This is a genomic window from Natronococcus amylolyticus DSM 10524 (assembly GCF_000337675.1).
GTDB lineage: Archaea > Halobacteriota > Halobacteria > Halobacteriales > Natrialbaceae > Natronococcus > Natronococcus amylolyticus.
In genome coordinates, this window is record NZ_AOIB01000002.1 from 1 (window position 1) to 46,000 (window position 46,000).

37 protein-coding genes are annotated in these 46,000 nt (G+C 67.4%); 28 read left to right on the forward strand and 9 right to left on the reverse strand.

From position 1 onward, the window contains the following. The first annotated feature begins 255 nt into the window (after window positions 1-255). From C491_RS00005 to C491_RS00015, 3 genes are all read left to right on the forward strand, one after another. Window positions 256-1,173: an ABC transporter ATP-binding protein gene (locus C491_RS00005; RefSeq protein ID WP_005552795.1), complete on the forward strand. Its 918-nt coding sequence runs from the start codon at window positions 256-258 to the stop codon at window positions 1,171-1,173. Further along, window positions 1,170-2,042, forward strand: a complete 873-nt coding sequence (locus C491_RS00010) for an ABC transporter permease (RefSeq protein ID WP_005552796.1) — start codon at window positions 1,170-1,172, stop codon at window positions 2,040-2,042. Before C491_RS00005 ends, C491_RS00010 begins: the two co-directional genes overlap by 4 nt. A 129-nt stretch (window positions 2,043-2,171) precedes the next feature. Next, window positions 2,172-2,708 (forward strand): DUF5815 family protein, encoded by a 537-nt coding sequence (locus C491_RS00015; protein ID WP_005552798.1) that lies wholly within the window; start codon window positions 2,172-2,174, stop codon window positions 2,706-2,708. A gap of 7 nt (window positions 2,709-2,715) precedes the next feature. Here C491_RS00015 and C491_RS00020 read toward each other — a convergent pair whose 3' ends face one another. Beyond that, window positions 2,716-4,107 (reverse strand): ATP-binding protein, encoded by a 1,392-nt coding sequence (locus C491_RS00020; RefSeq protein ID WP_005552800.1) that lies wholly within the window; start codon window positions 4,105-4,107, stop codon window positions 2,716-2,718. Between the two features lie 173 nt (window positions 4,108-4,280). Here C491_RS00020 and C491_RS00025 point away from each other — a divergent pair, with 173 nt between their 5' ends. Both C491_RS00025 and carB read left to right on the forward strand, forming a co-directional pair. Next, window positions 4,281-4,844, forward strand: a complete 564-nt coding sequence (locus C491_RS00025) for a GrpB family protein (protein WP_005552802.1) — start codon at window positions 4,281-4,283, stop codon at window positions 4,842-4,844. 125 nt (window positions 4,845-4,969) lie between these two features. Next, window positions 4,970-8,200, forward strand: a complete 3,231-nt coding sequence (gene carB, locus C491_RS00030; RefSeq protein ID WP_005552804.1) for a carbamoyl-phosphate synthase large subunit — start codon at window positions 4,970-4,972, stop codon at window positions 8,198-8,200. A 388-nt stretch (window positions 8,201-8,588) separates the two neighbouring features. On the opposite strand, the gene C491_RS00035 is transcribed toward carB, so the two are convergent. After that, the gene (locus C491_RS00035) at window positions 8,589-10,244 is read right to left on the reverse strand and encodes a hypothetical protein (RefSeq protein ID WP_005552805.1); all 1,656 of its coding nucleotides are present in this window, start codon (window positions 10,242-10,244) and stop codon (window positions 8,589-8,591) included. Between the two features lie 220 nt (window positions 10,245-10,464). Between C491_RS00035 and C491_RS00040 the strand changes: the two genes are divergently transcribed. The 12 genes from C491_RS00040 (at window position 10,465) to C491_RS00090 (ending at window position 23,285) form a co-directional block, all read left to right on the forward strand. After that, window positions 10,465-11,250: an ABC transporter ATP-binding protein gene (locus tag C491_RS00040; RefSeq protein WP_005552806.1), complete on the forward strand. Its 786-nt coding sequence runs from the start codon at window positions 10,465-10,467 to the stop codon at window positions 11,248-11,250. Between the two features lie 118 nt (window positions 11,251-11,368). Then, window positions 11,369-12,247, forward strand: coding sequence for a DUF5518 domain-containing protein (locus C491_RS00045; RefSeq protein ID WP_005552807.1), 879 nt, complete (start codon window positions 11,369-11,371; stop codon window positions 12,245-12,247). 66 nt (window positions 12,248-12,313) lie between these two features. Beyond that, complete coding sequence (gene folP / locus C491_RS00050) at window positions 12,314-14,776, forward strand: dihydropteroate synthase (RefSeq protein WP_005552808.1); 2,463 nt, start codon at window positions 12,314-12,316, stop codon at window positions 14,774-14,776. Between the two features lie 81 nt (window positions 14,777-14,857). Further along, window positions 14,858-15,562: a hypothetical protein gene (locus C491_RS00055; RefSeq protein ID WP_005552809.1), complete on the forward strand. Its 705-nt coding sequence runs from the start codon at window positions 14,858-14,860 to the stop codon at window positions 15,560-15,562. Between the two features lie 41 nt (window positions 15,563-15,603). Further along, window positions 15,604-16,680: a glucosidase family protein gene (locus tag C491_RS00060; protein ID WP_005552810.1), complete on the forward strand. Its 1,077-nt coding sequence runs from the start codon at window positions 15,604-15,606 to the stop codon at window positions 16,678-16,680. 250 nt (window positions 16,681-16,930) lie between these two features. After that, a complete protein-coding gene (locus tag C491_RS23050; RefSeq protein ID WP_005552811.1) occupies window positions 16,931-17,071 on the forward strand; it encodes a hypothetical protein in 141 nt (46 codons plus the stop codon). A gap of 4 nt (window positions 17,072-17,075) precedes the next feature. Continuing rightward, window positions 17,076-18,065: a YeiH family protein gene (locus C491_RS00065; RefSeq protein WP_005552812.1), complete on the forward strand. Its 990-nt coding sequence runs from the start codon at window positions 17,076-17,078 to the stop codon at window positions 18,063-18,065. 351 nt (window positions 18,066-18,416) lie between these two features. Continuing rightward, the gene (locus C491_RS00070; protein WP_083909270.1) at window positions 18,417-19,403 is read left to right on the forward strand and encodes a PstS family phosphate ABC transporter substrate-binding protein; all 987 of its coding nucleotides are present in this window, start codon (window positions 18,417-18,419) and stop codon (window positions 19,401-19,403) included. Continuing rightward, entirely contained in the window at window positions 19,404-20,336 is a 933-nt protein-coding gene (gene pstC, locus C491_RS00075; protein WP_005552814.1) for a phosphate ABC transporter permease subunit PstC, read from the forward strand. It begins immediately after the preceding gene. Continuing rightward, window positions 20,336-21,196 (forward strand): PstA family ABC transporter permease, encoded by an 861-nt coding sequence (locus tag C491_RS00080; protein WP_005552815.1) that lies wholly within the window; start codon window positions 20,336-20,338, stop codon window positions 21,194-21,196. Before pstC ends, C491_RS00080 begins: the two co-directional genes overlap by 1 nt. After that, complete coding sequence (locus tag C491_RS00085; protein WP_005552816.1) at window positions 21,193-22,026, forward strand: phosphate ABC transporter ATP-binding protein; 834 nt, start codon at window positions 21,193-21,195, stop codon at window positions 22,024-22,026. The genes C491_RS00080 and C491_RS00085 overlap by 4 nt, the downstream gene beginning before the upstream one ends. A gap of 275 nt (window positions 22,027-22,301) precedes the next feature. Next, window positions 22,302-23,285, forward strand: coding sequence for a YeiH family protein (locus C491_RS00090; protein WP_005552817.1), 984 nt, complete (start codon window positions 22,302-22,304; stop codon window positions 23,283-23,285). Between the two features lies 1 nt (window position 23,286). Here C491_RS00090 and C491_RS00095 read toward each other — a convergent pair whose 3' ends face one another. Further along, a complete protein-coding gene (locus tag C491_RS00095; RefSeq protein ID WP_005552819.1) occupies window positions 23,287-24,705 on the reverse strand; it encodes a hypothetical protein in 1,419 nt (472 codons plus the stop codon). Window positions 24,706-24,958: 253 nt separating this feature from the next. Here C491_RS00095 and C491_RS00100 point away from each other — a divergent pair, with 253 nt between their 5' ends. The 4 genes from C491_RS00100 to C491_RS00115 all read left to right on the forward strand — a co-directional run bounded on the left by C491_RS00100 (window position 24,959) and on the right by C491_RS00115 (window position 30,380). Further along, complete coding sequence (locus C491_RS00100; RefSeq protein ID WP_005552821.1) at window positions 24,959-26,386, forward strand: MATE family efflux transporter; 1,428 nt, start codon at window positions 24,959-24,961, stop codon at window positions 26,384-26,386. Between the two features lie 48 nt (window positions 26,387-26,434). Beyond that, entirely contained in the window at window positions 26,435-27,586 is a 1,152-nt protein-coding gene (gene trpB / locus C491_RS00105) for a tryptophan synthase subunit beta (RefSeq protein ID WP_005552822.1), read from the forward strand. Between the two features lie 100 nt (window positions 27,587-27,686). After that, on the forward strand, window positions 27,687-28,085 hold the full coding sequence (locus tag C491_RS00110; RefSeq protein ID WP_005552824.1) for a hypothetical protein: 399 nt from the start codon (window positions 27,687-27,689) through the stop codon (window positions 28,083-28,085). 162 nt (window positions 28,086-28,247) lie between these two features. Further along, a complete protein-coding gene (locus C491_RS00115; protein WP_005552825.1) occupies window positions 28,248-30,380 on the forward strand; it encodes a hydrogenase iron-sulfur subunit in 2,133 nt (710 codons plus the stop codon). Between the two features lie 139 nt (window positions 30,381-30,519). Here the strand turns inward: C491_RS00115 and C491_RS00120 are convergent, their stop codons facing one another. After that, window positions 30,520-31,248 carry a DUF7124 domain-containing protein gene (locus C491_RS00120; protein ID WP_005552827.1) on the reverse strand — a complete coding sequence of 243 codons (729 nt, stop codon included), beginning with the start codon at window positions 31,246-31,248 and terminating at the stop codon, window positions 30,520-30,522. Window positions 31,249-31,560: 312 nt separating this feature from the next. On the opposite strand from C491_RS00120, the gene C491_RS00125 reads away from it, so the two are divergent. From C491_RS00125 to C491_RS00140, 4 genes are read left to right on the forward strand one after another with little or no spacing between them, the layout of a single operon-like run. Then, complete coding sequence (locus C491_RS00125; RefSeq protein WP_005552828.1) at window positions 31,561-34,533, forward strand: molybdopterin-dependent oxidoreductase; 2,973 nt, start codon at window positions 31,561-31,563, stop codon at window positions 34,531-34,533. A 10-nt stretch (window positions 34,534-34,543) separates the two neighbouring features. Next, a complete protein-coding gene (locus tag C491_RS00130) occupies window positions 34,544-35,146 on the forward strand; it encodes a 4Fe-4S dicluster domain-containing protein (protein ID WP_005552829.1) in 603 nt (200 codons plus the stop codon). 6 nt (window positions 35,147-35,152) lie between these two features. Then, the gene (locus tag C491_RS00135) at window positions 35,153-36,268 is read left to right on the forward strand and encodes a polysulfide reductase NrfD family protein (protein WP_005552830.1); all 1,116 of its coding nucleotides are present in this window, start codon (window positions 35,153-35,155) and stop codon (window positions 36,266-36,268) included. 49 nt (window positions 36,269-36,317) lie between these two features. Continuing rightward, a complete protein-coding gene (locus tag C491_RS00140; protein ID WP_005552831.1) occupies window positions 36,318-36,953 on the forward strand; it encodes a TorD/DmsD family molecular chaperone in 636 nt (211 codons plus the stop codon). 59 nt (window positions 36,954-37,012) lie between these two features. Here the strand turns inward: C491_RS00140 and C491_RS00145 are convergent, their stop codons facing one another. From C491_RS00145 to C491_RS00155, 3 genes are all read right to left on the reverse strand, one after another. Then, entirely contained in the window at window positions 37,013-38,752 is a 1,740-nt protein-coding gene (locus tag C491_RS00145; protein WP_005552832.1) for an aldehyde ferredoxin oxidoreductase family protein, read from the reverse strand. 150 nt (window positions 38,753-38,902) lie between these two features. Continuing rightward, on the reverse strand, window positions 38,903-39,628 hold the full coding sequence (gene yqeC / locus C491_RS00150) for a selenium cofactor biosynthesis protein YqeC (RefSeq protein ID WP_005552833.1): 726 nt from the start codon (window positions 39,626-39,628) through the stop codon (window positions 38,903-38,905). A 137-nt stretch (window positions 39,629-39,765) separates the two neighbouring features. Then, window positions 39,766-40,380 (reverse strand): hypothetical protein, encoded by a 615-nt coding sequence (locus tag C491_RS00155; RefSeq protein ID WP_005552834.1) that lies wholly within the window; start codon window positions 40,378-40,380, stop codon window positions 39,766-39,768. A 183-nt stretch (window positions 40,381-40,563) separates the two neighbouring features. On the opposite strand from C491_RS00155, the gene C491_RS00160 reads away from it, so the two are divergent. The 3 genes from C491_RS00160 (at window position 40,564) to C491_RS00170 (ending at window position 44,061) form a co-directional block, all read left to right on the forward strand. Beyond that, window positions 40,564-42,396, forward strand: coding sequence for a S9 family peptidase (locus C491_RS00160; RefSeq protein ID WP_005552835.1), 1,833 nt, complete (start codon window positions 40,564-40,566; stop codon window positions 42,394-42,396). 136 nt (window positions 42,397-42,532) lie between these two features. Further along, window positions 42,533-42,937, forward strand: a complete 405-nt coding sequence (locus C491_RS00165; RefSeq protein WP_005552836.1) for an ABC transporter permease subunit — start codon at window positions 42,533-42,535, stop codon at window positions 42,935-42,937. An 89-nt stretch (window positions 42,938-43,026) separates the two neighbouring features. Continuing rightward, window positions 43,027-44,061 (forward strand): lysylphosphatidylglycerol synthase transmembrane domain-containing protein, encoded by a 1,035-nt coding sequence (locus C491_RS00170; protein WP_005552837.1) that lies wholly within the window; start codon window positions 43,027-43,029, stop codon window positions 44,059-44,061. Between the two features lie 77 nt (window positions 44,062-44,138). On the opposite strand, the gene C491_RS00175 is transcribed toward C491_RS00170, so the two are convergent. Together C491_RS00175 and C491_RS00180 are read right to left on the reverse strand one after the other, a co-directional pair. Beyond that, window positions 44,139-45,200 (reverse strand): NAD(P)-dependent glycerol-1-phosphate dehydrogenase, encoded by a 1,062-nt coding sequence (locus C491_RS00175; protein WP_005552838.1) that lies wholly within the window; start codon window positions 45,198-45,200, stop codon window positions 44,139-44,141. Window positions 45,201-45,283: 83 nt separating this feature from the next. Then, the coding region (locus C491_RS00180; protein WP_049891338.1) for an NAD-dependent epimerase/dehydratase family protein at window positions 45,284-46,000 on the reverse strand (717 nt) is incomplete at its 5' end.

A 46,000-nucleotide genomic window follows, 5' to 3' on the forward strand; every position in this document is an offset into this window, starting at 1 on the left:
TCGGGTTGCTATCGCTCGTGGTTTGATTCGAGGCTTGTCGGATTCCTCCCACGGCTAAAGCCGTGGGCGTCCTCCTTGCATCTCTGTGAATCCGCCTGCTCAACTGATTTTGAGTAGTTGTGCTGTCAATATGTAATCAAAACTACAGTATTTATCTCGGTCGGCGCCAATCGGGAGGTATGGACACTGTTGTAGCGGAGTCGGAACGCGTCCCGAACCTTCCACGTTCGCGGTCCGTTCCCCGGAGAGGTGCAGATGGCGGCGATTGAACTCGAGGGGCTGACCAAGCGGTTCGGCGACGTCGTCGCCGTCGACGGTCTCGACCTCACGATCAGGGAGGGGGAGATCTTCGGCTTCCTGGGTCCCAACGGTGCGGGCAAGTCGACGACGATCGACGTCCTGCTCGACTTCATCCGACCGACGGCGGGGACGGCGACCGTCCTGGGCCACGACGCCCAGGAGGCGGGCCAGCTCGTCCGCAGTCGAACCGGCGTCCTCCCGGACGGCTACCACGTCTACGACCGGCTGACGGGTCGCCAGCATGTCGAGTTCGCGATCGAGATGAAAGGGGTGAGCGAGGATCCGGACGCGCTGCTCGAGCGAGTGCGCATCGCCGACGCGGCCGACCGAAAGGCGGGCGGCTACTCGAAGGGGATGCGCCAGCGGCTGGTGCTGGCGATGGCGCTGGTCGGCGATCCCGACCTGCTCGTGCTGGACGAGCCCTCCACGGGACTGGATCCCAACGGCGCCCGCGAGATGCGCGAGATCATCCGCGAGGAGAACGATCGCGGGACGACGGTGTTCTTCTCGAGTCACGTCATGGAGCAGGTCGAGGCAGTCTGTGACCGCGTGGCAATCATCAACCGCGGGCAGTTGGTCGCCGTCGACACGATCGACGGCCTCCGGGATTCGACGGAGCTGGGCGAGACGCTGTACGTCTACGTTACCGACCTCGACGAGGGCGTTCTCGAGCAGGTTCGGAGTCTCGATGGCATCGGCAGCGCCTCGATCGACGACGGTCGGCTTCGGGTGTCGATCGACGGTGTCTCGAAGTTCGCCGCTTTGCACGCGATCGATCAGATTGCGTCAGTCCAGGACTTCTCGGTCGTCGAGTCCTCGCTCGAGGACCTGTTCGTCCGCTACACGAACGACGCACAGGAGGTCGAAGCGTGACCTGGCTCACCGTCGCGAAGAAGGACTTCCGCGACGCCGTCCAGTCGCGGGCGCTGTGGGCGCTCGTCGCCGTCTTCGTCGTGCTCTCGCTCGTCTCGACGTACGCCTACGTCGAGGTGCCCGAGATGTTCGGCTCCCCGGCAGGAGCGACGTTCGGCGGACTACTCTTCTTCACGATCGGGCTCGTCGGGCTGTTCGTCCCGATCGCCGCGATCGTCGTCTGCTACAAATCCCTCGCGGGCGAGCGCGAACTCGGGAGCATCAAGCTCCTGCTCTCGCTGCCGACCACCCGCGGACAGGTCTTCGCCGGGAAGGTCCTCGGACGGGCTGCCGTGCTCGCGTTCGGGCTCGGTGTCGGGCTGGTCGTCGGGCTCGGCTTCGGCGCCGCGCTGCTGGGCGAGATCGAACTCGTCGCCGTGCTGGTGTTCGTCCTCGCGACGCTTTCGTTCGCGGCCGTCTACGCGAGCATCGTCGTCAGCATCTCGGCGACGACGGGATCGACCTCACGCGCGACGACGCTGGCGCTTGGCTTCTTCGTCGTCTTCGAACTGCTGTGGGACGTCGTGCCGATGGGAGTGCTGTACGTCGTGGAGGGCTTTTCGTTTCCGGCGACGATCCCCGACTGGGTGTTCACGGTCACGCAGCTCTCGCCCTCGTCGGCGTACTTCTCGGCGATCGTCGCGCTGTTACCCGACCTCGCGGAGACGGTCGGCGCCGACCCGGGTCAGGCGGGCGCCGGCGTCGAGGTGAGCGCCACGAACGCGGAGCCGTTCTACGCCAGTCCCGAGATCGGACTTGTCGTCCTCGGGCTGTGGCTGGTCGTCCCCCTCGCCGTCGGCTACTACCGGTTCGATTCGGCGGACCTCTGATACGGCCCCCTCTACCGATGTACGGGCGCAACCGCAGGGCGACTCACGGTTTCGCCGTCAATGACGTACAGCGATCCGTACGACTGTGGAGTCGTCGACCTTTTACTGTCGACGCCCCAACCGCACGCAATGGCAGAGCCCCGCGTCCCAGGTTCCGAGCCCGACGACCACCTCGAGCTACCCTGCGGGAAGACCCTCGACCCCCACGAGATCGACCTCGGCATGCGCGAGTACGCCTGTTCCTGCGGTGAGACTCACGCCGTCGTCACGGACGTCCACCCGCCGTCCCGATTCTTCCCCGAGTCGTTCGTGGTCGTCCTCCAGGAGCTGGTCGAGACCGACGACGAGTTCGACGAGTTCGGCACCCCCCACCTGCTCGGCGTCACCATGGAGGAGTTTCCCGAGGCCGTCGTCACCCACGACGCCAGCGACGACGGGGCGGTCGGCTACTCGATGCTGTGGGTCACCGACTTCGACGCCCGAAGACTGCACGAGATCGTCGTCGAACTCGTCGTCGAGCTGATGGAACACGCGATCAGCCACGCCGAGGACGACGCCGCGATCACGGAGTTCGAAGAACAGATGCTCGAGTTCGACGTGAGCGAGTTCGTCGAACAGTACCGCCGCCAGCGGGAGTTCGAGAGCGAGCACGACCGGGCGCTCTGACACGAGGCTATTCTGTGAGCGCAGCGACCACGTCATCGACCGTGTAGAGGCGAAGGTCTTCACGATCTGCGGCAGTTTCGCGGACCGACTCCGTAAATCCGCTCCGCGAGAAGAGCGCGTATTCGACGTCTCGTTCGCCCCCGTCCGGTGGGGTCCACCGAAGCTCTCGGACGTGATCCTCGAGCGAGGAAAGAGCACTGTAGTCGGCGGGCGAGTTCCGATACTTGCATTCGCCCGCGATCAGCGTCCGCTCGTCCGTGAGACCGACGACGTCGATTTCGTGTTCCTGATACCACCATTGTCCGACATCGACAAGCGGGGTATCGCCGTACAACGTCCACAGCGCGGAACAGCAGAGCTGTTCGAACGCCGGTGCGACGAAATCGGTCATCTTCGGCTCGATCAGCCGTTCGTAGGCACCGTCGCCGAACTGATCGTACCGTTCCGAGCTTCCGTACAGAAATCGGAACCAGAATCGAAAGAACGGATCACGAAGACGGTACTGGCTTCGTTTGGAACGTTCGGGTTTCTCGGTTATCGGCACCTGTCGTTCGATCAGTCGGAGGCGGGAGAGTCGGTCGAGATACTTCGAAAGCTGGTTGTAGTCGATCCCGGTTGCGCCCGCAATATCGTTCCGACCGGTCGCACCGCCAGCGATCGCTTCGAGTATCGAAAAGTAGCGAGTCGGCTGCTGTAGCTCCATCCGAAGCACGTACTCCGGCTCGTCGTGAAGCGATCCGTGGCGAGTGAGAACCGTCCGCTGGATGTTATCACCGAACGACCGGTCGATATCGAGCTCCTCGAGGTAGTAGGGAACACCACCGAATACGCTCCACGCTCGTACGGCGTCGTCCGGAGCGGCATCCTCTGGAAGGAAACTCGCCGCCGCATCGAACGGAAGCTGTCGAACGTCGAGTTTCAGTGAGGAGCGGCCGTACAGTGGACTATCGCCGAGTAGTGTCGCCTCTTCCATCATGCTGATCGACGAACCGACGAGAACGAACGTCGCTTCGGAGCCGTCGAACTCGTGATCAAATAGGGCCTGCAACACCGAAGGTAGACTGTTGTCCTCTTCGATCAGGTACGGGAACTCGTCGAGGACAACAATCGCATCCTGTTCACCGAGATATCCAAAGAGTTGCTCCCAGTCGGGGCGTATCCGCTCGATGCCGGGGAACGTCTCGGCTGCCGCTTCTACGAACTGCTCGAGCTGTAGCGTTCGGGTCTTCTGTCGAGCCTGGTAAAAGACGGTCCCGTCGTACCCCTCGAGCGCCTGCTTCACGAGTCGGGTTTTTCCGAGTCGACGACGCCCGAACACGACACCGAGGTCGGCGCTTTCGGCGTCGAAAAGCTCCCGAAGACGTCTCAGTTCTTCGTTTCGATCCACGAACTCGGTCATGTCCTCCCGTTGGTGCGCCGAGAGAAAAATACTTCGAATAATCATACTTGAGAGTATCATACCTGAACGTATCGTCTGCTGCGCCTCCTACGCGTAATAACCCGTTCTCCCATCTTGGCAGTCCCTGTCACAGACCGAGAAGCTATAAACGGACGTTTCGAGTTGGCAAAACAATGGTCAACGCCGACCAGGATCCGATCGAACTCGTTCCCGCCGATCACGAGAGGTGGCACGAGCGCTTCGTCGTCGAGCGCGACCGCGTTCGCGACGCGCTCTCGAGGGCCGGACTCGAGGACGACTGCGAGCGAATCGAACACGTCGGCTCGACGGCCGTCCCAGATCTCGCCGCGAAAGATATCGTCGACCTCGATATCGTCGTCGCGGACGACGCCGTGAGTGAGGTGTCGAAACTGCTCGCCGACGAACTCGGCGGGACCCGCCTCGAGAACTCCGGAGAGTGGCATCCCGTCTTCCGCGAGCACGGCGGGCAACGGTTCAACGATCACGTGTTCGCGACCTCGAGCGACGGCTGGAAGGTCAGCGTGGTCACGCGGGACGTCCTCGCGGCGCGTCCCGACTGCTGCGAGGAGTACGAGCGGCTGAAGCGCGACCTGGCAGCCGAGCACGACGACCTCGTCGCCTACTCGACGGGAAAGTCGGCGTTCGTCGAGCGACTGCTCGAGCGTGCCCGGGAGGGCGATGTCGACGTCCGCTGTCCCATCCCGACGACGGACTAACCCCGTCGCCACACTCGACCGCGGCACGGTTCCCCGGCAATATTCGAAATTCGAAATCGAGTTACGAGAATCGTATCGTTTCGTGGGGCTTATTACGATGTACGAACTTCGGACGGATAGGACCAATGAGTACGGATCACCAGAGCGGCGGGGACGCCGCCACAGGGGACGGACGCACGATCCTGCTGATCGGTAGCGGACCGATCCAGATCGGACAGGCCGCCGAGTTCGACTATTCTGGCGCGCAGGCCTGCCGAGCGCTCCAGGAGGAGGGCGCTCGAGTCGTCCTCGTCAACTCCAACCCCGCGACGATCATGACGGATCCGGAGATGGCCGACCGGGTCTACATCGAGCCCATCACGACCGAGGCGATCGCGGAGATCATCCGGAAGGAACAGCCCGACGGCGTCATCGCCGGGCTCGGTGGCCAGACCGGGCTGAACGTCACCGCGGAACTCGCCGAGGAGGGTGTGCTCGAGGAACACGACGTCGAGATCATGGGCACCCCCCTCGATACGATCTACGCGACCGAGGATCGCGATCTGTTCCGCCAGCGCATGGAGAAGATCGGACAGCCCGTGCCCGCCTCGACGACGATCGCGCTCGACGAGGGCGAGACGGTCTCGGAGCTGACCGAGGACGACCTCGAGGAGCGCGTCCAGGCGGCCGTCGACGAGGTCGGCGGCCTCCCGGTGATCGCCCGCACGACCTACACCCTCGGCGGGAGCGGATCGGGCGTCGTCCACGAGTTCGACGAACTCCTCGCCCGCGTCCGCAAGGGGCTGCGCCTCTCGCGCAACAGCGAGGTGTTGATCACGGAGTCGATCGCCGGCTGGGTCGAGTACGAGTACGAGGTGATGCGCGACGCCGACGACTCCTGTATCATCATCTGCAACATGGAGAACATCGACCCGATGGGGATCCACACCGGGGAGTCGACGGTCGTTACGCCCTCCCAGATCGTCCCCGACGAGGGCCACCAGGAGATGCGCACCGCGGCGCTGGACGTCATCCGCGAACTCGGGATTCAGGGCGGCTGTAACATCCAGTTCGCCTGGCGCGACGACGGCACGCCCGGCGGAGAGTACAGGGTCGTCGAGGTCAACCCGCGCGTCTCGCGGTCCTCGGCGCTGGCGTCGAAGGCGACGGGGTACCCGATCGCCCGCGTCACCGCGAAGGTCGCGCTCGGCAAGCGCCTCCACGAGATCACCAACGAGATCACCGGCGAGACGACCGCAGCCTTCGAGCCCGCGATCGACTACGTCGTGACGAAGGTTCCGCGCTGGCCCAAGGACAAGTTCGACGACGTCGACTTCGAGCTAACGACGGCGATGAAGTCGACCGGCGAGGCGATGGCCATTGGCCGGACCTTCGAGGAGTCGCTGCTGAAGGCCTTGCGCTCGAGCGAGTACGAGCCCGACGTCGACTGGGCCGACGTCTCGGACGAAGAGCTCGAGGACCACTACCTCGAGCGTCCCTCGCCCGACCGTCCGTACGCGATGTTCGAGGCGTTCGAGCGGGGCTACGACCTCGACGAGGTCGTCGAACTGACGGGCATCTTCGAGTGGTACACCGAGCGCTTCGCCCGCATCGCCGAGTCGACGCGGGCCGCCCAGGAGGGCGACTTCGCCGAAGCCGCCATCGCCGGCCACACGAACGCGACGATCGCCGCGACGGCGGGCGGCGACGTCGACGTCGACACTGTCGAACAGGCTGTCCCCGGTCGCACCTACAAACAGGTCGACACCTGTGCGGGCGAGTTCGAGGCCCAGACACCGTACTACTACTCCGCCCGCAAGTCCGAGTTCGATTCCGGCCCGCTCGAGGGCGCGGCCGCAGCCGGCGAGCTCGAGGTCGACCGCGACGTCGAGAGCGTGATCGTCGTCGGCGGTGGCCCGATCCGGATCGGGCAGGGCGTCGAGTTCGACTACTGTTCGGTCCACGCCGTCCAGGCGCTGCGCGAGCAGGGGATCGACGCCCACGTCGTCAACAACAACCCCGAGACGGTGTCGACGGACTACGACACCTCCGACGGGCTGTTCTTCGAGCCCGTAACTGCGGAGGAGGTCGCGGACGTCGCCGAGGCCGCGGACGCCGACGGCGTGATGGTCCAGTTCGGCGGTCAGACCTCCGTGAACATCGGCGACCCGCTCCAGGACGAGATCGACCGCCGCGGGCTCGACTGCGAGGTTATGGGCACGAGCGTCGAGGCGATGGACCTCGCGGAGGACCGCGACCGCTTCAACGCCCTGATGGACGAGCTGGGTATCGCCCAGCCGGAAGGCGGCGCTGCCCACAGCAAACCGGAGGCGATGGAGCTCGCTCACGATATCGGCTACCCCGTCCTCGTCCGTCCCTCCTACGTGCTCGGCGGCCGCGCGATGGACGTCGTCTACGACGACGAGGAACTCGAGCGCTACATCGAGGAGGCCGTCCGCGTTTCGCCCGACAAGCCGATCCTCGTGGACGACTTCCTCGCCGACGCGATCGAACTCGACGTCGACGCCGTCGCGGACGGCGAGGACGTCCTCATCGGCGGCATCATGGAACACATCGAGACCGCCGGGGTCCACTCCGGCGACTCGGCGTGTATGATCCCGCCGCGCTCGCTCGACGACGAGACGCTGGCCCGCGTCCGCGAGGTCACCGAGGACATCGCCGAGGCCCTCGAGACGGTCGGCCTGCTGAACGTCCAGCTCGCCGTCAGGGATGGTGAAGTGTACGTCCTCGAGGCCAACCCGCGCTCCTCCCGTACCGTTCCCTTCATCTCGAAGGCGACGGGCGTCCCGATCGCCAAGCTCGCGGCCAGAGTGATGTCCGGCGAATCCCTCGCGGAGCTCGAGATCGACGAGCAGATCCCCGAGCAGACCTCGATCAAGGAGGTCGTCCTGCCGTTCGACCGTCTGCCGGGTTCGGACCCGCGTCTCGGTCCGGAGATGAAGTCGACGGGCGAGGTCATGGGCAGCGCCGACTCCGTCGGTCGCGCCTACGACAAGGCTCAGGATGCGACGGGCAAGCCGATCCCCGAGTCGGGGACGGCGATCGTCGACCTCTCGGACGACAAGTTCCCCGATCCGGACACCGAAGCCGGCGAGGAGCTGGTCGAGGGCTTCACGACGCACTTCGACCCCTGTGAGGCCGTCGACCTCGTCGACGCCGTCAAGAAGGGGGAGGTCGACCTCATCATCTCGCGGGACCGCGACCTGCTCGAGATCGCCGTCGAGGAGGAAGTGACGTACTTCTCGACGCCCGCGAGCGCGAAGGCGGCCCTCGAGGCGCTCGAGGCCAAAGACGAGCCGATCGACGTCCAGCCGATCACCGAGCGTCCGAAGCGGACCGCCGAGTGGGGACGGTAACGGAGTCGAAGTCCGGTTTTTTGTGCGCGGTTCTGCGGGGCGAACTGAGTCGCTCGAGTCGTTACGTAGAGCGGCGAATAGAACACTGCCGAAAGTGCCGAGCATCCGTGAGCGAAGCGAACGGTTCACCGCCGGAGCGGGGTGAAACCCCGCGACGGCGGCCTTTTTTCATCGAAGTTTTTTGCNAAGTGCCGAGCATCCGTGAGCGAAGCGAACGGTTCACCGCCGGAGCGGGGTGAAACCCCGCGACGGCGGCCTTTTTTCATCGAAGTTTTTTGCTGGGGGTTGAGGCTGACGCCAAAGGCGTCAGCCGATGCTCCCGGTAAAAAAGTTCGCTACATGCACCGCGAGTTTCACAGACAGCTCTGGATAACGAACCGGTCGAAAATCACTCGAGCGTGTACAGATCGAACGTCTCGCAGGCGTAGAGGAACGACACCGGCGGGGCGAGAAGCCCGATCCCGAGAACGGTCCAGGCGACGACGGTAAGCTGGGTACCGGTCACCGAGAGTTCGGGCGTCGGCGCCCAGACCGACATCATCGTGAGGAAGTCGGCGATCGGGCCCGCCGCGTCGGTGTAGAGCACGGCCGCGGCGGCCGCCGGGAGGACGACTGCGACCGAGTAGGCGACGAACGCCGCCTTGCTCGGCATCACCGCCTCGCGGCTGTTCGTGACGTTAACGCTGCCGAATCGAGGGAGTGCCGTGCCGATCCCGGTCGCCAGCGCGGGCGTCGCGACGGTGCCGACGAACGTCGCCGCGACGAGCAGTGCCGCCTGCTCGAGCGAGAGCGGACTGACGAGGCCGAGCGCGAGCGAGCCGACCAGCCCGATCGGCGCCGCGACGAGGACGCCGGCGACGACGAGTCCGGCGACCGCCCGGCCGCCCGACAGCGTCGAGGTCACGACCGCAGGGAGCGCCGAACCCAGGTCGCCCAGCGGGTTGAGCGTGAAGAGGGCGCCGGCGGCCCAGACGAGGTACAGCGAGAGGATCGCGGCGACGTAGGCGGGGACCGTCCCCGTCTCGAGGATCACCTGAACGAACCCGACCGCGCCGAAGAGGGGGTAGCCGACGTACGCCAGCCGGATCGGTGCCCGTCGGGTTCGCCGGATCGCGGTGAGCGTCACGGTTCGGGTCGGGCGGCTGAACCCGCTCGAGAGCGCAGCGGCGAGCCGGCTCGAGGAGTCGCTCGACGACGGCCGATCGTCGAATCTCGCGGGGTCGGCGAACCAGTGGATCCGCGCGGAGGCGACGCCGACCGCGAGCGCGACCGACCCCAGTAGGACCGTGCCGACGACCGCCCCGAGGATCGACGTCGTCGATGGGGGGACGTTGGGCACGCCGACCAGCAGGACGTGACCGAGCCAGCCCAGTGGCCCGTCCTGCAGGGCGACGAACAGTTCGCTCACGACCAGATCGAGCCGACCCGTTGCGATCGCCCCGAAGTACAGCGCCCAGAACCCGACGAACAGCACCCACCGGTAGCGGGCGATCGGCTCGTACACGGTCACCAGGTGTCTGAACCAGATGCCGACCACGAATCCGACCGGAACTGCGGTGAGCAACGCGAGCGCCGCGGTCGCGGCTGCGGCGCCGACGGAAAGGGCCGTGCCGGTACCGACGGCGAACGCACTCGCGAGCAGGATCGTCGGGGGAAGGACCCAGACGGCAACCAGCAGTATCTCAGCTGCGACGATCCCGACCGCGGCGTTTCGTGTCGACGTCGAGACGAGCAGGAACGCGGGCTCGTCGGGGTTCGCCGCGGCGGTAAACGCCCGGATCGCGCTCATCCCGACCAGGAACAGCCAGGCGACCGCGACGCCGCCCGCGGCGGCTTCGGTCGCGAGCGCGACGTGGTCCGAACCCGGCGCCCCGGCGTAGTGCTCGCCGAGGGAGGGCAACAGGTAGCCGCCGGCGACCGTCACCGAGCCGAGCATCAGGGCGCCGAGCAGGACCAGCAGGAGGAGTTTCGTCCGCTCGGTCGTCACCGCACGGACCGTCCGCCGGAACTCCGTGCGGGCGACGAAGAGCGCTGCACGCCTCACCGGGAATCACCGCCGGAAACCGGGAGGCCGCGCGTCGTCAGGGTCATAGCCGATACCGGGTGCCCCACCGAGTAAACGGTTCGGATCCGATCAGCGTTCGAGACTGTCAGTAGCGGGAACTCGAGGCCGGCGCTCGCTCGGGGTCGACTCGAGCGGCCGACCGAAGCGGTTGGCGAACGTGAACGTACGGTTTTACGTGCGGCAAACCGAAACGGAGGGTATGCATCCGAGCGACGGCCCCGCGATCGAGACCGACTCGCTGACGAAACGCTACGGGGAGACGACGGCCGTCGCCGGACTGACGATGTCCGTCAACCGGGGGACGGTGTACGGCTTTCTCGGACCCAACGGCGCGGGCAAGACGACGACGATGCGGATGCTGACGACGCTGACGAAGCCGACCTCGGGGACCGCCCGGGTCGCGGGCCAGTCGATCGCGGACCGGGAGGCCGTTACTCCCCACATCGGCTACCTGCCCGAGGAGCCCCCGATCTACGACGAACTGACCGGTCGCGAACAGCTCGAGTACGCCGCCGGGCTCCGGAATCTGCCCGAGGACGAGTCCGCCGAACGGATCGAATCGTTGCTCGAGCGCTTCGCCCTGCTCGACGACGCCGACAGGCGGATCGAGGGCTACTCGAAGGGGATGCGCCAGAAGGTCGGCGTCATCCAGGCGGTACTCCACGAGCCCGTCGTCGCCTTCCTCGACGAGCCCACCAGCGGGCTCGATCCCCGCGCGGCCCGGACGATGCGGGAGACGATCGCCGACCTCGCCGACCGGGAGATGACGATCGTCCTCTCGACGCACATCCTCCCCGTCGTCGACGAACTGGCCGACGAAATCGGCGTGATCCACGAGGGCGAACTGGTCGCCCAGGGCGACCCCGAGACGCTCAAGTCCCGCGCCGAGACGGGCGAGACCCGCAGCCTCGAGGACGCCTTCCTCGAGATCACCCGGGAGACGCCCGAGGAAGTCGATCACTCGCCGGTTCCGTCGTCCGAGTAGCCGACGACCGATCGAGACCCGTGCCGGCCCGCGTTCGCCGCTGTAATTCCGGCGTGTCCGCTCGCTTCTACCAGTTAACAACACAATATATTCACGTATGAAAGAATATACAGTCAGTATGGACGTGCTTCGAGAGTACCGTGAGGGGGTTGCCGGCGACCCCTTACGGTTCGCCGTTCTTGTCGGCCTCGCGACGGTCCCGTTCACGGTCGCGCTCTCCTGGCAGCCGCCCGACGAGACGACCGTCGCCGGCGGAACCGTCTCGGGGGCTCCCCTGTTGGCGGCCGGCGCGCTCGTCGGCTACCGCTACGGCGACTGCGCGAGTCGGACCCGTCGGGCCGGAATCTGGGCCGGACTCGTCGCCTCGGTCGCGACGGTGTTGCTGTACGCCGCCACCGCAGCGTCGACGATCGGAACTGCGTCGACGACGATAACGGTGCTCGCCGTCGTCCTGACACCGATCGCCGTTGTGATCGGCGTGGGACTCACCGTGCTGGTCACGGCGGCGACCGCCGTCGTCGTCGGCTGGATGCGACGGCGGAGCGCTCGAGCGTCCCGGAGTCGGGACGCGACCGAAAAGGAGGGCCGGAACGCGCTCGAGTCGCGGTGGTGGCCCCCCGTCGTCGCGTACGTTCTGCTGGTGCCGGCGGTCGCGCTCGCGGAGGGAGTCGTCGAACCCGACGGCGGCGCGGGCTTCGCGGTCGCGTTGCTGCTGGTCGGCACCGTTCTCCTCTCGGTGCCCGCCGCCCTCGGCGTGTTCGTCGACGCGACCGTACCCCGGCGTGAGTCGGCGTGGCTCCCGAACGTGCGGGCGTACATCGGACTCCCGGTTTTCGGGTTCGCGGTCGCGTACGTCGGCGCCGCCCTCTACGGATCGCCGCGCCCGTCCGCACCCGCAGCGTTTGGCTTTCTCGCGGCGCTGTGGCTGACGGCCGTCGTCTACCTCGCGAACAGGTATCGCAACCTCGAGCGGATCGCCGACGAACGGCCGCGCTGACCGGACTCCCCGTGGTCCGCTCCTCGGGTCCGACATCCCTAAGCGCGCGGACTCAGTGATTCCAGTATGGAGTATCACGAGGCGGCGGAGTTCCTGTTCGGGCTCCGTCGGTTCCGTCCAAAACCGGGGACGGAGTCGACGGCCCGGCTGCTCGCCCACCTCGAGGACCCCCAGGAGGGCGTCGAGTTCGTCCAGATTGCGGGGTCGAACGGGAAGGGAAGCACGGCGCGGATGGTCGAGCGAACGCTGCGGGAGGCGGGGCTGTCGGTCGGTCTCTACACCTCGCCCCACCTCGAGGACCTGCGCGAACGCATCCGGGTCGACGGGCGGAAGATCCCGAAGTCGTCGGTGTCCGCCTTCGTTGCGGAGATTCGCGAGCACGTCACCGAGCGGGCCGCCGACGGGGAGTCGCCGACGTTCTTCGAGGTACTGACCGCGATGGCGATTCAGGAGTTCGACCGGGCCGACGTCGACGTCGCCGTCCTCGAGGTCGGGATCGGCGGGCGCTACGACGCCACGAGCGTCGTCGACCCGGTCGCGAGCGCGGTGACGAGCGTCACGCTCGAGCACACGGGGATTCTCGGCGACACCGAGGCCGAAATCGCCCGCGATAAGGCCCACGTCACGCCCGCCGACGCGCCGCTCGTTACCGGCGCCTCCGGCGAGGCTCTCGAGGGCGTCCGCGAGGTCGCCGGCGAGGTCGTCACCGTGGGGTTCGACGGCGAGGACGACCGCCAGCCGGACGTCCGCGTCGCCTACGAGGGTCGGGTGAACCACACCGAGGCGGCCGTCTCGATCGACGACGGCAGCCCGCTCGAGGCCCGAATTCCACTCCTCGGGCGCCACCAGGCCGAGAACGCGGGGATCGCGGCGACGGTGGCCCGGCAGGTGGCCGATGTCTCCGACGCCGACCTCCAGCGGGGGCTGCGAAACGCCCACTGGCCGGGTCGGTTCGAGGTGCTCGAGACCGAGCCGCTGGTCGTCCTCGACGGCGCGCACAACCCGGGCGCCTGCGAGGGCCTGGCCGAGACGCTCTCGAGCTACGAGTACGACGATCTCACACTCGTTGCCGGCGTGATGCACGACAAGGACGTCACGGGGATCGCCGACGCGTTGCCGACCCCCGACGCCGTCGTCGCGACCGAACCGGGCCTCGAGCGCGCCGAGGACCCCGACGCCCTCTCGACGGTGTTCGAACGGACCGGCGTCTCCGACGTTCGGACGATCCCGGACGTCCGGGACGCCCTCGAGGCCGCGATCGCCGAGAGCGGCGCCGACGACTGTGTACTCGTGACCGGGTCGCTGTTCGCGGTCGCCGAGGCGCGCTCGCGGTGGACCTCGCTGCAGGTCCCCAAGCGGGTTCGTGACATCGATGACGCCCGCGAGGCACTCTCGAGTGCGGACGCGACCGAGAGCGACGTCGCCGACGCAGCGGGCTCGGCTATCCACCGAGTCGTCAAAACGTCGCTCCGGTACAGACAGGCGACGGCCTTCCGGGAGGAGCTGCTTCGGATCGGCGGCGAGTGTACCCTCTCGGGGCTCCGGCGGAACGACGAGCGGATCGACGCCGTCCTCTCGGGGACGCTCGAGCAGTTCACGCGCCTCGTCGACCGGCTCGCGGAGCGCTCGGACGGACTGGCCGCGGTCGGGCGGGAACTCGAGTCGACGCTCGAGTTGAGCGGCGAGGCACAGTCGGGAGGCGGCGACGACCCGTCGCCTCCTTGGACGGACGGGACCGCCGTCATGGGGATCCTCAACGTCACCCCCGACAGTTTCCACGACGGCGGGGAGTTCGACGCGCTCGAGGACGCCGTCGCCCGCGCGGAGGCGATGATCGAGGCCGGCGCCGACGTGATCGACGTCGGCGGCGAGTCGACGCGACCGGGCGCCGACCCCGTCTCGGTCGAAACCGAGATCGATCGGGTCGTCCCCGTCCTCGAGGCGATCGGCGACCTCGACGCCCTGCTGTCGATCGACACGCGGAAGGCGGCCGTCGCCGACGCGGCCCTCGAGGCGGGCGCCGACATCGTCAACGACGTCTCCGGGCTCGAGGATCCCGAGATGCGCTTCGTCGTCGCCGACCACGACGCGAGCCTGATCGTGATGCACAGCGTCGACGCGCCCGTCATTCCGGATCGGGAGGTCGAGTACGACGACGTCGTCGAGGACGTGATCGACCAGCTCCGCGAACGGATCCTGCTGGCCGAGAAGGCGGGCCTCGAGCGCGAGGACGTCATCGTCGACCCCGGGATCGGGTTCGCCAAGTCGGCCCCCGAGAGCTTCGAGCTGCTCGACCGGCTCGCGGAGTTCCGTGCGCTTGGCTGTCCAGTCCTCTTCGGCCACTCGCACAAGTCGATGTTCGCACACATCGGCTGCGAGTCCGGCGAGCGCCTCGAGCCGACCGTCGCGGCGAGCGCGCTCGCGGCCGACCGCGGTGCCGACCTCGTCAGGGTTCACGACGTCCCCGAGAACGTCGCCGCGGTTCGAACGGCGCTCGCGGCGCGCGATCCCGACCGCTTCGAGCCGTAGTCGGCGGCGCATCTGCCGGTCCAAGCTTCAACTGTCGGGGCGCGGTACTGGTCGTGAGCGCAGCGTGCTCGAGGCCAATCTATGACAGACGAATACGATCACGATCTACAGGGCGAGGAGCTCGAGGAACTGGCGGACGACCCGATGAACGCGGCGCGGGAGATCGCGGGCGAGAGCGCCCGCGACGGCCGTCTCGCCGTCGTCAGCGGCGGACTCATGCTGCTGTCGACGCTGCGATCGGTCGCTCGCGGCCAGCTTCGCGCGCTCCCGAAGGCGGCCGTCGGCGCCGGGTTGGTCGGCATCGGACTCCGGCAGCGTCGGACGTCGGAACCGACGACGTTCGAACCCGACCTCGACGAGGTCGACGGCGAGACCGAGGACAAGGAGACGTCCGATCAGGCCGCCGCGGCGGCCGAGCGGCCCGATGCCGGCCAGGAGTCACAGATCGACGCCAGTGGCGACGTCGACGAGGAGCCACAGCTCGGCGAGGCCGACGATGACGATGGCGGCGAGATCGAGTTCACCGACGACCCCGAGGAGGGTGAGCCACGATCGAAACCCAGCGCCGACAAGGACGACGAGGACCCCCGCCGAACCACCGACGACGAGACGACGGAGGTCGACGTCTCCGAGACCGCAATGGCCGAGGAGACCGCCGAGGCAACAGGGCCGGACCCCGAACAGGCTCAGCCGACCCAGACCGACTCGACGGAACCCGAAGAGGACGCCTCGGACATGAAGGTCGACCCCGACGAAGACGAGGACGAGTCGGACGAGAACAACTGACCCCGATCCTCGACAGCAGCGTCCCCGCTCTCCTTCGTTCGATGGAGTCGATAGCTACCCTCCAATACTACGCCCGGGAGCTCCACCGGCGCCTCACACACTACGCCGAGAAGCGTCGCCACGGCTACCGACGAGCGGGGTCGCTCGAGCGCGCCGCCGACCGGATCCTCTCGATGCGGGCCGAGCGCGGCCTCGAGTCCGGCGGTCACTTTCACGGCGTCTGGCCCCGCGACCTCTGTTTCGCCGCGCCGGGGCTCGTGGCGGCGGGATACGACGACGTCGTCGCCGACACTGCAGCGGCGCTGCTCGCGGAGCTCTCGGCCTCGGACGTCTTCTACACCGACTTCCACCCCGGTTACAGCGCCGCGACGCCGGCCGAGGGCGTCGACACCGTTCCCGCGGTCGTGCTCGCACTGGCCGCGGCCGGACGGCTCGGCGAACACGCCGACGCCGTCGTCGAACTCGTCGCGCGCCACCGCGAACGGTTCGTCGAGAACGGGCTCGTCACCGGGTCCGGGAGCTCCTGGTGGGACTCGGCTGCGGCTCCGCGGGAGACGTACAACACCGCGATGTGGCTGGCGGCGGTCGAGACCCTCGAGAGTCGCGGGCTCGAGACCGCCGGCGCGGACTCATCGAGGATCCGAGACGGGCTCGAGACCCTGTGGAACGGCCGGTACTTCGACGAGCGCCGCAGGTCGGCGGTCCTCGCCTGCGACGCGAACGTCGTCCCGCTGTACTTCGGCCTCGTCGGCGACGACCGCGCGCGATCGATCGCCGACGCGCTCGAGCGCCTCGAGACGCCGACCGGGCTGTGCATGCGCGAGCGGTCGTTCGGGGTCGGCGAGGTCCACCCCTTCTTCGTCCTTCACCGGGACTACCACTACCACATCTGGCCCTGGAACAGCCTCATGTACGCTAACGGCCTCGAGCGGTACGGGTTCGAGGAGCGGGCCCGTCGGGAAGTCGAACGGATCGAGCGCGTCATGGCGCCGTACGGCACCTTCCTCGAGGTACTCACGCTCGAGGGCGAGCCGTACGTCAAACGCGGGTACGCGAGCGCCGAGGAGTTCACCGTCGCGGCCGCGCTGTGGCGGGAGTTCGCCGACCGGCCGCGCTGACTCTCGAGGTCGTCCTCCCCTCGCCTCCGCGGAACTACCCGGCGGTGTTGGTCGGGAGTTCGGATCCGCGAACGCGGCGATTTTGCTCGAAAGTCGACGCAGATAGCAGCAAAGGGATGCCTCGTGTCACAAGCTGTCGCAATATCTACTCTCACCTACGACAGTACCGTCCTAGATAGGGGCAATTTTCACATCTATCTCCGACGGCATCGACAAGGATTAAGTGCGCAGGTTCGAAGGTCTAATACGAATGGGTAGTACTCGACTGGATCGGGGCGTTGCGGCCGTTCGATCCCGCTGGACGGACCTCGAGCGCGACTGGCAGAGCGTCGCCGTCGGCGCGACGACGGTGGCGGCGATCGCCGTCTTCGAACTGCAGATCCCCTGGTAGTCAGATGTCGGCCGCGCGGTTTCTTCCGGGGCTGGCAGCGCTCCTTCTCGGCGCCGTTCTCGCGCGAGCCGTCGAGCTCACACTCGGATTCAACCACCTGCTCGTCGCCATCGCGCTCGGATTCGTGCTGGCGAACGCCGTCGGCGTTCCCGACCGGCTCGAGCCGGGGATCAACACCCACAAGCTCTGGCTGGGCGCCGGCATCGTCCTCATGGGCGCGTCGCTGACCCTCGAGACGATCCTCGAGGTCGGCGGGCTCGTGTTGCTGGTCGTCGTCGGCGTGACGACGCTGACCATCCTCGTCGTCGAGTTGCTCGCGCGTAACGTCTTCGGACTCGCGGACCACATGGGTTCGTTGCTCGCCGCCGGCTCGGGGATCTGTGGCGTCTCCGCGGTCGTCGCAGTCGCCGGCGCGATCCGGGCGCGAGAGGAGCAGATCGCCTACGCGGCGGCGACGGTGTTGCTGTTCGACGCGATCACGATCGTCGTCTACCCGCTAATCGGCGATCTGCTCGGGCTCTCCGACGTCGTCTTCGGCGTCTGGGCCGGCGTCAGCATGTTCTCGACGGGGCCGGTCGTCGCCGTCGGCTTCGCCCACTCCGAGGTCGCCGGCCAGTGGGCGACGATGGCGAAGCTCTCGCGCAACGCCCTGATCGGCGCCGTCGTCATCGCCTACGCGAGCTACTACGCCCGGTCGGGATCCGCGGGTCGTCCCTCCCTGCGAACCCTCTGGGACGAGTTCCCGAAGTTCGTGCTTGGCTTCCTCGTTCTGGTCGCGCTGGCGAGTGCGGGGGTCTTCTCGTCGGCCCAGCAGGCGTCCATCGAGAACGCCTACAACTGGCTGTTCGTACTCGCGTTCGTCGGGCTCGGCACGGAGATCCAGCTCGCGGAGCTTCGGAGCACGGGACTGACGCCCGCGCTCGTCGTCCTGCTCGCACTGGTGGTCGCCAGCACGGTCTCGCTCGTCGTCCTCTCGATGCTGTTCGGCGCGTAGCGACCGGATCGGACGCTCGAGCGCCCGTGCGGTCGGTCGACCGTCGAAGCCCGAGGCAATACTTGCGAGATCGGCGTACCGGGCTCGTTCCGTCGAATATCGGGAATTAGGAGTGCCGAGGGCTGCGGGAGCCGCCATAGAGAACGCCCGTAACGTGTGGAGCGTCACACCAGACGGGCCGTTGTCCGGCCGTACCGCCCGCAGAGCCGGCCGTGGCGGGATCGGCGCGGCGCGGAACGCACCGTGGGACGGGACCGCGTTCCACCGAGAGCTTTGCTGGTTTCGGGTGGAGAACCAAAGAATTGCAGGCTCACGAGGGGATACAAGCGTCTAGTCTCTAGGGAGGCACGTATGAATCGGGGTTACTCGCGTCGTTCTGCACTAGCTGCCCTCGGGGCCAGCTCTGCGGTTGCGCTTTCGGGCTGTCTGTCGGGGTCGGATTCTGACTCCGACTCCGGCTCGGAGTCGACCATCCGCATCTCCGGCGGCGTCGGCCCGCTGCCGATGGTACAGGTGTGGGCCGACATCTACACCGACGAACGTGACGTCAACATCGACGTCTCCGGCGGCGGAACCGGCGTCGGCGTCTCCGACGTCATGAACGAGCAGGTCGACATCGCGATGATGGGGCGCGACCCCGACGAGGAGGAGATCGAGCAGGGACTGGTCGCCACCGCGATGCTGATCGACACCGTCGTCGGGACGATCAACGTCAACAACCCGGTGTACGACGAGATCCGAGAGCACGGCCTCACCCAAGACGAGCTCGCGGCGGTGTTCTCGAAGGAGATCACGAACTGGGGCGAACTCGTCGACAGCGACGTCGACGAACCGATCTACGTCTACGGGCGATCGGACTCCTCCGCCGCCTACCAGCAGTGGGGCGAGTTCCTCGGCGGCTACACCGAGAACGAACTCGAGGACATGGCCGACGGCAACTTCGACGGCGACCAGCAGGTCGCCCAGGCGATCAACAATGACTCCCACGGGATCTCGCTGAACAACATCAACTACGTCTACGACTTCAATACGGGCGACCTCGAGATGAACATCCGGCCGGTCCCACTGGATCGGGACGAGAGCGGCACCCTCTCGCCTGGAGAGGACTTCTACGACACCCGCGACGAGTTCCTCACCGCTGTCGAGGAGGACCGCTACCCCTCCCCGCCGGCCCGGGACATGTACCTGGCCGCGAACGGGGAGTTCGACGAGGACGCCGCCGACTTCGTCGAGTGGGTCCTCACGGAGGGCCAGCAGTACGTCCGCGACAACGGCTACGCACCGATCGACGACGAGAAGCTCGAGGAACAGCGCGAGATCCTCGAGGAGGCGTCGTAGATGGGCACGACCGAAACCCCCTCGGAGGGAGCGAACCGACTCGACCGACGGCTGCTGCTCGAGCGCCTGAGCAGTTACTGGCTCGTCGGCGCCGGCCTCTTCGCCGTCGCGCTGTTCGGGCTGATCGTCCTGACGCTCGTCCAGCAGTCGATCCCGATCGTCTCCGAGTACTCGCTGTTCCAGATGATGACCTCCTCGAACTGGGATCCCGCAGCCGACGAGTTCGGCTTCTTGCCGGCGATCGTCGGCACGATCTACGTCACCGTCCTCTCGATGGCGATGGGAACGCCGCTGGCGATCCTCGCGGCGATCTACATCGCCGAGTACGCCGAGGGGCGGACGAAGATGCTCGTCTCGTCGTTCATCGACGTGCTCGCGGCGATCCCGAGCGTCATCTTCGGGCTCGTCGGCCTGATCGTCGTCGTCCCGTTCGTCGGCGACTACCTCGCGCCCGCCGTCGGCGCCCACAGTATCGGACTCGGCATCGTGACGGTCAGCCTGGTGATGGCGATCATCGTCACCCCCTTTATGATCTCGCTGTCGGTCGAGTCGCTCGAGGCCCTGCCGGACGAACTCCGCGAGTCCTCGCTGGGCGTCGGCGCGACGAAGTGGGAGACCATCCGAACGGTGCTCCTGCGAGCCGCAGGACCGGGGATCTTCTCCGCAATCCTGCTCGGCTTCGGTCGCGTCTTCGGCGCGACGATCGTTCCCGCGATGCTGATCGGCGGCCAGACGGCCATTCCCGAGAGCCCGTTCGACGCCGGCGAGACGCTGCCGACGCTGATCGTCAACGACTTCGGCGAGTTGATGTCGATCCCGTTGACCCAGTCGGCGCTGATCCTCGTCGGGCTGATGTTGCTCGTCATCGTCTGGCTGTTTAATTTCGGGGCGATGCTCGTTCGTCGCCGTCTCCAGCGGAGGTGGCAGTACTGATGGACCGCTACACCGAGCAGCGACTGTTCGGCTTCCTCGCCCGCGCAAGCGCTGCACTCATCCTCGGAGTGTTGGTGATGGTCGTCGGCGTCACCCTCTGGCGGGGCGGCCGCGTCTTCATCACCGATCCCGCAGTGATGGTGACGGCGCCAGGTTCGCGCTACATGTTAGACGGCGGCGGCGGCTTCCTCCACGCCGTCCTGGGGAGCATCTTTATCGTCGTCCCCGCGACGGTAGTCGCCTCGATCCTGGCGATCTCGACGGCCATATTCCTCCAGAGCGACTACTCGAACGAGCGCACGTCGGACGTGATCAACATGTTCCTGAACGTGCTCTGGGGGACGCCCCCGATCGTCTACGGGGTGTTCGTGCTGACGATCATCATCGCCGCCGGCGCCCAGACCAGCCTGATCTTCGGGACGATCGCGATCGCGATCTTCCAGTACCCGATCATGACCCGCTACGCCGACGAGGCGCTGCGAGCCGCTCCGGACGCGGTCAAGGAGGCGTCCTACGGACTGGGCGCGACGCGGTTCGAAACCGCCCAGGTGACCGTTCGGGCGGCCTTACCGGGCGTCATCGCCGGGATCATCATGGGCTTCGCCCGCGGGATCGGCGACGCCGCCACGGTGCTGTTTACGGCCGGTCGGAGCACGCAGATGCCCGGCGGCCCGTTCGATCCCGCGACGACGCTGCCGATCCTCATCTTCGAGCAGGCGGCGTCGTTCAACGCCGAAGTCCGCTCGCACGCCTACGCGGCGTCGTTCGTCCTGATCGTCGCCGTGCTCGCACTGATACTGGCCTCGAAGCTCCTCGCCGGGAGGTTCGCTCGCTTCGCACCAGGAGGAAGACACTCATGAGTAACGATATCGCACTCCGCACCGACGATCTCGAGGTAACGTACACCGGAAACAGGGAAGTAACCGCGGTCGACGGCGTCAGCACCGAGTTCGCCGAGAACAAGCTGACGGCCATCATCGGTCCCTCGGGCTGTGGCAAGTCCACCCTGCTGAAGGCGCTGAACCGCCTCCACGAGATCCAGCCAAACGCCGAGATCACCGGCGAGGTCTACCTCGGCGACGAGGCGATCTACGACACCGACGATCCGCTGCCCGAGATCAGGCGGCGAGTGGGGTACGTCCCGCAGACGCCGACGGCGCTGCCGCTGTCGATCTACAACAACGTCGCCTACGGCGCGAAGATCCACGGCGACCACTCGAGCGAGGAGCTCGACGACCTTGTCGAGAGCTACCTCCGGAAGGTCAACCTCTGGGACGAGGTGAAGGATCGTCTGGACGACCCCGGCGCCGAGCTCTCTACGGGGCAGGTCCAGCGGCTCTGTCTCGCCCGCTCGCTGGCCGTCGAGCCCGAGGTGTTGCTCTGTGACGAGGTCACCTCCGCGCTGGACCCGATCTCGGCCGAGCAGGTCGAGGAGACCCTCGAGGATCTCAAAGAGGAGTACACGATCGTCATGGTCACTCACAGTATGGACCAGGCCAAGCGGCTGGCCGACGACGTGATCTTTCTCTACCTGGGCGAGCTCGTCGAGGCCAACGACACCCGCTCGTTCTTCGAGAACCCCCAGCACGAGCGGACACAGGAGTTCGTGAAGGGCCACACCGCGGTCGACTACGACGACGAACCCGACGAGGAGTCGGTGACGGACGAACAGCCCGTCGCCACCCGCTAATCGGTCGGCTCGAGTTCGGTTCGATCGTCGCGTCTCGCCTCGGGAACCCCCAAGGGAAACGGGAGCGAGACGTGGGTGCCGAAAGTCTGCGGGCAGTATCGACAGCGGTTACCGCCATCGCTTCGAAGCGCCGAACAGATGACGTCCGGCCAGTGGCTCCCGCCCGATACGATCGTCCGATCCAGCCGGGCACCCCTCGAGCGCCGACCGAAACGCGTCGGTATCGGTTCTCCTAACCGTCACCGCGATCACTGCCCTCAAGCGCGCTACTCACGATGAGCGTACGAGAACTTCTTCCCGGGCTGCTCGCGCTCTGTCTCGGCGCCGCGTTCGCTCGCGGCGTCGAGGGAGTCGTCGGCTTCAACGCCTTGCTCGTCGCTATCGCGGTCGGGTTCGTCGTCGCAAACACGGTCGGCGTCCCGAAGCGACTCGAGGCGGGGATCGCGACCCACGGCTTCTGGCTGGCCGCCGGAATCGTCCTCATGGGGGCGTCGGTGACGCTCGGCACTGTCCTCGAGACGGGCGCGCTCGTCCTCGCAATCGTCGTCTGTGTCTCCGCGGGAACGATCCTCGTCGTCGAGTTGCTCGCGCGAAACGTCTTCGGGATCACCGGCCGGCTCGGCTCGCTGCTGGCGGCGGGCTCGGGGATCTGCGGGGTCTCCGCGGTCGTCGCAGTTGCCGGCGCGATCCGAGCCCGGGAGAACCAGATCGCCTACGCCGCGGCGACGGTGTTGCTGTTCGATGCCGTGACGATCGTCGTCTACCCGCTAATCGGCGATCTGCTCGGCCTCTCGGGCACCGTCTTCGGTGTCTGGGCCGGCGTCAGCATGTTCTCGACAGGGCCAGTCGTCGCCGTCGGCTTCACTCACTCGGAGCTCGCCGGCCAGTGGGCGACGATGACGAAGCTCGCCCGGAACGCCCTGATCGGCGTCGTCGTGCTGGCGTACGCGAGCTACTACGCCCGATCCGGCGGGGGATCGCACCCCTCGGCGAGGACGCTCCTCGAGGAGGTGCCGGCGTTCGTCCTCGGCTTCTTCGCGCTCATGGTCGTCGCGAGCGCGGGGCTGCTCTCGGCGTCCCAGCGGGCGGCGATCGAGGAGCTGTACGGCTGGCTGTTCCTGCTCGCGTTCGTCGGCCTCGGAACGGAGATTCGCCTCGCCGAGCTCCGACGGACGGGACTGTTGCCCGCCGTCGTCGTGCTGACGGCGCTGGTGCTCGTCAGCACGCTCTCGCTCGCGGTGTTGCTCGCCGTCTTCTGAGTCACTCCGCCTTCCACTCGAGCCCGTACTCCGGAGCGACGTCCTCGGCAATCGACTCGAACTGGTCGAACGCCATCGCCGGGGGGAGGGGATGGCGTGCGTCGATCTCCTCGGGGAGGTCGTCGTGGTACCGGACCTGCGTCTCGACGTCGTAGGGGAACTCCGCCTCGTCGACGCCGACGAACCCGTACTCGTCGCGGGCGCGTGAGAGGACTCCCTTCCACTCCGCGGTGGAGGCTAACCCCGCCGACTCCATCCCGTGGGAGAACAGCGTCGAGCGGATCTCGTCGTAGGGCTCGCTGTCGTCGAGGTACTCCTCGAGGTACTCCACATCCGAACGGGTGTTAAAGGCGGTCCAGTAGGGGACCGATCCCGTCCGAAGGGTCCACCAGGGCTCGACCAGCGCGAACGACTGGACGAGCAGGCGGTCGACCGATCGGTCGCGGGCCTCGTAGCGCTCGCGGTAGCGATCGGCGACGAACGGGCTCAGCTCCCGCGGATCGTCGAACGCGAGCCGACGGAGTTCGTAGTCGCGTTCGTCCGCGATCCGCTCGAGGTCCTCGCGTAAGGCCGGGTCGAATCCCCACTCGGCCTCCGGTGCCCGTCGGTCGGGCTCGGGAACGTCCCACTCGCGGCGGTCCGCGCCCTGCAGTCGAAGAAAGTCGGCGACCTGCTCGCTGCCCTCGTAGTACTCCTCGGGCGCCAGCCCGCCACAGCCCCCGAGCTGGAAGGTGTGGTGGTCGTCGACGTCGACGACCGGCCAGTCGTACTCGCACTCCAGCGAGATGACGGTGCCGCCGGGCTCGAGAACGGTGTCGAGGAACTCCTCGTACGCTTCACCCAGGATCCGTGATTTGACCCGGAAGTACGCCAGCTTCCGGACCATCAGCCGATCCTGGTTCGGATCGTGCATCTGGGCCAGCGAGACGTCGGGGTTGTTCTCGAGGAAATCGGGCGCGTGTTCGGCGCCCCACTCGATGTCCTTGCGGATCTCGTCGGCGCCCATCGAGCGTCGGATCGGCAGGAGGAACGTCTGGGGCAGAAACGGCACTCCCAGCAGGGCCGCGAGGTGGACCGCCGCGCCGTTGCTCGAGCCAACGATTACGGCGGGATAGCCGCGTTCGGGGTACTGGTCGACGACCCACTCCCGGAAGCGCTCGACGTCGATGTCGCCGAGGTCGTCGGGGTCGATCCCCTCGTTGGCCCCGCCCGTCGTGTATATCTTGGCGCGGGTCTCCCTGGAGAGGCCGTTGACCCGCTTTGCGAGCGGCGTCAGTTTGGGGTGGATCATCCCCAGTCGCGGGAACTGCTCGCCCCGCAGGGAGCTGGCGGCCGCCCGGACGAACACCGTCGTCGAGTCGAAGTTCGGTAGTCCGTAGGGGGTCGACTCCTCGTCGGCGAACAGCCGCGAGAGCCTCATCGGTCGCTCACCTCGAACCGTCGCACCGGTTCTGCCATCCGCGGCGGGACCGGTCGTCGGCCGTCGTCGATCATCGGTTGGTCGGAATACCACGGATCGGCGGATAGTACTGTGGCCGGCAGGATCGACCGCCGCGGGCCGGAGCGGTCCGAGCGTGAGACGACAACCCTCGAGCGGGCGGTGGTACCGGACCCCAACCGGGCCACGTTTCCGCCAACTCAACCCTTAATCGGCGACCGCGAGAACCGCGACCGTGTTCGTCGTTCTGTTTTCGCTCGCCGATCGTCGGCTCTGGCGGGTCTGGAAGCGCGTGTTCGGCCTCTCCTGGCCCGTGATGGCCGAGCAGGTGTTGCGGACGCTGATGCGGACTACCGACATGATCGTCGCGGGCCTCTTCTCGCCGGCGGCGGTCGCGGCGGTTGGCCTCGCGGACATCTACGCTCGCTTTCCGCTGCGGTTCGGCATCGGCATCGGCGACGGCGCGATCGCGCTCTCGAGTCAGGACACGAGCGCCGATGCCACCGCGAACCGGGACGAGGCGGTCTCGCAGGCGCTGTTGCTCGGCCTGCTCGGGGGGATCCCGTTTATCGTCTTCGGGCTGTTGCTCAACGAGTACGCGATCTCGGTACTGGGCGCGCTGACCGACGAGGGGGCGATGGACGCGGTCGTCGAGTACGGCAGCGTCTACCTGATGGTGATCATGATCTCGGCGCCCGCGATCCACGTCAACTTCATCGCGGCTCGCTCGATCCAGGGCACCGGCGACACGAAGACGCCGATGTACGTAAACGGCGTCGTCAACGCGCTCAACATCCTCGCAACGATCGGGCTGGCGTTCGGGCTCGGCCCGCTGCCGGAGCTCGGCGTCATCGGGATCGCCGTCGCGACCGCGGCCGCGGACACGCTCGGCGCGACCGCCTTCCTCGCGATCCTCGCCACGCCGCGCAGCGGGATTCAGTACGTCGTCCCCCGACAGCTCGTCATCACGAAGCAGCTGATCCTGATCAGCTGGCCCCGGATCGCCGAGGGAGTCACGGAGATGTTCGCAGAGTTCCCGTTCAACGCGATCCTGCTGGCGTTCGGCACCGAGGTCAACGCCGCCTATCACATCGGCCGCCGGATGTACCAGCAGATTGCCTCGCCGCTCGCGCGGGGGTACGGCGTCGCGGCGAACATCATGGTCGGCCAGTCACTCGGCCAGGGCGAGGGAGCGACCGCCTACTACAACGGGCTGGCCGCGACGGCTCTGAGCACGCTCACCGTCGGCGGGCTCTGTGCCCTGCTGTTTACGTTCGCCGAGGAGTTCGTCCTCGTGTTCACGCGCGATCCCGCGACGGTCGGGTACGCGGTCGGCTTCGCGCAGGCGTACGCCATCACCGCGCTGTTGATCGCGGCCTACATCACGCTCGCCGGCTCGCTTCGGGGCGGCAGCGAGACGGTCGTCCCGTTCGTCTCGCGGGTCATCGGGACGTTCGTCTTCCTGCTCGGCTTCACCTACGTCGTCGGCGTCGAACTCGGCTACGGTGTCGTCGCCGCCTACGCCGCCATCATCCTCGACTTCGCGTTTCGGGTCGTCTACCTCGGCGTCGTCTTCTACCGACGGCGGTGGGTCGAACGGGGCACCTCGATGATGCGCGAACGGGGCAGCTTCAGCGAGGGCTCGACGGACGCGGACGACTGACTGCCGGGCCGCGGAACTTACTTTACCGTCACCGAGAAACGGTCGATCATGTCCGACGGAGAGTTCGAGGGCTACGGGGGGAGACACGTTCCGGAACCGCTTCGCGACCCACTCGAGCAGCTCGCGGCCGCCTACGACGAGGTCGCCGGGACCGACGAGTTCCGGACCGACCTCCGGGTCCACCTCGAGGAGTTCGCCGGCCGCCCCACGCCGCTGTACTACGCCGGAAACCTGAGCGAGCGCTACGGCGCCGAGATCTACCTCAAACGGGAGGACCTGCTCCACGGCGGCGCCCACAAGATCAACAACGTGCTCGGACAGGCCCTGCTCGCGAAGCGGACCGGGCGCGAGCGCCTGATCGCCGAGACCGGCGCCGGCCAGCACGGCGTCGCGACGGCGATGGCGGGCGCGCTGCTCGGCCTCGAGACGGAGATCTACATGGGCGAGAAGGACGTCGCCCGCCAGGAGATGAACGTCCTCCGAATGCGGCTGATGGGGGCCGACGTCAACGAGGTCTCGCGAGGGAACGCGGGGCTGGCCGACGCCGTCGACGCCGCCCTCGAAGACTTCGCCGAGAACGTCGCCGACACCCACTACCTCGTGGGCAGCGTCGTCGGCCCCGACCCGTTCCCGCGGATGGTCCGGGACTTCCAGTCGGTGATCGGCCGGGAGGCCCGCGAGCAGTTCCGCGAGCGGACCGGCGACCTGCCCGACGCCGCGGTCGCCTGCGTCGGCGGCGGCTCGAACGCGATCGGACTCTTCCACGCCTTCCGCGACGATCCCGTCGAGTTCTACGGCGCCGAGGGCGGCGGCGAGGGCGCAGACTCGAGCCGACACGCGGCGCCGCTGGCGAGGGGGAGAGACGACACCCTCCACGGGATGCGTACCAGAGTAATCGACGACGACGTCGAGGTCCACTCCGTCTCCGCGGGGCTGGACTACCCCGGCGTCGGTCCCGAACACGCCATGTTCCGGGCCGTCGGGCGCTGTGAGTACACCGGCGTCACCGACGAGGCGGCGCTGGCGGCGTTCCGGGAACTGAGCGAGACCGAGGGAATCATTCCGGCCCTCGAGTCGAGCCACGCGGTGGCTCGAGCGATCGAACTCGCCGAGGACGGCGCCCACGAGACGATTCTCGTGAACCTCTCGGGACGGGGCGATAAGGACGTAGAGACCGCAGCGCAGAAATTCGACCTCTGAGGGGAATTGCTGTAACGATTTAGTCCCGGATCGCGGGACCGACGAGCCCGCGGGGTCGCAGTTCGTAATCGTCATACCGACTCGTCGCCAACCGACGCGTATGCGGATGGAACTGCGGGTGTGCAAACACTGCTACACCGGGGAGCACGGGAACGAACAGAAAACCGCGATCACGACGGACATGGTCGCCTGCGCCGAGGCCGTCCGGGAGTACAAGGACCTCCTCTCGCTCGACGCGGTCTACATCACCAAGGTCGAGGCCGGCGACGTCGGCGGCTCCGAGGAGCTGCCGATCAACGTCGCGGGGATCGAAGACGACACGATCACGCTGCGGGACACCCAGCTCGTGATCGAGGACGAAGACGGGAGCGTTCTGGTCTACCCCGAGCCGGCGGACATCCTCGAGGTGCTGACCCGAAACCTCGACCAGATTAACGAGCGAACCCGCCAGGACGTCGTCGTCGACATCTCGGCCGACAGCGCGGAACTGATCACCTGAGGTCGACGTCCGTCCCTCGCGACGAAGCGCCACACCGTCCCGTTCGCTTCCCGAGCACGGCCACGGACCCGGTTCCGATCGTTCCCGGTGGGTCCGAAGCCGCCGCTACCGGATCTTTTCGTCACGACAGCTTTACAACCGTGCCATCGCTACCTGTTCGCGATGAATGAGGGCGCGTTTGTCTGTTCCTGCGCCGGGACTTGCGACATCGATCTCGAGGAGGCCAGGGAAGGGATCGAGGACGTCGAGGTCGCCGCGAGCTCGCAGCTGCTCTGCCAGGACAAGCTCGAGGCGTTCGAGCAGGTAATCGAGGAGTACGAACTCGACGAGATGATCGTCACCTGTCCCGAGGCCAAGGCCCAGGAGAAGATCGAGGCCGCGGCCGAGCGACAGGGGCTCCGGCCGGACGACGTCGAGTTCGTCGACCAGCGGGAGGGGGCGGGGTGGGTTCACGACCGCGAGGCCGCGACCGCCAAGACCGCGCGGCTGGTCAACGCGGCGAACGCTGGCCGCGAAACCGAGCGGCGCCCCCGATCGAGCATCCACCGGGCCGGCTACGACGTCGTAGTCGTCGGCGATCCGAACGCGGCCGCGGCGATCGCGGACGCCGCGGACGTGACGCTGCTCGCGGACGGCGAGGAGCTGGCGACGGCCGACGCCGACCTCGAGAACGTCGACGTCGAGCGGGGTCGCGTCGTCGACGTCGACGGCAAGTACGGCGAGTTCGAGCTGACGGTCGAGGCGCTCGTCACCGACGACTGCGTCTCCTGTATGAAGTGCGTCCACGAGGGACCCGACGGGATGGTCACCCGCTACCCGGTCGACATCGATCCCGAGGCTCCGGTCGGCGAGTGGGTGACGGTCTGTCCGACCGACGCCATCGAGATGGAGGGCGTCGAGCGGACGATCGAGTGCGATCAGGTGATCCACCCCGGCGGAGAGGGGCCGGTCGGCGGCCAGCGCGGCTATCACACCAAGTTCGACCCGGCGACGGTCAACGAGGTCGAACGCCTGCTCGGCGGGTTCGAGGGGATCGACTTCCTCGACCTCGAGATGGAGGTCTGTGCCGCCGGGACGGCCGGCGAGATGGGCTGTAACGAGTGCGTCGAGGCCTGTCCCCACGACGCCGTCGAGCGGGCCGCGATCGACGAGGTCGAGTTCCACCTCGACAGCTGCCAGAACTGCGGCGCCTGTACCAGCGCCTGTCCGACCGGCGCGACCCGGCTCCAGGAGCCGAACAACGAGCGCCTCGCCCGCGAGGTCGAGGCGCTACTGGCCCCGACGGGCGACGACGGCGGGTTCGTCAGCGGACTGCTCGGGGGCTCGAGCGCGAACATCGAGACGCCGATGATCGCGTTCGTCTGTTCGGAGCGCGCACAGAACGCGCTTCGGGAGTACGGCCGCCTGGCGGCCGCGGGACGCGCCGACGTCGAGTACCCGCCGATCCTCCCGGTCTCGGTCAACTGCGCCGACACCGTCGGCGAGGCCCACGTCCTCCACGCGCTGGCGGCCGGCGCCGACGGCGTCGCGATCGTCGGCTGCGGCGGGAGCTGTCTCCACTCCGGCCCGGATCCGAAAGCCGAGCTCGTCGAGCGGGTCAACCGAGCGACGGCCGATCTGGGACTGGGCGAGCGAGTCTCCTTCTTCGCGCCCGACCCGGACGAGCCCGAGGCGTTCGTCGAGGAGGTCTCCCAGTTTGCCGTCGCGGAGCTCGAGGCGTCGCCGATCCCCGCCGGCGAGCACGAGGCGGACGGCGGGATCGACGACCCCGAACGGGAGAACCCGCCGTTCGACAACCACGGCTGGACCCTCGAGAGCGTCCGCGCGATCCTCGAGCATGTCGAGCCCGAGCGGGAGGTGATCCGCGGGCTGAAGGACTTCGGGATCGTCGAGGTCGCGGAGGGCTGTACGCTGACGCCGACCTGTACGAGCTACTGTCCGACCGACGCACTCCGGCGCACCGAAAACGGCCTCGACTTCAACCACGAGCGCTGTGTCAACTGCGGGCTCTGCGAGGAGGTCTGTGTCGAGAACGTCATGAGCGTCGAGGACGGGCTCGACCTGTCGCTGCTGCCGGAGAACAAGCCGGAGGAGCCGGATCCCGCCTGGGAGCGGGTGTACGAGGGGTCGATGCTGTCGTGTGCCGGCTGCGGAAAGCAGTTCACGAGCGAGGCGACAGCCGACGCGATCGAGGACCGTATCGGCGACGTCGTCGCCGACCTCGCCCCCGACTCCGAGGAGAGCATCTTCCAGTACTGTCCGGAGTGCCGAGCGCGGCTGCTTCACGACGTCTAAGCGGGTCCGCGGGGGGCGACGACAGCCGCGTCTTCGAAGCGACGTCGCCTCGGCTCTCAAACGATCTCCCGTGCCGAATTTTCGGAGCGACCCCGAGCTATCCTGCGGTCGCTCCAGAGCTGACGGACGGTAGTCCGTACTACTCCGGATGTTCGATCGTCCAGTCGGCCTTCTCGGCGGCCGTCGCGAGCGGAACGAACTCCCAGCCGGCGTCATCGGCGATCCACTCCTCGTCGCTGCAGCCGACGACGACGGTCCGATCGGCGTAGAACATCGAGTCGGGCGTGACGTCCGCGAGGCGCTCGGCCGGACCGGTCTCGGAACCGCCGAAGAAGTCGAGTTCGATCCGCTCGTCGCGCTGGAACTTCCGGATCGCCGGTGTCGACACCGTGCCGACGATTCCGATCCAGTCCGCCCACCCCCTGGCGTCGCCGACCACGAACTGTGGATCCTCGAGCCGGTTGATCGCCTGGTAGGTAAAGGCGAGGGTCATGTCGTCGGCCGCCGTCGCCTCCCCGTGGTCGGTCGTTCGGGACGTGGAGCCGGCCGACGTCGACTCGTCCGTCCTCGATTCGGTCTCCGACTCCGCGTCCGAGCTCCTGCCGGCGCCACCGCCGCCGCGATTCTCCGGAACGCCGACCGGCCCCTCCGTCGCCCCCGGCACCTGGGGGACGCGACGGGACGGCTCGCCGTCGCTATCGGACTCGCCGTCGGCCACCCCTTCGGCAGACGCGTCGCTCCAGACGGGGTCCGACTCCTCGTCCGGATCGCCCTCGCCCCGCCAGAGCCAGTCGCCGTGGTTGGTGGTCTCGCCGTCGTCCTCGTCCTCGCCGACGTCCATGTCGTCGAGGTCGATGCTGTCGGTCATCGGCGACCGACGACCTCCTCGAGCCGGCTCCTTCCGGTTGCGGCTGCTGCCCTTACCCGCGGACGCACGGATCGCCGTTCGGGGCGTGCCGCGGTCGGAACGCGTCGCGACCGGCCGATCGGTGCCGTCCTCGTCGTGGTCATCGTCTGTACTTCGCGCTGTAGTCGGATTAAATGCCACGGTGTCGTCGCTGCTGTCAAGGGGTTGAACGGACGGCCACCTATTAAACGATCTAATGGAATCCGTCTAACAAAAACGCCGAATCAGTTCGGACCCAAAGGATTAATAACGTGAGTCACTGACGAACGATTCATGTCTCGGTCATCACTCGACCTTGATCGGCGAGGGTTCCTGAAAGCCGGCGCCGGCGGAACCCTCGCGGCTGCGGTCGGGGGACGAACACTGCTTCAACAGCGCGCCGCCGCCGACGAAGACGACGTCGTCGACCCCGAGGCGGGGGACGAACTGGTAAAGACCGTCTGTACGCACTGTTCGGTCGGCTGTGGGATACAGATGTCCGTCGAGGAGGACGCAGTCGTCGGCCAGGAAACCTGGGAGGACAGCCCGGTCAATCAGGGCGGACTCTGTTCGAAGGGGGCGTCGCTAACCCAGTCGGTCAACTCCGAACAGCGCCTGAAGAAGCCGTTGAAGCTCGAGGGCGGCGAGTGGACCCAGATGGAGTGGGACGAGATCCTCGAGGAGATCACGGGCCGACTCGACGACATCCGCGAGGAGACCGGTCCCCACTCGACGATGTGGGTGGGATCGGCCAAACACAGCAACGAGGCCGCCTACCTGATTCGGAAGCTGGCCGCGTTCTACGGAACGAACAACATCGACCACCAGGCGCGGATCTGTCACTCGACGACCGTCGAGGGGATCGCGAACGTCTGGGGCGTCGGCGCCATGACGAACAACTCGAACGACATGCGCAACGTCGACGTCAACCTCATCATCGGGCACAACCCGATCGAGAGCCACCCCGTCGCCTGGCAGTACTTCCAGGAGGCCCAGGAACGGGGCGGCAAACACATCGTCGCCGAGCCACGGTACACCAAGACCGCGGCCGCGTCCGACGACTTCTACCAGTTCCGTTCGGGCACCGACGTCGCCTTTATTTACGGCCTGATCTACCACATCGTCGAGAACCTCGAGGCCCACGACGAGGAGTTCATCGAGAGCCGCGTGATGGTCGATACCTGGGAGGAGTTCCGCGACGACGTCCTCCCCGAGTACGACCTCGAGACCGTCGCCGACATCTGTGGCATCTCCGAGGAGGAGCTGATGGAGCTCGCCGAGGAGCTCGCGGACGCGGAGGTCAGCTGCGTCGAGTGGGCGATGGGCGGCACCCAGCACAACAACGCGACGGGGAACGTCCGCGCCTACGCGATGCTCAACCTGGCGCTCGGCCACGCCGCCCAGTCCGGCGGCGGCACCCCGATCTTCCGGGGCCACGACAACGTCCAGGGCGCGACCGACCTCGGCGTCGACTCGAGTACGCTGCCCGGCTACTACGGGCTGGACGAGGACGCCTGGGAACACTGGGCCAACGTCTGGACCCAGACCCAGAGCACCTCCGGCGAGGTCAGCTACGACGACCTCCACAACCGGTTCCACGACACCGAGCTGATGGAGAAGAACGGGTTTACCGTGGCCCGCTGGTACGAGGGCGTCCTCGACGACGAGTGGGAGATCTACCAGCCCGACCCCCTTCGCGCGGCGATCTTCTGGGGGCACGGGCTCGCCTCGCTCACCGAGTACAAGAAGGTCAAGCGGGCGGTCAACGAGCTCGACTTCATCGTCAACGTCGACGTCTTCCCGAACCAGGTCGCCGAGCTCGCCGAGGACGACACCGACGTCTACATGCTGCCGGTCTGTACGAACGTCGAGGAGGCCGGCAGCGTCACCAACACCGGCCGACAGGTCCAGTGGCGTTCGCAGGCGATCGAACCTCGTCACGACTCCCGGACGGACTGGGAGCTGATGTGTGACTTCGCCGAGCGACTCGGCTTCGGCGAGCACTTCGACTACGACGAGGTCGAGGACGTCACCCGGGAGTGGAACCTCGGGACGCGCTCGGTCGGCTACGTCGGCCAGACACCGGAGCGACTCAAGGCCCACCAGCAGAACTCCGAGGTGTTCAGCGCCGAGGACATCCAGGCCGAGGTCGACGAGGACCACGAGCTTCACGGGGAGTACTACGGACTCCCGTGGCCGTGCTGGCACGAGGACCATCCCGGAACACCCATCCTCTACGACGACTCGCTGCACCCCTCCGAGGGCGGGATGGACTTCCGGGCGAACTGGTGGGACGAGGACGACCCCGACGTCGATCCCGAGGATCAGCTCCGGGATCCGTACGAGCCCGACTGGTGGGACGGCGAGATCGAGGGCGTGCCCCAGTACCCGATGTTCTCGACGGTGCTTCCCGACCCCGAGAACCCCGCCGCGGCGACGATCCCGATCGAGGGCGCGTTCGACGAGGACACCTCGGTCGCCGACGTCGCCCAGCAGCTCGACGACGAGGGGTACGACGTCGAACTCGACATCTACGAGGAGTTCGACAACCCCCAGCCCGACGCCCCGTGGGGCCGCGGTCGGGCCCGGATGAAGGCCTGGAACCTCACCGACGAGATCCCGGTCCACCGCGAACCCGCGGTGACGCCCCGGCCCGACCTCGTCGAGGACTTCCCGTGTAACGAACGCGTCGAGGACCACTGGCGCGTCGAACTCGACAACGCCGGCGTCCAGCAGGACAACATCGACGCCATCGACGAACTCGTCGAGGTCGGCGACGTCGACCCGCTAGTGCTCACCTCGGGTCGACAGGTCGAGCACAAGGGCGCGGGCGCGGTAACCCGCAGTACGAAAGGAACCGCCTCACGGGCCCCGATGATGTATCTCGAGATCCATCCGGACGTCGCAGCCGAGATCGACGTCGAGGAGGGCGACTGGATCGTCGTCACGACGCCACACGCCGAGATGCTCGTCCAGGCCAGGCCGACCGGACGGGTCGCATCCGACCACGCGTTTGCCCCCTATCACTGGAGCGGTATCCTCGAGGGCGAGCGAGTTATGGATAGCGTCCCCAACGGGATGGAACCGCTGGTGATCGGCGAGTCGATCAACTGCGGCACGGCGCCGGCCTACGACCGCGAGACCCAAATGCAAGAGACCAAGACGACGCTGTGTAACATCAGGGTCGCCAACGACGACGAGATCCCCGAGCTGTCGGATCGACAGATCAGGTGGCAGGAACAGCGCATGGATCGGAACAAGCGATAGGTGAGATCAAATGAGTACACAAGAATCTAACAGCGGACCGGCACGAGTCATCCCGAACTGGGAGTCATGTATCGACTGCGGGGCCTGCGAGGTCGCCTGTCAGCGGACCTGGGATCTCCCCCCGGAGAGCGACCGAATCCAGGTCGTCGCGCTCGGCCACGGGACCGAAGAGGAGGCAAACAAGCCGATGCAGTGTTACAACTGCGTCGAGGCACCCTGCGTCGAGGTCTGTCCGACCGACGCGTTGCGCATCCGGGACAGCGGCAGCGTCCGCGTCAAAGCCGACATGTGTATCGGCTGTCACTACTGCGGCGTCGGCTGTCCGTTCGGCGCACCGCAGTACCCGGACGCCGAGGTTCCCAATGCCGAGGAGGCCGAGCCGATGGGATCCCGAAGCGGCGGCCTGATGGACAAATGTACGACCTGCGAGCCGCGCCAGGAGGAGGGGCTCGAGCCCGCCTGCTCCTCGGAGTGTCCGACCGACGCCTTGCTGTTTGGCACGCCCGAGCAGCTCTCCGAGAAGCTCGACGAGGACGGCGTTTCGACGCCGTTCAGCGACGAGGCCGCCGAGATCGTCTTCGGCGAGGACGCGGACGAGATCATGGGGGACTAACCGCCGATGGCAACCGAAGTCACGTTCGACCTGCCGTACTCCCAATGGAACTGGCAGATCGGCGTCTACATCGCGATGATCGGGATCGCCAGCGGGGCGTACCTGATGGGGTACGTCGCCGACCTCCTGGGCTCGCGGCGAGATGCCCACGGGCACGGCCAGGTCGCGAAGTACGGCTACCTGGTCGGACTACTCGGGCTGGTAATCGGGCCGCCGATCCTGCTGTCACACCTCGCGACGCCGTTCCGAGCGATGTTGATCCCGCTGACGATGACGAACTTCGACTCGTGGATGACCATCGGTGCGTACCTGCTCGGCGGACTCGGGCTGGGTGCGTTCCTGATGTTCGTCTGGGTCGCGTTCGGACGGAATCGACCGCACGCACCCGATCGAGCCGAGCGAGCCGACTCCGGCGCAGTCGCCGCCGACGGCGGAACCGAGCGCGACGCCGCCAGGGCCGCGACCACCGACAGGACCGACGGACTGCGCGGCGTCGCCGACCGCGTCGGACTGCTCGATCTCGTCGACTCGCTCGCCGACACGACCCGTCCCTCGGAGACGGTTCGGCTCGCGCTTGGCGGCGTGTTCTCGATCGCCGCGGCCGGCGTCCTGATCTACTCGGCGATGGCCTACGGCTCCGGAATGACCGAGCGGGTCGCACTGTGGGACAAGACGTTCCTGCTCCCGGTCCAGATCTTCAGCGGTCTCGGCGTGGGACTGGCCGGAGCGGTCGGGCTGGCGGCGGTGGCTGGCCGAAATCCCGGCCGTGCGGTTCGGCAGTACTCGCTTGTGACTGCCGGGCTGCTGGCGGCGACGCTGGCGATGGTCGTCGCGACGATCGTCCTGTTGCCCGAGCAGAGTCCCGCAGCGGAGGCGGGGATCAATAACCTGCTCACCACCTACGCCGTTCCGTTCGTCGGTCTCGCCGTGATCGGCGGGCTGGTCGTGCCGATCCTGCTGTCGGTCGGCGCGGTCGTCGGCCAGCGACGCGACGCGCTCTCGCCGACAGCGGCGACGGCGACGTACGCTACCATTGCGCTCCTCGCGGTCGTCGGCAAGATCGCGCTGGCGTTGAGCTACCTGCTCGCCGCCGAGTTCGAGCCGCTCATCCTTCCGCTGTAGGCGGGCTCGAGCCAACTGTTTTAACCCGATCTACACCCTCGTACCCAGTATGACACGGACCAGCGACCCCACGAGCGAACTCGCGGATCTGTACGCGTTCCTCTCGGGCGTTCTCGCGGATCCACCCGACGAGACGGCCGTCGAACGGCTCAGCGCCGAACAGCTGCCGCGGCAGGCGTCGCCCCAGGCGCTCGACACGGGCTACCAGCTGCTCGACAAGTGGCGAGCCAGAGTCGACGACCCCGAGGCGGAGGCGGCCGAGCTGAATCGGGTCCACACCCGACTGTTCGTCGGACCGCGTCCGCGGATGCAGATTCACGAGTCCTGGTACGCCGACGACTACCTCGGCGAACCGCTCGCGGCCGTCAAGAGTTCCTACCGCGACCTCGGCATTCGGCCGTCGACGGAGCTCCGCGAGGAAGCCGACCACGCCGCCGTCGAACTCGCCGCCCTCGAGATCCTGGCCCGTGGAGGCAACGACGAGTACCGACGGGCTTTCCTGCAGGCCCACGGCTGGTGGCTGCGGGAGCTGGCCCGCGACATCCAAGAGATGACCGACAACCCCTTCTACGAGGGCGTCGGCTGGCTGCTCGAGGGAGTCTTCCAGGCCGACACCTACCTGCTTGGCCTCGACCCCGACGACCTCTCGCCGGGCTACGGACAGCTCTCCGCGAACGGCGAGTAGCGCCGCTTTTCTCCAATCGACGCGGCACCCGCCACAGCGCACAGAAGTAGTAGCCGACGCTACAGTCCCTCGAGGTCGAGTCGCTCGAGGGTTCGGTCGGTCGGGACGCCGTCGTCCCACCCCCGGCGCTCGTAGTACCGCTCGAGGGTCTCCTCGAAGCCGGCCGCGTCGATCGCCGCGCCGTCGTTGGGACCGCCCTCGAGCGGCTCCGTGAGCCGCTGTGGAAGCGTGTCGTCCTCGCGGGTAAATCCCTCGCGACAGTTGAACAGCCGGATCAGCGTCCAGATGCGCTCGCCGACCCGACGCAGCTCCTCGGGCTCGTACTCGCGGTCGACGGCCGCGAGCCAGTCGGCACCCAGCGTCGCCGAGAGCGCCTCGCCGAAGAAGTCGTCGGCGATCAGGCTCCAGAGCACGGCGCGGCGGTCCTGCTCGGCGATCACCCTGTTAACCTGATCGACGGCGCTCCAGTCGGTGCCGCCCAGCGCCTCGACCTCCACCGGTCGTGCGCGGCGGTGGCAGGCGCCCCGATCACTGGTCGCGTAGGCAAGCGCCATCGCGGACGCACCGCGGGGGTCGTAGGCCGGCAGCGCCATCCCCTTCACCGAGGGGATCAGGTCGTCGCCGCCGTACTCGGCCGCGGCCGCGTCGACACCGTCGGCGAGCGTCTCGCCCAGCGGGCTCGAGCGGTGGGTAATCTCCTCGATCAACTCGCGGGCGCCCTCCTCGTCGCCGAACTCGAGGTCGCGGTCGATCAGCCCCTCCTGGCTCGCGCGGATCGCCCAGGCGACGGCGTTGCCCCCCGAGATGACGTCGAGTGCGAGCCGATCGCAGACCGAGCCAAGGGTGGCGACAGCGTCGAAATCGTCGATCCCCAGGCCCGCGCCCAGCGAGATCGGTGTCGATCCTCGCGGAACGCTGTCGCCGTCGTCGCTCTCGACCTGGAACCCGCCCGGCACCGGCTCGTCGGCTCGCTCGCGGTCGTGGGCGGCGTCGCGGACGGCCTCGATCCCGATCCCGTCGGCGCCGTCGAACCGGCCCTCCTGCCAGCCGCGGGTCGGCAGGACGCCGACCTCGTTCGCGAAGTCAAGCGTCTCGACGGTCTCGCTGGCGGCCTGCCAGCGGCCCGTGTCGTCGGTTGCAAAGGCCTCCTCGTACCGCCGGTGGAGTTCACGGAGGTCCGCGTCGAGTTCCGGTGGGTCGTCGCGGGCGACCAGCGCCTTCAGTCGCTTCGCGCCCATCACCGCGCCCGCACCACCCCGGCCGGCGTGGTGGTCGCCGCCGTCGGAGGCGATCGTCGCGTAGGAGACGCCGTTCTCGCCTGCGGGACCGATGCAGGCGACCGCGGCCTCGCCCGCTCGCTCGTCGGTCTCGCGGGCGTCGAGCCCCCACCAGTCCTCGGCCGGCTCGATGGAGACCTCGCCACCGTCGATCTCGAGTCTGACGGGGCGGTCCGCCCGACCGGTGACGAGGATCCCGACGTGGTCCTCGAGCGAGCCCGCGAGCCGATCGGCCATCGAGCCGCCCGCGTAGGAGTCGAGAAAGGCCCCGGTCAGCGGCGATTTGGTGATGACGACGGAACGTTGCTCGCCTGGCAGGAGACCGGTTAGTGGGCCGGTGAGAAACAGCAGGACGTTGTCGTCGCCCAGCGGGTCCGTCCCCGGCTCGAGCTCCTCGTAGAGGTAGCGGGCGCCGAGTCCCTTCCCGCCGACGTACTTTCGGCGCCACGACTCCGGTACTGGCTCGGACGCGACGGACTCGGCCGCGAGATCGACGCGGACGAGAGTCTCCCCCGTTTCCATGCAGTCCCGTAATCGTAACCGCCGAGCGATAGTTAAAGCTCTCGGCTGCGAGCGCCGTCGCTCCGACTCATACTGTCTGCTGTAAGTCATTTCCGGTGGGACCGCAGGACGGATCGCGGTCCCACCGGTAACTCGTTACAGCAAACCGTATCAGACGACGTCGACGACCCGATCCTCGAGCAACTGCGCGAGAACGACCCGGGGTACGTCCCGTCGCTCACGGATCTCGCCGGCGATCTCGCGGGCCGTCTCCTCGAGTTCGGGGGTGTCGACCATGTTCACGAGCGGGATCACCGTCGCGCCGTCGGGCACGTCCTTGCAGCCGCCTCGGTCGCTCGTCACGACGGCCGCGACGTCGCTCGCCGAGATCCGATCGCCGGGCTCGAGGTCGGTAATCGCTGCGACCCGCTCGGGGCGGTGAACGTGCTCCTCGGCGAGTCGCTCGCCGACGATCTTCGCGCTCGCGATGGGGACGACGACGTCGGTCGCGGTCGGCAGCTGCGGCTCGTCGTCGTTCGGCGCCTTGAACCAGCGGGTGCGGGCGCCGTCGGCCTTGACGACCACCGACGTCTCCGGTCCGAGATCGGCCACGAAGTCGTCGACCGTCTCGGGATCGTAGCCGAGGTAGCGGTCCGATCCTTCGCGGCCGGCGACGAGACCGATCGGCCACGACTCGGCCGAGTCGATCGCCTCGAGCGGGCGATCCGTGACGATCACGTCCTCGACCTGCTCCTCGAACGGCGGGATGCGAACGGTGGCGGTGACGACCGCGCGCTCGAGTCGGTCCGCGAGCGCGTACAGCGTCGACTTCTTGCCGCCCGCGCCGACAACGCAGGTGACGTTACCGCGAGCGGTCAGCGCCTCGGGAAGATCCATAGCGATACCCGAAGCATCGAAGCGGGCGCACTTGTAGCTGCGCGTTCGATCGATGCGGCGCCGGCGGGAGCTGCGTCGGTTAGCTCGCGTCCGTCACCTCGTGCACGTGATCGGCGAGGATGCTCGAGCCCCTCGCGTCAGTCGTCGTCATCATCGTCGTCGTCGTCCTCATCATCATCGTCGTCGTCGTCATCGTCGTCGTCGTCATCGTCGTCGTCCTCATCATCATCGTCATCGTCCTCATCATCATCGTCGTCCGCTTCGTCCTCCTCGTCTTCCTCGTCGTCATCATCATCCGCCTCGTCGTCGTCTTCGTCGTCATCCGCTTCATCGTCATCGCCGTCGTCAGTCGCCGATTCGTTCCCGTCGGTTTCGTTGTCGGCCGTCTCGTTGCCGTCGGCCCCGTCGTCGGTTTCGTTCCCGTCGTCCTCGAGCTCGTCCCAGTCGATTTCTTCCGTCTCGTTGTCGCCGTTACCGCCTCCCTCGTCCTCGAGGTCGTCGTCTTCGTCATCCTCGGCCTCGTCGTCCGAATCGGTGGCGTCGATCATCTCGGCGGGATCGTCCTCGAGCCCCGGCAGGTCCTCGGTCTCCGCGTCCGTCTCGGCGCTCGAGGTGTCGCCGCTGACTCCGAGCCCGAGGGTAACGCCGGCGATCGTCATCCCGAAGACGACGAGGACGGCGACCGTCGTGACGAGCAGCGCGCCGACGGATCCCCCGTCCGGCTCCCGGTCGTACCCGCGCGTTCCCGACATCGTACTCGACGTACGCACCCTGATCGGTATTGTTAAGCACCGCAGAACCCTCGGCCGTTCGGCGCAAGACGACAGCGTCGATGGGTCGGCTCCGCGTCGTCGGACGTAGGCGGCGACTACCCGGGGCGGTCGCCGGGTTCCGGGACCGAAACGACTACCGGGTCGCGTTCGTACCACCGTCCCATGGGACGCTACGACATCGAACGCTACCTCAACGTTCGCAGCGCCTACGGGGCCTCCTTCGGTCCCGACGGCGAGCGACTTTCCTTCCTGATGGATACGACCGGCACCGCCCAGGTCTGGACGCTCGAGGGACCCCGTGAGTGGCCCGAGCAGCGCACGTTCTACGACGAGCGGGTCACCTTCGCCTCGTGGTCGCCCGAGCGGCCCGAGCTGATCTTCGGGATGGACGAGGGCGGCAACGAGCGCGCCCAGCTCTACCGGCTCGACGCCGACACCGGCGAGATCGAGAACCTGACCGCGATGCCCGACGCGAAACACCGCTGGGGCGGCTGGAGCCACGACGGCGAGCGCTTCGCGTTCGCCTCCAACCGTCGCGACGAGTCCGTCTTCGATATCTACGTCCAGGATCGGGACGCGACGGGCGACGAGGCTCGGCTCGTCTACGAGGGCGACGGCTGGCTCTCGCTGTCGGGCTGGAGCCCCGACGACTCCCGGCTGCTGGTCTCGCAGGCGTACTCCAACTTCGACCAGGACCTCTACGTCCTCGACCTCGAGACCGAGGAGCTCGAGCACCTCACGCCCCACGAGGGCGACGTCCGCTACCAGAGCGCCAGCTGGGCGCCCGACGGCGAGGGGATCTACCTCGTGACCGACGAGGGCGACGCCGACACGCTCTACCTCGCGTACCTCGACCTTGCAAGCGGCGAGCTCGAAACGGTCGTCGACGACGGGGAGTGGAACGTCGACGGGATCGCGCTGGACGACGAGACGGGTCGATTCGTCTACTCGAAGAACGTCGAGGGCTACACCGACCTCACCGTCGGCGAGTTCGACGCCGACGAGCCGACCGAGTTCGAGACCTTTCCGGAACCGGATCTGCCGGGCGGGGTCGCCGGCGGCGTGAGTTTCGATTCCGACGCCGAGCGCTTCGCCATCTCGACGACCGGGGACACGGTGAACACGAACGCCTTCGTCGTCGAACTCGAGACCGGCGAGACCGAGCGCTGGACCGCGGCGCCGACGGGCGGGATCCCGCCCGAGACGTTCGACGAGTCCGAACTGGTTCACGTCGAGAGTTTCGATGGACTGGGAGTGCCCGGGTTCCTCACGCTTCCCAGCGAGGACGAGGCGAGCGAGACCGAAACCGGCGAGGGCGTCCCCGTCATCGTCGACATCCACGGCGGCCCCGAGAGCCAGCGCCGGCCCTCCTTCTCGAGCGTCAAGCAGTACTTCCTCGATCGGGGGTACGCCTACTTCGAGCCCAACGTCCGGGGCTCGGCGGGGTACGGCGCCGACTACGCCGCCCTGGACGACGTTGAGAAGCGGATGGACTCCGTGGCCGACATCCGGGCCTGCGTCGAGTGGCTACAGAACCACGATGCGGTCGACCCCGATCGGATCGTCGCCAAGGGCGGCTCCTACGGCGGGTTCATGGTGCTCGCGTCGATGACCGAGTACCCCGAGCTCTGGGCCGCCGGGATCGACATCGTCGGCATCGCCAACTTCGTCACGTTCCTCGAGAACACCGGCGACTGGCGCCGCGAGCTCCGTGAGGCCGAGTACGGCAGCCTCGCCGAGGATCGTGAGTTCCTCGAGGAGATCTCACCGACGAACAACATCGAGAACATCGCGGCGCCGCTGTTCGTCCTCCACGGCGAGAACGATCCCCGCGTGCCGGTCGGCGAGGCCGAACAGATCGCCGAGCAGGCCGAACAGCAGGGCGTCCCGGTCCGCAAGCTGATCTTCGAGGACGAGGGCCACGGCTTCTCGAAGCTCGAGAACCGCATCGAGGCCTACTCGGCGATCGCGGAGTTCCTCGACGAGCACGTCTGAGGACGGCTCTCTCCACTCGGTTCGAGCGCGTCTTTCAGGAAGATTTACAGTTCGCTGACCGAACGTTCGACCGTGCCCGCTATCGAAACGACCGCCCTGACCAAACGCTTACGCCGCCTTCGTTGGGCTCACGTTGTTGTACGCGCTCGCCTACGTCTCGATCGCCGTCGCGATTTCGGCGGCGACCGCGAGCCGATCGCGGGCGATGGGCGGCGCCATCGGCTTCTTCTTTGCGTTCAACGTCGGCTGGAACTTCCTCCCGGTCGGCCCCGCTTACATGGCCGAGTTCGTCCTCGAGGAACTCGGTCTGAGCTACGCCGACGAACACATCGAGTTCATCTTCAGCCTCAGTCCGACCGGCGCCTACCTCAACGGGCTCGGACTCGTCTTTCCCGATGCGGCGATGGGCGGGGGACAGGCCGCGAACGGGTTCGACGCCTTCTACGTCCAGGACTGGTTCATGCTCGTGCTCCTCGCGGGCTGGGTCGTCGTCCCGCTGGTCGCAGGGATCTGGCGGTTTCGTCGCGCCGACCTCGGCTGACCTCTCGAGTCACCGAACACACACTCGAGAGAGACATTCAGGACTTCGATTCCACCGACGTTTTTAGCGTCGAATCTGTAGGGGCGCCCATGCAGTGGCGGCGAGCGGTCGCCGGACTCGTCGTTGCAGTCGGCGTCGTGGGACTGTTCGTCTCCGGGGTCGGCTGGAACGAGGTGCTCGAACACGTCCGAGCGGCGCATCCAGCCGCACTCGCAGCCGCTCTCGTCGCGGGTCTCGGAATGCTCGCGCTTCGGGGCGCGCTGGTCAAACGGCTGCTGGCGCCGATCGACGGCGCAGCGGGCGGAACGACGTTCGCGACGGCGTACCTCTCGGGCTATTTCGCCCGGAGTGCCCTCCCCTGGGGTCGCTCGACCGGAACGCCCGTGATGGCGTTCCTGCTCGCACGGGACTCCGACTCGGAGTTCGAGGATAACCTGGCGGTCGTCGCCGCCGCGGAGGGGTTCAACCTCGTCGGCAGTCTGGTGCTCGCCGGAATCGGCATTGCGATCTTCGCCGTCGTCGGCAACGGCTCGGTCGACACCGTTATCGGCAGCCTCGCGGTCGCCGGCGGTGGCGGACTGCTCACCGCCGGAGCCGTTCTCGTCGTGTTCAACCGCGGCGTCGCGAGGCGCGTCTCGTTCGGGCTCGCCGCCCGCTGTGAGACCGCCGTCGGCTCCCTCCCCCGGCTGCCGTCGATCGAGGGACGGCTCACGAACCGGATCGACGGCTTCTTCGGAACGCTCGAGGCGATCCAGGCCTCCCGACGCACGCTCGTCGTGGCGTTCGGGATCGCGGTCGCGAGCTGGGTGCTCAACGCCTTACCCCTGTACTTCGGGCTGCTCGCGCTCGGCGTCGACGTTCCGCTGGCGCTGGTGCTCGTCTGTGCGCCGCTGGCCTCCTTTGGGGGGATCGTTCCGCTTCCCGGCGGCAGCGGCGGGATCGAGGTCGTGCTGGCGAGCCTGCTCGTCGCGACCGCCGGGGTTCCAGCCGATGTCGCGACCGCAGGGGCGATCCTCTACCGGTTGACGACCTACTGGGCACACTTCGCGATCAGCGGGGCTGTGGCCGTGCTGGTCTCGGTGTTCGGCACGAAGCCCGCACTTCCGATCGATCGCGGCCTCTGATAGCGTCTCAAGCCCGAACTACAGTGACGAACCCGTTGACGAGGTTCGCTTCGTCCCTGCATTCGGCGCTCAAAACGCTATTCGATGACGCCCGTTTTCGTCGCAACCTCTCGAGCGGCCCGCTCGTTCATTCCGTTCCCCAGGATCGTGTAGCGGTCGCGGATCTCGTGGCAGGTCGTCAGCGCCTCGATCACCGTCTCGTCGTCGATGCCGAGTTCGGCCGCCGTCGTCGGCGCGTCGATGCTGTCGAGCGCCGAGCGGATGTCCTTCCAGATGCCTCGCTCGCCGCCGTGGAGGTAGGCAGTCACGATCGAGCCGACGCCGACCTGGTGGCCGTGCAGGGCCGTTCCGGGCGCGAGCCGATCGAGCTGGTGGGAGAAGAGGTGTTCGGCACCGCTTGCGGGCCGCGAGGAGCCAGCGATGCTCATCGCGACGCCCGAGGACATCAGCGCCTTGGTGACGATCCAGGCCGACTCCTCGAGGCCGGGTCGGACGTGGTCGGCGTTGTCGACGAGGATCTCGGCGGTCATCTCCGAGAGCGCGGCGGCGTACTCGGAGTACTCGACGTTCTGGAGCCGGCGGGCGAGGCGCCAGTCCATGACGGCGGTGTAGTTGGAGATGATGTCGGCACAGCCCGCCGTCGTGAGCTCCCAGGGGGCCTCCGCGAGGACGCCCGTGTCGGCGATCACGGCGAGCGGCGGCTCGGCGGCGACGCTGTGGCGGGTGTCGCCGTCGGGCACCGAGCCACGGTTGCTGACGATCCCGTCGTGGCTGGCCGCGGTCGGCACCGAGAGAAACCCCATCTCGAGGTGTTCGCTGGCCATCTTCGCGATGTCGATCGCCTTCCCGCCGCCGATGCCGACAAGGTAGGAGACCTCCTCGGCCTCGGCGGTCTCGATCACCTCCTCGACGGCGTCGAACGACGCGGACTCGACGGTGACGACCGCCGGCTCGACCCCGATGGCCTCGAAGTCGGCCACGATCGGCTCCGCCGCGACCCGACGCGGCGTCGGGCTGGTCACGAACAGCGGCCGTCCATGCAGGTGGAGTTCGTCCACGGCGTCGACGACGTCCGACAGTACGTCGTGGCCGACGATAACGTTCCGCGGAAGACGAATCCACGTCGACTTCTCGAACATACGGTAGCTGAGTCACCGCCGGGGTATACGTGTTGTTGCTCGCCGACACGACCGGCGACGGGGACTCGAGACGCAGTCGGGAGTCAGAAGGTGTCGAGGATTCCCAGCACCCGCTCCTCGCTCTCGCGGTCGGGCTCGTGTTCGCTCCCGTCGCGGTCGCTCTCGAGGTGGTCTTCGACCGAGCGGGCCATCGCCTCGCCGATCGGCGTCGACTCCCAGCCCAGTGCCGCGAGTTTGGCGGTCGAGAGGACGTGGGGATACTCCCGGTAGAGGACGTAGTCGTCGGGCTCGATGGAACCCGCCTCGAGCTCGCGGGGACCGGCGGTGACGACCTCGACCGTGGTGTCCAGCTGGTCGGCGATCAGGGTCACCATCTCCTCGAGCGTGACGAGCCGTCTGTCGCCGACGTTGTAGGCTTCGCCGGCGTCGCCCTCCTCGGCGACGAGCCGCAGGGCGCTGGCGACGTCCTCGACGTACGCGCGGTGCCAGAGGTTCGTCCCGTCGCCGGGGACGACGACCCGATCGAAGCGGTTGACGCGGTCGATCCAGAAGTCGAGTCGCTCGGTGTAGTCGTGAGGGCCGTAGACGATGCAGGGTCGGACGGACATGGCCCGGACGCCTCGCTCCGCGGCGGCGAACACCGCACGATCACCCTCGGCCTTGCGGGGACCGTAGGTCGCGTCGGAGTCGTCGACGGCCTGCTCCGGGCTACAGTCCGCGAGCGGGGTCTCGTCCTCCCGCTTGGGAATCTTCTCGCGGCCGTAGGCCTGTCTCTTATACACATCTCTGATGGCGCGAGG

Excerpts from the sequence above, each read along its gene's own strand:
- C491_RS00005 (WP_005552795.1), top strand. The coding sequence starts at position 256 with ATGGCGGCGATTGAACTCGAGGGGCTGACCAAGCGGTTCGGCGACGTC.
- C491_RS00015 (WP_005552798.1), top strand. The coding sequence starts at position 2,172 with ATGGCAGAGCCCCGCGTCCCAGGTTCCGAGCCCGACGACCACCTCGAG.
- C491_RS00020 (WP_005552800.1), bottom strand. The coding sequence starts at position 4,107 with ATGACCGAGTTCGTGGATCGAAACGAAGAACTGAGACGTCTTCGGGAG.
- C491_RS00025 (WP_005552802.1), top strand. The coding sequence starts at position 4,281 with ATGGTCAACGCCGACCAGGATCCGATCGAACTCGTTCCCGCCGATCAC.
- carB (WP_005552804.1), top strand. The coding sequence starts at position 4,970 with ATGAGTACGGATCACCAGAGCGGCGGGGACGCCGCCACAGGGGACGGA.
- C491_RS00040 (WP_005552806.1), top strand. The coding sequence starts at position 10,465 with ATGCATCCGAGCGACGGCCCCGCGATCGAGACCGACTCGCTGACGAAA.
- C491_RS00045 (WP_005552807.1), top strand. The coding sequence starts at position 11,369 with ATGGACGTGCTTCGAGAGTACCGTGAGGGGGTTGCCGGCGACCCCTTA.
- folP (WP_005552808.1), top strand. The coding sequence starts at position 12,314 with ATGGAGTATCACGAGGCGGCGGAGTTCCTGTTCGGGCTCCGTCGGTTC.
- C491_RS00055 (WP_005552809.1), top strand. The coding sequence starts at position 14,858 with ATGACAGACGAATACGATCACGATCTACAGGGCGAGGAGCTCGAGGAA.
- C491_RS00060 (WP_005552810.1), top strand. The coding sequence starts at position 15,604 with ATGGAGTCGATAGCTACCCTCCAATACTACGCCCGGGAGCTCCACCGG.
- C491_RS23050 (WP_005552811.1), top strand. The coding sequence starts at position 16,931 with ATGGGTAGTACTCGACTGGATCGGGGCGTTGCGGCCGTTCGATCCCGC.
- C491_RS00065 (WP_005552812.1), top strand. The coding sequence starts at position 17,076 with ATGTCGGCCGCGCGGTTTCTTCCGGGGCTGGCAGCGCTCCTTCTCGGC.
- C491_RS00070 (WP_083909270.1), top strand. The coding sequence starts at position 18,417 with ATGAATCGGGGTTACTCGCGTCGTTCTGCACTAGCTGCCCTCGGGGCC.
- pstC (WP_005552814.1), top strand. The coding sequence starts at position 19,404 with ATGGGCACGACCGAAACCCCCTCGGAGGGAGCGAACCGACTCGACCGA.
- C491_RS00080 (WP_005552815.1), top strand. The coding sequence starts at position 20,336 with ATGGACCGCTACACCGAGCAGCGACTGTTCGGCTTCCTCGCCCGCGCA.
- C491_RS00085 (WP_005552816.1), top strand. The coding sequence starts at position 21,193 with ATGAGTAACGATATCGCACTCCGCACCGACGATCTCGAGGTAACGTAC.
- C491_RS00090 (WP_005552817.1), top strand. The coding sequence starts at position 22,302 with ATGAGCGTACGAGAACTTCTTCCCGGGCTGCTCGCGCTCTGTCTCGGC.
- C491_RS00095 (WP_005552819.1), bottom strand. The coding sequence starts at position 24,705 with ATGAGGCTCTCGCGGCTGTTCGCCGACGAGGAGTCGACCCCCTACGGA.
- trpB (WP_005552822.1), top strand. The coding sequence starts at position 26,435 with ATGTCCGACGGAGAGTTCGAGGGCTACGGGGGGAGACACGTTCCGGAA.
- C491_RS00110 (WP_005552824.1), top strand. The coding sequence starts at position 27,687 with ATGCGGATGGAACTGCGGGTGTGCAAACACTGCTACACCGGGGAGCAC.
- C491_RS00115 (WP_005552825.1), top strand. The coding sequence starts at position 28,248 with ATGAATGAGGGCGCGTTTGTCTGTTCCTGCGCCGGGACTTGCGACATC.
- C491_RS00120 (WP_005552827.1), bottom strand. The coding sequence starts at position 31,248 with ATGACCGACAGCATCGACCTCGACGACATGGACGTCGGCGAGGACGAG.
- C491_RS00125 (WP_005552828.1), top strand. The coding sequence starts at position 31,561 with ATGTCTCGGTCATCACTCGACCTTGATCGGCGAGGGTTCCTGAAAGCC.
- C491_RS00130 (WP_005552829.1), top strand. The coding sequence starts at position 34,544 with ATGAGTACACAAGAATCTAACAGCGGACCGGCACGAGTCATCCCGAAC.
- C491_RS00135 (WP_005552830.1), top strand. The coding sequence starts at position 35,153 with ATGGCAACCGAAGTCACGTTCGACCTGCCGTACTCCCAATGGAACTGG.
- C491_RS00140 (WP_005552831.1), top strand. The coding sequence starts at position 36,318 with ATGACACGGACCAGCGACCCCACGAGCGAACTCGCGGATCTGTACGCG.
- C491_RS00145 (WP_005552832.1), bottom strand. The coding sequence starts at position 38,752 with ATGGAAACGGGGGAGACTCTCGTCCGCGTCGATCTCGCGGCCGAGTCC.
- yqeC (WP_005552833.1), bottom strand. The coding sequence starts at position 39,628 with ATGGATCTTCCCGAGGCGCTGACCGCTCGCGGTAACGTCACCTGCGTT.
- C491_RS00155 (WP_005552834.1), bottom strand. The coding sequence starts at position 40,380 with ATGTCGGGAACGCGCGGGTACGACCGGGAGCCGGACGGGGGATCCGTC.
- C491_RS00160 (WP_005552835.1), top strand. The coding sequence starts at position 40,564 with ATGGGACGCTACGACATCGAACGCTACCTCAACGTTCGCAGCGCCTAC.
- C491_RS00170 (WP_005552837.1), top strand. The coding sequence starts at position 43,027 with ATGCAGTGGCGGCGAGCGGTCGCCGGACTCGTCGTTGCAGTCGGCGTC.
- C491_RS00175 (WP_005552838.1), bottom strand. The coding sequence starts at position 45,200 with ATGTTCGAGAAGTCGACGTGGATTCGTCTTCCGCGGAACGTTATCGTC.